We start from the raw sequence: 54015 nt of genomic DNA, 5'->3' as shown, positions 1-54015 counted from the left end.
CGGGCGCGATCAACTTCCTCGACGGCTGGCGCCGTTATGCCGACCCCGGCATGAGCCGCGGCGACCAGGATCTCTATTTCGCCGAGAGCGGCGAGATCGCGCGGCTGCTCGACGCAGACCCGGTGCCAGGGACCCGGGCCGAGGCCGAGCGATTGATCGAAGAGTTCCGGGCGGAGCTTCGGGCCGACGACCGGACGCGCGCCTTTCGCGATCTCGTGCTCCGGGCGCCCCCGGCGTCGCTCGCGGAAGCGCCGGTCCAGAAGCTGCTGATGAGCGCGTCGGTCGATTTGATGCCTGGTTTCGCAAGGGAGATGCACGGCCTGTCGCAGCCGTTGCTGCCGCCGATGGTGCGCGGCGCGACCTATGGCGTCGCGAGGACCCTGCGCTGGGCCTTCGCCGGCGAGCATTATCGGGCGACGCATTGATTTGCCGCCGCGTGCCGCGCGTGGCAATTTGATGCTGATGAGGGAGTGAATTGAGATGTCGCTGATCGGGAAGCTGGTCGACAAGCTGCTCGCCAGGGGCAGCATCACATTGCTGTTGCCCGGCAAGCCGCCGCAGACGCTCGGTCAGGGCGGCGGCCGCCACCTCAATGTCCGGTTCACCGATAACCGCGTTGGGTTTGATATCGCCAGGAACCCGCGGCTCGGCGTCGGCGAAGCCTATATGGACGGGCGCTTGATCGTCGAGGACGGCACGATCCTCGACCTGCTCGAGCTCGTCACGGGCCAAAATCGCTGGGAGGATTCGGGCCAGAAGCGCAAATTGTTCGGCAAAGGCCGATTGGGCGCCGTCAAGAAACTCTTTCGGCGTAACGACCCGCACCGGGCGCGGCGCAACGTAGCCCACCATTACGACCTCAGCGACGAGCTCTACGATACCTTTCTCGACCCGGACCGGCAGTATAGCTGCGCCTATTACACCGACCCGCGCAACAGCCTCGAGCAGGCGCAGCTCGACAAGAAGGCGCACATCGCGGCCAAGCTCGCGCTGGAGCCGGGCCAGCGGGTGCTCGACATCGGCTGCGGCTGGGGCGGCATGGCGCTGTATCTGCACGAGGTCGCGGGCGTCGACGTGCTCGGGATCACCTTGTCGGACCATCAGCTCAAGATCGCGCGCGAGCGCGCCGCCGCGGCGGGCGTTTCAGATCATGTGAAGTTCGAGCTGATCGACTATCGCCACCTCGAAGGCCGGTTCGACCGCATCGTCTCGGTCGGCATGTTCGAGCACGTCGGTGCCAAGCATTATGACGAATTCTTCGCCAAATGCCGGCAGCTGCTGACCACCGACGGGGTGATGCTGCTCCACACCATCGGCAAGTTCGGCGGGGCCAACAAGGCCTCTGACCCCTTCACCGACAAATATATCTTCCCCGGCTATCATCTGCCCTCGATCAGCCAGATGAGCGCCGCGAGCGAGAAGGCACGGCTGATCGCCAGCGACATCGAAGTGCTTCGGCTGCATTATGCGCACACGCTTCGCGAGTGGCTGCGGCGGTTCACCGCCGCGCGCGCAAAGATCGTGAAGCTTTACGACGAGCGCTTCTTCCGCATGTGGGAATTCTACCTCGCCGGCGGAATCGTGATGTTCGAAAGCGGAAGCGGCTGCAATTTCCAGGTCCAGTATATCCGCGACCGCAACGCGCTCCCCATCACCCGCGATTACATGGCGGAGGCCGAGCAGCGCTATCGCGAGCTCGGCGGCGCGACTTCCGCGAAGAAAGCGCCGGCCCGGCGCAAGCGCGCGGACGTCACCGAGCTCGCCAAATAGCAAAAAGGCCTGGCTTGTCGGCCGAGCCTTTCTTCGTTCGGCGTCACGCCTTCTGAGCGCGTTTGGCCGGGCGCGACTGCTTGCGCTCGTCCGGGGTCAGCTTGCCGTCGTGATTGAGGTCGGCCTTGTCGAAATGCTGAAGCGCCATCTGCTGCATCTCCGCGGCCGACACCTTGCCGTCCTTGTTGAGATCGGCGGCCTGGATCATGTGTTCGCCGAAGCCTCCGCCACGATGCACTCCGGCCTGCTCCATGCGCGCATGCATCTGGGCGGCCGCGGTGTCGAACTCCGCGCGGGTGATCATGCTGTCCTTGTTGCTGTCCAGACGCGCGAACATCCCGGCAGCGGCATGACCCTTGGACGGAGCCTTACCCTTCGCCTGGGCGCGCGCGTTATGCACCGCATCGGCCTCGGCCTGGGTGATCTTGCCGTCCTTGTTGGTGTCGAGGCGGGCAAACATGGCGGCCGGATCGAACTTGTCCGCGCGCTCTTTCGCGTGCTCGGCAAACTTGGCCTCGCGTTGCGCTCCGGCCGCCTGCATCTCGGCGTCGGTGATGAAACCATCGTGATTGGCGTCGACCCGCGCGAACATCTTCGCGACATGGCCCTGCACATCGGTGCGAAGCTCGGCCTGTTGCCGATGAGGCGCGTGCTGCGCCGGCGTGGCGGCCTGGGCGAACAGTGCGCTGCCGGTGGCCAAAGCGATCGCCGCGGCGCCGCCAAGGAAAGTCTTGTTCATCGATCTACTCCTCAGAAAATGTTGAGGAGCAGCTACCGTGCCAATGCTGTCCGCGAGTTGAATGGCCGGGTTCAGCGCCGGTAGTACGGCCGCGCGTTGATATAGCCCCATTCCTGCATCTGGCCCGGTTTGCGCACGCGGGCGAGCGCATTGGGCATGTCATTGTCGGGATCGAAAATGCCGCTTTGCCGCGTGACGAGCCAGATGACCCGCACGTCCTTGACGGCCGGATCCTCGGCGAGCCTGCGCGCCTGCTCCGGCGTGAGGGAGACCATGGCCGGCCAGCCGGCGCGGATCGGTCCCGTGACGCCCATCGTCGGGAATGGAGCGGGGAGCAGCCTCTGGACTCCCGGTCTGGGGCCGAGGCGATCGAGCGGGATCGCGCTGTCGCTGGGATAAATCCATACCTGGTCCTGCGCGGCGACGTTGCGGCGAAGGTAGGCGGCGGCGAGGTCCCAGCGTTCGGCGGGAAGGCGGGTCGCAACCTGGAACGCGGTGACCAGCAAGGTGATGACCATCGCCGCGGTCAGGAGGGCCCGCTCGCGCGGGGAGTCCGAGCGCGCGACGGCGGCGCCAATCATCAGATAGGCCGGCACCAGGGTTCCGACCAGCGTCCGGGCAAGGAAGATCGGCACGAACACGGTCGAGACGATCGCGGCGAGCACCGGCGGGCCAAGCCACAGCAGCAACAGCGCGCGATCCGCGTTCCAGCTGCGCGCGGCGATCGCGGAGGCGAGGCCGCGCTTGATCAGCAGCAGCATGGCAAGCGCGGCAACCGCCGAGGCAATGGTCATCGCCTCGATCGGCACCGAATAGATCACGAGCAGCTGCAGGAGCATCCACGGCTCCCACGCGAGCCAATTGGTGCCCCAGTCGTGAGCGCGCCCCATCACCAGCAGCAGGCACGGCAGGTAAAGCAGCGCGACCGCCGCCGCGACGGCGAGACCGCGGCCCAGGCGGCCGCTAGTGATCGGCGACTTGAGCCACGACGGCGCGAGCGCGATCGCGAGGCACAGCGAATAGAGCAGGCCGAGGCTGTGCGACCACAAGGTCGCTTCGGTGCCAACGCCGAGCAGCAGCCAGGATGGCCAGTCGCCGGGCTTGCCGTCGCGGAACTGGACCATCAGCCTGAGCAGGCCGAGGACCGCGACCGCAAAGGCGAACGTCAGCAGCGGGTAGGAACGGGCCTCCTGGCCGAGGATGACGAGCATCGGCGAGCAGGCAGCGAGAAATGCGGCGACGCCGGCGGCGAGCAGGGGCCGGCCGGTGGGGGTCAGCCGTTCATGTTCGAAGGCGGCGGCGATGATGACGGGGATCGTCGCGACGCTGAACAGCACCGAGAAGGACCGCAGCGCCAGCGCCTCGCCGCCGAAGGCCAGCCGCCACAGCTTGAGCAGCGAATAATAGAAAGGCGGATGCGCTTCGTAAGTCGGAAGCACGGTCCACAGATAATGCCAGCTCTGGCCCGTGAACCATCCGGTGAAGGCCTCGTCGAGCCATAGCGGGCGCAAGGTCAGGCCGGCGCAGCGGACCGCCAGCGCAAGCACGACGAGACCCACCGTCAGCTGCGCGCGATTGATGCGCCAGCTCGGTTGTCCGATCGAGACCTGCGGCGGCAGTGTCGACGCGCTGTCCATGAATTCCCCCGCAACCGGTGTAACCCGTAAAGGGAAGTTGGTTAACAGGGTGTAAGTCTGGGTAGCGTTTCGGGTTGAAATCTAGTCGAGGTCTGAGCCCGAGATTTCGATGTTCCGTTGCTCTTCCTCGCGACTTGGCAGTTTGCGCGGGCCGGTCCCGCGAACGAATTGCCACAGAGCAAAGATGATCAATGCCCCGATTGGCACGAGCCAGACCAACTTCGCCATTGTAGCATTCTATCAGGCTGCGGCGCATGGACAACTCCGCCCATCCCGTTAGGAGCAGCGGGGGGAGTGATCGCGCGGGCGAGTGGATGCGGGACGGGGCGGAGGTGCAGCCAAATCTGACGACAGGGCCGCGGCCGTGGTGGGAATCACGGCTGTGCATGGTGCTGATCGTCCTGTTGTCGACGCTTCCGCTGCTCTATCCGCCGATCCCGCCGCTGGTCGATATGTTCGGCCATCTCGGCCGCTACCGGGTCGAGCTCGCCGGTCCGGGCTCGCCGCTTCACCAATATTACAGCTACCATTGGGCAGCGATCGGCAATCTCGGTGTCGACGTCCTCGTTCTCCCGCTGGCTCCGCTGCTCGGGCTCGAGCTTGCGGTGAAGCTGATCGTGGTGCTGATCCCGGCGCTGACGGTTATCGGCTTCCTGTGGGTCGCGCGCGAAGTCCACGGCCGGATTCCGCCGACGATCTTCTTCGCCCTTCCCTTCGTCTACAGCTTCCCGTTCCTGTTCGGGTTCGTGAACTTCGCTTTGTCGGTGGCGCTGGCGTTCCTCGCCTTCGGCCTGTGGCTGAGGCTCGGCCGGCAGGAGCGCACGACGCTCCGCGGCTGGCTGTTCGTGCCCATCTCGATCGTCGTGTTCTTCGCGCACACCTACGGCTGGGGCATGCTGGGACTGCTGTGCTTCTCGGCCGACGCGGTCCGCCTGCACGATCGCGGGCGGACCTGGTTCAAGGCCGGCTTCGAAGCGGCGCTGCACACCTCCGTGATGGCGTTTCCGATCCTGATCATGCTGGCGTGGCGCAGCGAAGCGCCGAGCGGGATGACGACCGACTGGTTCGAGTGGCGGATCAAGTGGCGCTGGATGTTCAGCGCGCTGCGCGACCGCTGGGGGGCGTACGACATCTTCTCGGTCGCCTTCGCGGCAGTGATCTTCCTGTTCGCTCTGGTCAGCCCGAAGCTCACCTTGTCGCGCAACCTCGCATTTTCCGCGATCGTCCTCGCCTGCTCGTTCCTGCTTCTCCCGCGCATCGTCTTCGGGTCGGCCTATGCCGACATGCGCCTGGTTCCGTACATGATGGCGACCGCCGTGCTCGCGATCCGCTTCCGCGAGCCCGGCAATCGCGGCCTTGCGCAAATGCTCGCCGTGGTCGGCGTGGCCTTCGCGCTGGTGCGGCTGGCCGGCACCACCGCCAGCATGACTATCGCGGCGAACGACCAGCAGGCGAAGCTTGCCGCCCTCGATCATATCCCGCGCGGCGCGCGCGTGGCCTCGTTCAATGGCCTTCCGTGCGTCGTCGTGATGTGGTCGCTGCCGCGCAATGGTCATCTCGGCGGCCTTGTCCTCGCGCGGCGTGAAGGCTTTTCCAACGATCAATGGCTGACCGAGGGCCTCAACCTCCTGCGCCTCAAATACCAGGGCGTTGGCTCGTACGGCTACGATCCGTCCGAGATCGTCCGCCCCAACCACTGCCGCGACGGGCTCCACCGCACGGTCGATGACGCCTTGGCCAACGTTCCGCGCGACAAGTTCGACTATGTTTGGGTGATCGACGTGCCGCCTTACGATCCGAAATTGGTGGCCGACTGGACGCCGGTCTGGCGCGGTCCCGGGTCTATCCTCTATCAGCTTCATTGATGCCCGCGCTTTCGATCGTCATCCCCTGCTTCAACGAGGAAGCCTGCCTCGGCGCCTTGCACGAGCGGTTGACGGCGGCGGCGCGCGACGCAGTCGGCGAGGATTATGAGATCGTGCTCGTCAACGACGGCTCGCGCGACGGCAGCTGGGCGATCATGCAGCAGCTTGCGGCGAACGATCCGCGCCTGCTCGCGGTCAATCTGTCGCGCAATCACGGCCACCAGCTGGCGCTGACCGCCGGGCTCGACCTGTGCAGCGGCGACGTGATCCTGATCATCGACGCCGACCTCCAGGATCCGCCCGAGCTGCTTCCGGCGATGCTTCAGGCGATGCGCGACCAGCAGGCCGACGTGGTTTATGGGGTGCGCAAGAGCCGGGCCGGAGAGACCGCCTTCAAACGCGCGACCGCGCATGGCTTCTACCGCCTGCTGTCGCGCGCGACCGAAGTCGACATCCCGCTCGACACCGGCGATTTCCGGCTGATGAGCCGCCGCGCGCTCGATGCGTTCCTCGGCATGCCGGAGCAGGCGCGGTTCATCCGTGGGATGGTCGCGTGGATCGGATTCCGGCAGGTGCCCCTGCCCTACGACCGCGGCGAGCGGCATGCGGGCGAAACGAAATATCCGCTGCGGAAGATGGTGCGGTTCGCATTCGACGCGTTGACCAGTTTCTCGTCGGCACCGCTGAAGCTTGCCAGCCATGTCGGGATCGGCCTGTCGGTCGGATCGGTGCTGCTGGTGCTGTATATCGTCTATGCCTGGCTCAGCGGCAGCAGCATCCAGGGCTGGACCTCGCTGATGTTGATCGTCGTCGTCATCGGCGCCGCGCAGATGTTCGTGCTCGGCCTGATGGGCGAATATATCGGCCGGCTCTACAATGAATCGAAGGGGCGCCCGCTGTATATCGTCCAGGAAATGGCGGGCGGCGGCGGCCGCCGCGACGCCCGGCTCGGCTATGTCGCCGATGCGATCGCGAACAGCGACAAGCCCGGCGGGAGCGGCATTCGCCCGATCAAGTGACGCTCGGTGGCGAAGGTTCGCTTCAGCGCCGCGTTGAGCGGGGCGGGCGGAATGCCGAGCTCCGCATTCTCCTTGCCGATCGCCTTTGAGGCCATGCGCTCGGCGACCGCGACCGGGAACAGCAGGCTGTTGAAATAGCCGACGCGGTCGAGCTTGAGCGGCGAGGCTTCGATCAGCTTGCGCAGGCTGGCCTTCGAATAGCGGCGCTTGTGGTGGTTCACGCGGTCGTGCGCGGACCACATCCATTGATGCGCCGGGACGGTCATGACGAACTTGCCCCCCGGCTTCAGCCGCGCTGCAATGGAGGCGATGGCGGCGCGGTCGTCGTCGATGTGCTCGATGACGTCGAACGCCCCGATCATGTCGTAATGGCCCTCGGGGACGCCGGCGAGCTCGGGCAGCGGCGCGCTCATGATGCCCCGGCCGAGCCGCGTTTCCGCGATCGCGCGCGCCTCGTCGTCGAGCTCGAGCGCGTCGACGTGGCCGAACTCGCCCAGCATCGTGAAATTGTGGCCGGTGCCGCAGCCGATCTCCAGGATCGCGCTGGCGGCGGGCGGACGAACGAGGCGGCGGATCAGCGCGGCGAGGACGTCGCGGCGCGCGCAATACCACCAGTGGCGCTCGTCCACCTCCGCCATATGCTGGTAGACGGAGCGCTCCATCAATCGTCCTCGCCGATCTGCTCGCGGATAATGTAGAGCGGCCGCGCCTTGGTCTCGGTCAGGATGCGCCCGACATATTCGCCGAGCACGCCAAGCGAGAGCAGCTGAAGCCCGCCGAGGAACAGCACCGACACCATCAGCGAGGCATAGCCGGGCACGTCGTTGCCGAATGCCACCGTGCGCACCGCGATGAAGATGGCGTAGGCCAGCGCGAACAAGGCGACGAGGCCGCCGAGATAGCTCCAGACGCGCAACGGAACGGTCGAGCTCGACGTGATCCCGTCGAGCGCGAAGGTCCACAGCTTCCAATAGTTGAACTTGCTGCTGCCACTCGCGCGCGCCGGACGGCTGTAGGGGACCGAGGTCTGCCGGAAGCCGGCCCAGGCGAACATCCCCTTCATGAAGCGGTTGCGCTCGGGCATGCGCAGAATCGCGTCGACGACCTTGCGGTCGAGCAGGCGGAAGTCCCCGGCGTGCACGGGAATCTTGTCGTTCGAGAGCCAGTTGTGGGCGCGGTAATAGAGGTCGGCGGTGAGCCGCTTGGGCAGGCTGTCCGACGCGCGGTCGCTGCGCACCCCGTAGACGATCTCGAAGCCGGCGCGCCATTTCTCGATCATCTGCGGCAGGACTTCGGGCGGGTCCTGCAGGTCGACGTCCATTGGCACCACCGCCTGCCCCCGGGCATGCTCGAGACCGGCGGTCAGCGCGGCTTCCTTGCCGAAGTTGCGCGAGAAGGAGACGGCGCGGACGTGGCGGTCGCCAGCATGGGCCTGGCGGATGGCATCGAGCGTGGCGTCGTCGCTGCCGTCATCGACAAACAATATCTCATAGTGCCCGCGAGCGAGCTCTGGGATGTCCTTCAGCACCTCGCTCACGCGCTCGACGAAGGGCGCTACCGCCTGCTCTTCGTCCTTCACGGGAACGATGATGGACAGAATGCAATCGCTGGTCATGCGGCGAAGCTAACCCAAGTCAGCCTAGTTGAATACCAACTGCCGATTGAGCGCGAAGGTCGCGAACGGCGTGACGAAAATGGCCGGGATCAACGGCCACCAGGTCGGGCCGTGCATCGGGCCCGTCAGCACCCAAGTGAACGCCTCGTTGAGCAGGAAGCCCGAGAATTGGACGAGGAGGAACTTGACCTTCATCCGGTGATCTTCCTCACGGCCATGGCCACGGAAGCTCCAGCGGCTGTGGAGGACGAAGCCGAGGCTGACCGAGACGATGAAGGCGATCACCACCGCCAGGACCGGCGCCATCACATAGGTCGCGAGGTACCAGTAGATCGCCGAATAGATGGCGGCGAGGAACAACCCGACCAGCGCGAAGCGCACCAGCTGGCCGAAAGTTTGGTGACTAACGTTTAATCTGGAGGCCATGTCCCGCTTGCTTGCCGTTTGGGGTCGACCGGCTACAGCGCGAAAAATGGAGGAGCGCAAGAAAAGGGACTGGGAAGCGGAGATCGCGACGGCGATCGACCGCCACTGGCGCCTGCTGGTCCTGCTCGCCTGGCTCGGCAATTGCGCCTGGCTGATCTACTCGAAGTGGAACAGCATCCACTTTTTCGCACTCGGCGACACCGACGATAATATGCGGATGATGCAGGTCCGCGGCCTGCTTCACGGCCAGGGCTGGTTCGACCTCCGCCAATATCGGATGAACCCGCCGTTCGGGGCGAACATTCACTGGTCGCGACTGGTCGACCTGCCGATCGCCGGGCTGATCCTGGCGCTTCGCCCGTTGCTCGGCGGGCCGGCGGCGGAGCGCTGGGCGGTCGCGATTGCACCGATGCTGCCGTACCTGCTGATGATGATCTCGCTGGCGCTGACGGCACGGCGCCTGATCGACAAGCGCGCCTACCCGGTGGCCTTTCTCGCATTGTTCTTCGCCGGCTCGACCAACGGCATGTTCATGCCCGAGCGGATCGATCATCACGGCTGCCAGTTGGCATTGCTTGCGTTGTGCGTTGCCGCGCTCGCCGATCCCAAGCGTGTGCGCGGCGGCCTCACGCTCGGCATCGCGACGGCGCTGTCGCTCGCCATCGGGCTGGAGATGATCATCTACCTCGCGGTCGTTGGAGCAGCGGTGGTGTTGTTCTGGGTCGCCGACGCGGAGGAGCGAGACCGGTTGCGCGCCTATGCCGTGTCGCTGGCGGGAGGAACCGCGCTCTGCTTTCTCCTCTTCGCGTCATATGCGAACCGGCAGGCCGTGTGCGACGCGCTGTCGCCCGTGTGGTTGTCGGACGCTTTGCTGGGCGGCGCGCTGCTTTACGGCATGGCCTGGATATCGCCCCTCCGCTGGCAGCGGCGGATGCTGATGGCGATGTACGCAGGCGCTTTCGTCGCCGTCTATCACGGCCTGATGTGGCCGCATTGCGTCCAGCGGCTCGAAGGCGTTTCGCCGGAAGTCGACCGGCTGTGGCTCAGCCACGTCAAGGAGGCGCGGCCGATCTATACGCACGGCTGGCGCGTCGCGCTGCTGGTCGTCGCGATCCCGATCACCGGCGCGATCGGCTGGGGCATCCTCGCGTGGCGCCAGCGCCGGGATCGTGAGTTGTTGCGGCGGGTCCTCGGCGCCGCGGCACCCAGCATCGTCGCGAGCCTCCTGCTGCTGTGGCAGACCCGCACCGGACCGGCGGCGCAGATGATGGCCACGGTCGGCGCGGCGGCGATGGCGTGGACGCTGGTTCCGCTGGTGTGGAACACCAAATTCAGCGCATTGCGGGTAGTCGGGACGATGGCTGCTGTCGTGATCGGTGTCGGCGCGGTCGTTCCACTGGTCCTCAATTTCATTCCCGAGCCCAAGCCGACCCCACGCGACGCGGCGATCGGCAAGGCCAACCGGCTGTGCAATTCGCTGTGGGGCTATCACCCGATCGCGCTGCTGCCGAAGGGCATGATCTTCACCTTCATCGATTTGGGGCCGCGGCTGATCACCATCACGCATCACGATGCCGTGACCGGCCCCTATCATCGCAACGGCGAGCAGATCGCCGACGTGATGAATGCCTTTCGGGGCGACGCCGATCAGGCGCATCGGCTCGTCGCCAAATATCATTCGACCTATTTGATGACCTGCCCGGCCAGCTCGACCACCACCATCTTCGAGGCCGAAGCGCCGAAGGGCTTTTACGTCCAGCTCGAGGAGGGGAAGGTGCCGAACTGGCTGAGCCCGATCGCGCTGCCCAAGGATTCGCCGTTCAAGGTCTGGAAGGTAGTCGGTTAAGCGAGGACGTGCGGGAAGCTTTGCTTCAAGCCGTCGATCACAAACTGCGCGGCGAGGGCCGCGAGGATGACGCCGAGGATGCGGGTGATCGCGCTTTCGACCTTGTCGCCGATCAGCTTCATCAGCGGCCCGGCGGCGAGCAGCGTGATCGCCGTCAGCACGATTACGATCGTGATCGCGCCGAGCACCACGGCAACGTAGAGCGGCGTTTCCGCCCGCGACACCCACAGCATCGCGCTGGCGATCGAGCCGGGCCCGGCGATCATCGGCATCGCCATCGGGAAGACGCTGATGTCCTCGATTTCCGGAGTCTTCTCGATCGCCTCCGCGCGTTTTTCGCGGCGCTCGGTGCGGCGCTCGAACACCATGTCGATGGCGATGAAGAAGAGCATGATGCCGCCGGCGATGCGGAAGCTCGCGAGGCTGATGCCGAGGGCATGCAGCATCGGCCTGCCGAGCAGCGCGAAGAACATGAGGATGACCCAGGCGATCAGCGAGGAGCGCAGCGCCATCGTCTGCCGCTGCCTTGGCGTCGCGCCCCGGGTGAGGCCGGCAAAGATCGGAGCGCAGCCCGGCGGGTCGATGATCACCAGGAAGGTGACCAGCGCCGAGCCGAACAGCTCAATCATTGGCCGTGGACGTCGTTGTACAGGACCTGGGCGTAGCGGCCGCCCTTCCACTGGTAGACGCGGAACACGCGCGCGCCATTCTTGGCGACCTTCCAGTCCCAGCCCAAAGTCTTGTCCGCCGATTGCCCGCGGCCATTGTCTTCGGGCGTGGTCCGCGCCTGGCTGGCGGTCAGCGGCGGCGGCGGAATGATCGGAGCGCCGGGGGCCTTGCCCATGCAGCTCGAGCGATGGACCTGCGCCTTGGGGACGGCCGGTTGCCGGCCCTTGAGGCCATCGCCGCCGTCATAGACCCACCGCCATTTGCCTGCGGTCCGCTGCCACACGGTGGTGAAATAGCCGTGGCTGCCGTCCGCGCGCGTCCATGGCCCGGTGTTGACCGCGGTGCGGCCATCGCATGACACGAAGCTGTGCGCGGGCCACCAGCGCACCGACTTGGGCGGGTCCTTGAGATCCTTGAGGAAGTCGCGCGCCCATACCGCCTGCGGCGTGAACATCACCGCGTCGCGGTCGATATATTTGCGAAAGGCGGACCATTGGCCGATCTTCTGGGCGTCGGCGGCAAAGGCGCGCTCGGTGTCGATCGCGGTCGGAACCGGGGCGGCGGCAAGCAGGAACACGGCAATCATAGGCTCTTCTCGTAGCTGAAGCCCTCGCGCCGCGCGGCGGACACGAAGGTGTTGCGGATGAGGCAGGCGATGGTCATCGGACCAACTCCGCCGGGCACGGGGGTGATCGCACCGGCGACTTCGGCGGCGGAGTTGAAGTCGACGTCGCCGACCAGGCGGCTCTTGCCGTCGTCGTCGGCGGGCAATCGGTTGATGCCCACGTCGATCACGGTGGCGCCGGGCTTTATCCAATCGCCCTTGACCATCTCCGGCCGGCCGACCGCGGCAACGACGATATCGGCGCGGCGCACGACCTCGGGCAAATCCCGCGTCTTGCTGTGCGCGACCGTGACGGTGCAGCTCTCCTTGAGGAGAAGCAGGGCCATCGGCTTGCCGACGATGTTGGAGCGGCCGATCACCACCGCGTCCTTGCCGGCGAGATCGCCGAGTTCGCCCTGCAGAAGCTTGAGGCACCCCAGCGGCGTACAGGGAACGAAGCCGTGGAGGCCGATGGCGAGACGCCCGGCGTTGACCGGATGGAAGCCGTCGACGTCCTTGTCGGGCGAGATGCGGGTGATGATCACGCGCTCGTCGATCTGCGGTGGAAGCGGCAGCTGGACCAGAATCCCGTCGACCGCGGGGTCGTCATTGAGTCGATCGACGAGGGCGACCAGCTCGCCCTGGGTGGTGATCATGGGGAGGTGGTGAGCGAAGCTTTCCATGCCCGCCTCGAGCGTCGCCTTGCCCTTGGACCGGACATAGACGGCGGACGCGGGGTCTTCGCCGACCAGGACCGTCGCCAGGCCAGGAGCGCGGCCGGTGGCGTCGCGGAAGCGCGCCACTTCGGCGGCAATGCGCTCGCGAAGCGCCGCGGCTACAGCCTTCCCATCGATCCGCTTCGCGGTCATCCGCCGAGATAATATTGGTTGGCGACGCCGACGAGCAGCTTCTTGAGCACCTGAATGAGGATCAGGATGACCAGCGGCGAAAAGTCGATGCCGCCGAAGTCGGGAAGCATGCGGCGGATCGGGCGGTAGATCGGCGCGGTGATCCGCTCGAGGGCCATGGCAAAGGCACGCACGCCGGCGGAGTGGATGTTGAGGACGTTGAACGCGAACAGCCAGCTCAGCACGACCTGGATGATGATGATCCAGGTGAGGACCGAGAGCAGCAGATCGGCGATACTGACGAGGGCGGCAACCATGACGGCGGCTTAGCCGGGCCGCCCGCCCTCGGCAATCAGGGTGCGAAGCGGTTGGGCTGGGCTTCGGACAGAACGATGGCGAAATCGCCTCCGTCATCGGTCCACTCGGAAACCGGGGTCCAGCCACCCGCGAGCAGAAGCAGCCGTCCGCCTCGAAGCTCGTATTTGTGGCTGTTCTCGGTGTGGATCGAGGCGCCCTGGCCGAACCGGAAGCGCTCGCCGGAAACCATGAACTCGACGTCGCGGGTCGCGACGAGGTGCATTTCGATCCGCGACAACATGTCGTTCCAGCGCGCTTCGTGCCGGAAGGCGTCGATAGGGATGGTGCCGTCGATCTCGCGGTTGATCCGCGTCAGCAGGTTGAGGTTGAACTCGGCGGTCACGCCTTCAAGATCGTCATAGGCCGCGATCAGGCGCTCGACCGGCTTCACCCGGTCCATGCCGATCAGCAGCTGCGCGCCGACGCCGAGCAGATCGCGGAATTGTCGCAGCAGGTCGATCGCGCTGCGCGGCACGAAATTGCCGATGGTCGAGCCGGGGAAGAAGCCGAGCTTGGGCAAGCCCGAGATGGCGTCGGGCAAAGTGAACGGGCGGGCGAAGTCGGCGGTGACCGGAATGACCCCGACGGCGGGGAAGCGGCGCTGGATCTCGGCCGCGCTCTGCTCGAGATATTCGCCGGAAATGTCGACCGGGACATAGGCCTCGGGCGCGGTCGCCTCGAGCAGGATAGGGGTCTTGGCGGCGGAGCCGGCGCCGAACTCGACCACCGCTGAGCCGCTGCGGATGCGCGCCGCGATCTCCGGCATGACCGTATGGAGCAAGGCCGTTTCCGTGCGCGTCGGATAATAAGCCGGCAGGCGCGTGATCGCGTCGAACAGTTCGGACCCGCGACGGTCGTAGAGCCATCGCGCCGGGATCGCCGGGATATATTGAGCGAGCCCGGCCAGGACGTCGCGCCGGAATGCCTCGGTTTGCTGATCAAGCGTCGCGAGCAAGACGAAGCCCCGTGAATTGCCAGCGCGCTGCGGGCGGGAAGAAATTGCGGTAGGCGGCGCGGCTGTGCCCCCGCGGCGTTGCGCAGCTTGCGCCTTTGAGGACCATCTGCCCGCTCATGAACTTGCCGTTATATTCGCCGACCGCGCCTTCGGCGGGAGCGAAGCCGGGGTAGGGCGTGAACGCGCTTTGAGTCCATTCCCAGACGCTGCCGAAGGTTGCAGCGCCGGGTTGCGGCGCGACCGCGCCGGCGGCGTCGAGCTGGTTGCCTTGGCCTGGGTCGGCAGACGCGGCGAAGCTCTCCCACTCCGCTTCGGTCGGCAGCCGCGCTCCGGCCCAGTGGGCGAAGGCGTCGGCTTCGTAATGGCTGATGTGAGCGACCGGGGCGGCCCAGTCGATCGGTCGGCGCCCGGCCAGCGTGAACTCGGTCTCGTCGTCATTCCAGTAAAGCGGCGCCGCAATCCCGTTCTGCTGGACCCGAGCCCAGCCGTCGGAAAGCCACAGGGTTGGGGTGCGATAGCCGTCGTCGGCGATGAACTCCGCCCATTCCTGGTTGGTCACATGGCGATCGGCGATCGCGTGCGCGGCGAGGAACACACGATGGCGCGGACGCTCGGCATCGAACGCGAAGCCGCTGTCGCTCGCGCCGATCTCGACGATGCCTTCGCGGCCCGGCACGAAGGTCAGCGGCTCGACTGCCCGGATTTGCGGCACCGGCAGCGTGCCGTAGGCGGGCTCGAGCGGGTTCTCGGCGAAGGCCGCAAGGATGTCGGTGAGGAACAGCTCCTGATGCTGCTGCTCGTGATTGATGCCCAGCTCGACGAGATCGAGCGCGGCGGGGGGCAGGGACGGCAGCGCGGCTTGGAGCGCATGGTCGACATGGACGCGCCAGGCGCGAATTTCGTCGAGCGACGGCCGGCTCAGCATCCCCCGCTTGGGCCGCGGATGCCGCTCGCCCTCATTTTCGTAATAGCTGTTGAAGAGATAGGCGAAGCGCTCGTCGAAGGGGCCGTAACCCGCCACGAAATCGCGCAGGACGAACGTTTCGAAAAACCAGCTGGTGTGGGCGAGGTGCCATTTGGCCGGCGAGGCGTCGGGAAACGGCTGGATGGTCGCGTCGGCGTCGGTCAGCGGCGCTCCGAGCTCGCGGCTGAGCCGGCGCGTCGCGAACAGTCGCGCGGCGAGGCCGTCAAAGGCTTGGGGGCGGGCCTTGGTCGCCATGGCGCGGGTCCTTAGACGAAATCGGCTATTGTGTCGCCTGACCTACGTCCGGGTGGCGCCCGGTTGCCACAGGCTGTCTCCGCCATGCTGGGCGGCGACGAAACGCGCGGCGACGAACAGGAAATCCGACAGCCGGTTGAGGTAGATGAGCGCGAGGGGGTTGAGCGCCACCCCGCGTGACGCGGCAACCGCGCTTCGTTCGGCGCGGCGAACGATCGCGCGGGCAAGATGCAGCTCAGCCGTCCCGCCCGGCCCAGCCGGGAGGATGAAGCTGCGCAGCGGCTCCAGCCCCTCGTTCAGCTGGTCGATCTCGCGCTCGAGCCGGTCGATCTGCGACTGGACGATGCGCAGCGTCATCTCGCTCGGCGCGAAGTCCTCGCCCGGGGTCGCGAGGTCGGCACCGAGATCGAACAGCTCGTTCTGGATTGCGCCGAGCATCGCCCGCACGTCCGCATCCCTGACCTCGCCGAGCGCCACGCCGATCGCGGAATTGGCTTCGTCGACGTCGCCAATCGCCTGAGCGCGCGGGTGATCCTTGGCGATGCGCGAGCCATCGGCGAGGCCGGTGTCGCCGGCGTCGCCCGTCCGCGTGTAGATCTTGTTGAGCTTGACCAAGGGCGCCGATCAGCGGCCGGACGAGCCCGCGACCACGAGCAGCAGGATGACGATGACCACCGCGAGCCCCTGGAACAGGACGCGGCGCTGCATCCATTTCTGCGATTGCTCGCCGGTCAGGTCCTTGCCCGAGGCCATGTTCATGACTCCGCGCACCAGGACGTAAGCGGTGGCGCCCATGGCGAGCACGAGGAGGATCAGGAGCGGCCAGCGCATCGCGCGGCCTTAGGCGTCAAGGAAAGCGAAACCAAGCGGAAGCTCGCCGGCGCGAAGGTCGTCGGCGAGCGCGAGCCCGTCGACGCCGTCCTCGCGCATCGCGGCCAGCGTCGGCGCTTGGTCGCGTTTCGCCAGGCGACGCCCGTCGGCATGGCCGATCAGCGCGTGGTGGAGATAGGCGGGCTGGTCGATGCCGAGCAGGTTCTGGAGCAGGCGCTGGATGGGGGTCGAGGGGCGCAGGTCCTCGCCGCGGACGACCATGGTCACGCCGCTTGCCGCGTCGTCTACCACGCAGGCGAGGTGGTAAGCGGCCGGCGCGTCCTTGCGGGCGAGGATGACGTCGCCGATGTCGCCTGGCATCGCGGAAAGCACGCGCGCATCGGATTCGACCCACGCCGGCAGCCCGGCCAGATCGAGCGCCTTCTGCGAATCCAGCCGCCAGCAATGCGGGGTCGAAGCGCGGCGTTCAGGGTCGTTGGGCAGGTAGCGGCAGGTCCCGGGATAGGAAGCCATGGCGTCGCCATGCGGCGCCGTCAGCGCCTGGGCGAGATCGGCGCGCGTGCAGAAGCAGGCGAAGACGAGACGCAGCGATTTCAAGCGGTCGAGCGCGGCTTCATATTCCGCGGTGCGCTGCGACTGGATGAGGACGTCCCCGTCCCAATCGAGACCGAGCCAGCGCAGGTCCTCATAGATGCCGTCGACGAACTCCGGGCGGCAGCGCGTCTGGTCGAGATCCTCGATCCTGAGCCGGAATTGGCCGCCTTGGCCACGCGCTACCCAGTGCCCGAGCACCGCGCTGAACGCATGGCCGAGGTGCAGCCGCCCGGTCGGCGACGGCGCGAAGCGCGTCACAATCATTGCGAGTGTGGCCCGAACGAGACTTGACGCACCGTCCGCAATCCCCGATTCCTCAATTTGTCACATCGGGTTGGCATCCGATGCGTCACAAGGGAAGACGGGCCGAGGCCCTCTCCTCCTTGCGTGCGACGAGGCCGGGGAGCTGGAGTTCGGACCACCGAACGAAAGGCTTGCGCGTCCACGTGTATCACCCCGAGCTGATCCGACATCCCGATAGCTGCCCGGCGCTGGTGCTCAACGCCGACTACACTCCGCTGTCTTACTACCCGCTGTCGCTGTGGCCGTGGCAGACCGCGGTCAAGGCGATGTTCCTCGAGCGCGTCGACGTGGTCGCGCATTACGAGCGCGAAGTGCACTCGCCGAGCCGGGCGCTGAAGCTGCCGTCGGTGATCGCTCTGCGGCAGTTCGTTCGACCCAACGAATATCCGGCGTTCACGCGGTTCAACCTGTTCCTGCGCGACAAATTCAGCTGCGTTTATTGCGGCTCGCGCCGGGAGCTGACGTTCGATCACGTGGTGCCGCGCGCACAAGGTGGGCGGACGACGTGGGAGAATGTCGCGACCGCCTGCGCGCCGTGCAACCTGCGCAAGGGCGGCAGGACGCCCTACGAGGCCCACATGCACCCGCACCGCGACCCGATCCGGCCGACCAGCTGGCAGCTGCAGGAACATGGGCGCGCCTTTCCGCCCAACTACCTCCACGCGAGTTGGCGCGATTATCTCTACTGGGACGTCGAACTGGAGGCGTGATCAGAGCCGCGACAGCGCGTCGCGGACCTTCTCGCCGATATCTTCGTGCTTCAGCGCCAGCGCGAGGTTGGCGATCACGAAACCGGCCTTGTCGCCGCAGTCGTGACGGACCGAATCGACCTTCAGCGCGTGGAACGGCTGCTCGCCGATCAGCCTGGCCATGGCGTCGGTGAGCTGGATCTCGCCCCCCGCCCCGGTCTCGCCCCGGTCGAGAATCGCGAACACCTGCGGCTGAAGGATGTAGCGGCCGATGACGCCCAGGCGCGACGGCGCCTCGTTGGGCGCCGGTTTTTCGACCAGCCCGCGGACCTCAGTCACCGCGCCGCTTGTGCCGCCAGGCGTGATGATGCCGTAGGACCCGGTCTTGTCGGCCGGTACCTCTTCGGTCGCGACCAGGTTGCCGCCGAGCTGCTCCCAAGCCTCGACCATTGGCTTGAGCGCTCCGGGGACCATCAGATCGTCGGGGAGGATCACCGCGAACGGCTCGTCGCCGACAATCTCGCGCGCGCACCATACCGCATGGCCGAGGCCGAGCGGCTGCTGCTGGCGAACGGTGACGATCTCGCCGATCTGGGCCCGCGACGGGGCCAGCGCGTCGAGGCTCTTGCCCTTGTCGCGAAGCGTCGCCTCGAGCTCGAACGCGGTGTCGAAATAGTCGACGAGGGTGGATTTGCCGCGGCCGGTGACGAAGATCATCTGCTCGATCCCCGCCGCGCGCGCCTCGTCGACCGCATATTGGATCAGCGGGCGATCGACGATCGTCAGCATCTCTTTGGGCATGGTCTTGGTCGCGGGCAGCAGCCGGGTGCCGAGGCCGGCGACGGGAAAGACGGCCTTGCGTACGCGATTGGTCATTGGGGGGCCACGGGTCCGGTTTCGTTGGTGACGGGTGTCGGGTCGGTTCCGGCGGGCTGGGCCGGCGCCGCGCCGCCAGTCGGTGGCGGCAGGTCGAACGGGTCGACCGTGCGCGCCGTCGAGCGCTTCATCAGCTCGTCGACGCGGTCGGGCCGGGCATAGGTCGGCGGCGTCAGCAGGTCGTCGGCGCTAGGCGTCGTCCGTGCCAGCAGCGGCTTCACCGGCAGCGACTGGCCCTTGGCCGGCTCGAGCTGGGAAACGCGCCCGCAGCTCGCGAGCCCGAGCAAGGCAAGGACGAGGAGTGCGCGCGATACCGTCACCCGCTCCGACTAGCTGACCGCCAGCGGATGCGCTAGCGGGCCGCCATGCGCTTTCCCCTGATCCTTTGGGCGCTGGTCGCGCTCGCCGGCTGCCAAAAGCCGGCACCCAAGGCGCCCGAGCCTGCGAACGAAACCGCGTCCGCTCCCGAAGCCGGCCCGGTCAAGGGTGTCGACCGCAGCCATCACGGACAGCCCGCACCCGACGCCGTGTTCAAGAACCCCGATGGCGGCGACATCAGTATCGCCAGATTCAAGGGTGTGCCAGTGCTGGTGAACCTGTGGGCGAGCTGGTGCGCGCCCTGCGTCAAGGAATTGCCGAAGCTCGACAAGCTCGCCGCCGCCCACCGCGACGACGGCCAGCTCGGCGTGATCGCGGTCAGCCAGGATTCGGGGCCGCACGCCTCGGTCCAGGCCTTCCTCGCCAAGCTCAAGATCCAGGACCTCGGCGCCTATCAGGATGACAGGATGGCATTGTCCGGCGCGCTTGGGCCGGACACCGTGCTTCCGACCTCGATCCTTTACGATGCTGACGGCAACGAAGTGTGGCGCTACGTCGGCGACCTCGACTGGACGAGCGCCGAAGCCGCTAAGCTGCTGGCCGAAGCCGGCGCCGCCGCGAAACCGCGCTGAGCAGCCGCCCGTCGATCGCCGCGAGTCCGAGCGCGATCAGGGCGAGGCCGGCGAAATCCTGCGGCGCGAGGACCTCGCCGAGAAATACTGTGCCGAGCAGGATCGCAACCGGCGGGACGAGCAGGGTCACCAGCAGCGCATTGGTCGCACCCGCCGAATCGATCAGCTTGAAATAGAGCACGTAGCCGAACGCGGTGCACATCAGCGCCAGCGCGACGATCGCTCCCCACGCGCTGAGTGGCGGGAAAGGATGGGTCCACGGCTGGTCGACGATCAGCGCCATCGGCAGCATGATCGCGGCGCCGGCGGTCAGCTGTCCGGTCGTCACCGACATCGGCGACAGGCCGAGCCGCTTGAAGCGGCGGGCCCAGACCGCGGCCAGCGCATAGCTGAACGATGCGGTGATGCAGGCAAGCTGGGCGACCGCGTCCGTGCCGATGTTCGCGAGCAGGGTCGGGCCGATCATCGTCACCACGCCGCCAACGCCGAGCAGGACGCCGGCGATCTTGCGCGGGGTCATCCGCTCGTCGCGCGTCAGGAAATGGGCGACGATCACGCCCCAGATCGGGGTTGTCGCGTTGAGGATCGCGGCGAGCCCGCTGGCGATATGGGTCTGGCCCCAGCCGAACAAGGTGAACGGCAAAGCATTGTTGAGCAGCGCGAGCAGCAGGATCGACCCCCACACATGGCGCGGAAGCCCGAGCGGCTGGCGGCGGACCTTGAGGAACAGCCACATCGCGATGGCGGCGATGCTGAGGCGCAGCCAGACGTAGGTCAGCGGCGGGACGTGGCGGACCGCGACCCCGATGAACAGGAAGGCGCCGCCCCAGATCACGGCCAGCGTGACCAATATGGTCCAGTCGCCCTTGTCCATTTGCGTGCGGATCATGGGCTCGCCGTAGACATCCGGCGCGCCGGCGGCGTCCGCGCAATTGCGCTCGAACTCGGTGGGGAGGGTCGGTCTCATGGCAATGGCGTAATAGCCGTTGGGCCATAAGCGCAGCCAACAAATGCCCTGACTGGGGCGATAAGCTCAGCTTATGCAAGTATCGTCATTGCGAGCGAAGCGATGCAATCCAGCGGCGGAACTGGATTGCCGCGTCGCCTTCGGCTCCTCGCAATGACTAATCCCGCAACAGCTCGTTGATGCTGGTCTTGGACCGGGTGCGCTCGTCGACGCGCTTGACGATGACTGCGCAGGCCAGGCTCGGGCCGCCATCCTTGGCTGGGAGCGCGCCGGGAACGACGACCGAATAAGCGGGGACGCGGCCGTAATGGACTTCGCCGGTGGCGCGGTCGACGATCTTGGTCGAGGCGCCAAGGAAGACGCCCATCGACAGCACCGAGCCGCGCTTAACCAGCACACCTTCGGCCACCTCGGAACGCGCGCCGACGAAGCAATCGTCCTCGATGATCACCGGCCCGGCCTGCAGCGGCTCGAGCACGCCGCCGATCCCGGCGCCGCCCGAGATATGGACGTTGCGGCCGATCTGCGCGCAGCTGCCGACCGTCGCCCAGGTGTCGATCATCGCCCCTTCGCCGACCCGCGCGCCGATGTTGACGAAGCTCGGCATCAGGACGGCCCCAGGCGCGACATAGGCGCCGCGGCGGACGATTGCGCCGGGCACCGAGCGGAAGCCTGCGGCGGCAAACTCCTTCTCGCCCCAGCCGGCGAACTTGGACGGCACCTTGTCCCACCAATGCGCGCCGCCCGGACCGCCGGCGATGGCTTCCATCGGGTTGAGGCGGAACGACAGCAGCACGGCCTTCTTGAGCCATTGGTGGACGATCCAGCCGTCGCCGCTCGGCTCGGCGATGCGCGCTTCGCCGCTGTCGAGGGCAGCGATTGCCGTGTCGATGGCCTGGCGGACTTCGCCCCTGGTCGTCGGACTGATTGCATCGCGCTCGTCCCACGCGCGGTCGATGACCTCCTGCAGCGCTTCACTCATTCTTCGTCCCCCAGGATCGTCTCGAGCCATTCGCCGACGTCAGTAATGCGATAGTCGACAATCGCTTCCTCATAGCCGTGATTGCCGCGCTCCGACCCGTTGTCGACCCACACCGTGGTCATCCCAAGCGCTTTGGCCGGCGCGAGATTGCGGACCATGTCCTCGACCATCGCCGCGCTTGCCGGATCGATCTCGAACTGATCGAGCAGCTTGCGGTAGCCGTGAAGCTCGGGCTTCGGCGTCAGGTCCGCCGCGAAGATGTCGTGGAGGTGGTCAATCTCGGCCCCGACGCCGAGACGGTCGAGCACCTTCCACGCATAGTCGGCATTGCCGTTGGTATGGATGAACTTGCGGCCGGGGAGGCGGGTCAGCGCGGTGATCAGGCGATCGTCGCGAGCAACGCGATCGAGAGGAATGTCGTGGACCTCGCCCATGAAATGATGCGGATCGACATTGTGATGCTTCATCAGCCCGGCGAGCGTCGTCCCGGACCCATGGAAGTGCATCTTCTGCACCCGTCGGGCCTCGGTCGCGTCGACGTCGAGCAGCCGCTCGATGTAGGCCGTCATCCGCTGGTCGATGAGGTCGAACAGGCGGCTGTTCGCCGGGTAGAGGCAATTGTCGAGGTCGAAGATCCAGTCGCGGATGTGGGCGAAGCGCGAGTCCATAGGGCGACCCGCGCCGTAGCGGCTTCCGGCCGGGATCGTAAGGTCCTCAGGCGGCGGGTTTGCGACCGAATCGCGGGATGAGCATGCCGACTCCCGCGCGGTAGTTGCGGTAATCCTGGCCGAACAGGTTGGCGAGGTCGCGCTCCTCGTAGCGGATGGCGACCAGCATGTAGAGCGATACGCCGGCGGCAAGGAGCAGGTGCCCAACCGTCATTTGCGGCGCAGCCCAGAAGGCCAGGAAGAAGCCCGAATAGAGCGGATGGGCAATCCATTTGTAGAAGAACGGCTGGCGCAATTCCGGCTCGCCGCATTCGCGGCCCCAGCAATGGAGCCAGGCCTGCTGCACGCCGAACAGCTCGAAATGGTTGATCAGGAAGGTGCTTATGAGGACCATCGCCCAGCCGGCCCAGAACAGGAGCCAGATGAGCTGGGACAGGCCCGGGCCGCGCACGTCCCACACGATCGCGTCGATCGGCCGCCAGAAGCGGAACAGGATCATCAGCGCGATGCTTGCCGCGAGCACGTAGACGCTGCGCTCGATCGGCTTGGGGACGATCTTCGTCCACCAGGCCTTGAAGCGGGGCCTTGCCATCACGCTGTGCTGGACGCCGAACAGAGCGATCAAAGCCACGTCGATCAGCGCGGCGACGAGCGGCGGCGCCGCCGGCCCGACGTCGACCGTCCGCGTGCCGAAGCTCAAGTCGCCGACGAAGACGATGAGATAAAGGAAGGTCGCGAAGAAGATCGCGTAGACGACCATCGCGAAAATGAGCGACGCGGTGCGTGACATGGCCGAATTACCCCTTCCGGCGGTGGTTGAACGCTGGCGCTAACGGCGGTTCCCGCTGGTTGTCCCGCCGACATCGTAGCGGACGATCATTGGCACCTCACAGCCGCCGACCTTTCGATAAACCGCATTGTACATGTCGGCGCCCGGAAGCTCGGTCAGCAGGCTCGGCGGAAGCTTCCCGCCGCGGCGCGCGGCCTCGTAGCGGCTGGTCGGGGGGCAGACGCTGCTAAAGGGACCGTTAGGATCGATCACACCCCCGCTGCCGACGGTACGGTCAGAGGGAATCACGACCTCCGGGGGTGAATTGGCGGGCATGGCCGGAACCCCGGAAGCAGAGATGCTAGCGGAAAGAACAAGAGCAAGGACCAACAGGCGCATGGCTGCCTCCTTATCGCCCGATCATACTCCTCGCGGGTTCGGAATTCAAAGGCAGAGTCGGCGGACTTTGGGGAGCTGGCGCAGCAGGGTGCGGGTCCGGGCGCGGCGGCTAAACCGTAAAGCTCTCGCCGCAGCCGCAGGCGCCCTTGGCGTTGGGGTTGTTGAACGTGAAGCCAGCGGCGAAATCGTCCTCGCTCCAGTCCATCATCGAGCCGATCAGATAGAGGATCGAAGCGCCGTCGACATAGAAGGTGCCGCCGGGAGTTTCGATCTTCTCATCGAAGGCCTGCTCCTCCTCCACGTAATCCACCGAATATGCGAGGCCCGAGCAGCCGCGCCGCGGCGTCGACAGCTTTACGCCGATCGCGCCTTCGGGGGCGCGGCTCATCAGCTCGGCGATGCGGGCTTCGGCCGCCGCAGTGAGATTGATCGCAGCAGGGCGGGCGCGAAGTTTCGTTTCCTTGTTCACAGCATTCCCAATTCTAGTCTGGCCTCGTCGCTCATCTTCGAAGGGTCCCACGGCGGGTCCCACACGAGGTTGACGACGGCGTCGCGGATGCCGGGCACCGACAGCGCGCGCAGCTCGACTTCCTGCGGCAGCGATTCGGCGACGGGGCAGTGCGGCGTCGTCAGCGTCATAGTGATCACCGCGTCACCGTCCTCGCTGACCTCGACGTCGTAGATCAGCCCCAGCTCGTAAATATCCACTGGAATCTCAGGGTCATAGATCGACTTCAGCGCCTCGACGATGTCGGCCTGGCGGTCGCTTCCAGGGCCGCCGTTCGACTCTTCCGGCGCCTCTCCCGCGAGGAACCCCGCGAGATAGTCGCGCTTGCGCTGGACGCTGTCGGGCACGCGGGCGCGCGGCGGCGGAGCGACGGCCGCCACTTCTTCGGTCTCGATCTTGCGCTCCTCGTTCATGCCGAAAAGATCCGCTTCACTTGCTCGATCCCACGCACCAGTGCCGCGATGTCCGAGCTGTCGCTGTGCGCCGCGAAGCTCGCCCGCGCCGTCGCCTCGACGCCGAGCCATCGCATCAAGGGCTGCGCGCAATGGTGGCCGGCGCGGACAGCGACGCCCGCATCGTCCAATATGGTGGCGGTGTCGTGGGGATGAACCCCGTCGACGTTGAAGCTGACGATTCCGGCGCTGTCCTCGGGGCCGTAGAGGGTGACGCCGGGCATCCTCGACAGAGCTGCGCGGGTCTCGGCGACGAGCGCGCATTCGTGCGCGTGAATCGCGTCGAGCGACAGCTTCTCGACCCAGTTGACGGCGGCGTGGAGGCCGACGGCGCCGACAATGTGCGGCGTTCCAGCCTCGAACCGAGCCGGCGGGTCGAGGAAGGTGGTTTCCGCGAACGTCACCTTCTCGATCATCGCGCCGCCGCCCTGCCACGGCGGCAGTGCCTGCAGCAGCTCGGCGCGGCCCCACAGGCAGCCGATGCCGGTCGGGCCGTAGAGCTTGTGCGCGGAGAAAGCGTAGAAGTGGGCGCCGATCGCGGCGACGTCGACCGGCACGCGCGGCACGGCCTGGCAGCCGTCCAGCAGCAGCAGCGCGCCCTTGGAATGCGCGATCTCGGCGGCACGCCTGGCGTCGAGCACCGAGCCGAGCACGTTCGACACGTGCGCGAACGCGACCACGCGATGCCGTTCGGTCAGCATTGCCTCGGCCGCGTCGAGATCGATCTGCCCGTCGGGCGTGAGCGGCACGGCGTCGATTTCGTAACCGGCGAGCTGCCACGGGACGATGTTGCTGTGATGCTCGAGCTGGGAGAGCAACACGCGGTTGCGGCCCTCCTTCGGCAGCGAGCGCGCGACGAGATTGATCGCCTCGGTCGCGCCGCGGGTGAAGACGAGCTCGTTCGGCTGGCCGCCGATCAGGTTGGATGCGGCTTCGCGCGCGGCCTCGTAGCTTGCGGTCATGCTGGCCGAGCGCTCGTACACGCCGCGGTGAACGGTGGCGTAGTCGCGAGAGTAAGCCTGCGTGATCGCGTCGATCACCGCCTGCGGCTTCTGCGCGGTCGCGGCGCTGTCGAGATAATGCCAGCCGACGATCGCCGGGAACTGGCCGCGGACGCTCAGCGCCGAGTTGATGCGGGTGGGCGCGTTCATACAACCCTTCGCAAGGCTTCGCGTGCCGCAGTGCAGATCGCGTCGGCATCCTCGGCGCTATCCCACAGGCCCATGACGAAGCCTTCGAGCAGCAGCGCGCGGGCGCTGGCGGGATCGAGGCCGCGGCTTTCGGCGTAGAAGAGCTGCATTGGATCGAGCTCGCCGACGGTCGCGCCGTGAGCGCATTTCACGTCGTCGGCGAAGATTTCGAGCTCGGGCTTGCAGTTAGCGGTCGCGCCGCGGTCGAGCAGCATGGCTTTGACCGACTGCTCGGCGTCGGTCTGCTGAGCGCCGCGCGCGACCTCGACCTTGCCGAGGTAGGAGCCGACCGCTTTGCCGTTCAGCACGCTGCGGACGACCTGGCGCGAGCGTCCGCCGATGCCGACGTGCTTCACCTTGGTGACAATTTCGTTGGTCGAAACGCCGGTGCCGATGTTGGCGCCATACAGCTCGAAGTCAGCACCTTCGGCGAGCGATACTTCGAGTTCAATGCGTCCATATTCCGAGGCCGTGTTGAGGACGAAAATGCGTACTTTCGCTCCGGCTTCGAGCGCTAACTGGACGCGCCGCACCTGCACCGCTTCATCGCTTGGCAGCCAGATCTTCTCGAAGCTCTCGCCGGGCCCGATAATGAGCGTCAGCGGCTCAGCGAACTGCTGCCAAACCGGTCGGAGAGCATCGAGGTCGGCATAGCGCCATTCCTCCTGCTTGAGGCTCGGGAAAGGCGCCGTCATGCGCGCCTCTTCATCAGACGCCGAAGCATCTTGTCGCGCTGCTTCTGCCGCTCGGGTGCCATCAGTCCATACAGCGCATCCAACGCAAGCATCGCTGCGCAGGCGACTACGATGATAGTTCCCGTGTTGCCGGTATCGACGAACCGGTCGAGCACGACCTCGATGATCGTGACGATGCCGATCAACATGACGAGGAGCGCCGTATCGGCGACCGCCCGCCCGGGATTGCCGCGAAGTCCGTAGATCGCGAACATGAAGGCGATGCAGCCGAGGACGAGAAGGACGCTCGTCACGCGGCCGCCTCCGCATAACCTTCGCGTTCCAGGCTATGGGCGAGCTCAGGACCGCCGCTGCGGACGATCCGCCCGGCCTGGAGCACGTGCACCCGGTCCGGCTCCACATAGTCGAGCAGGCGCTGGTAGTGGGTGATCAGCAGCACGCCCTTGTCGGGCGCGCGCATGATGCGGTTGATGCCCGCGCCGACGCTTTTGAGCGCATCGATGTCGAGACCGCTGTCGGTCTCGTCGAGCACTGCGAATTTGGGGTTAATGATGCCCATCTGGACCATCTCGGCCCGCTTCTTCTCGCCGCCGGAAAAGCCGACGTTGACCGGGCGCTTGAGCATTTCGGCGTCCATGCCGAGCGCTTCCGCCTGGCTGCGCGCGAGCTTGATGAACTCGGCGCCCGACAGCTCGGGCTCTCCGCGCGCGCGGCGCTGCGTGTTGAGGCTCTCGCGGACGAACTGGAGCATCGATACGCCGGGGACTTCGACCGGATATTGGAAGCCGAGGAACAGCCCCGCCGCGGCGCGCTCGTGCGGCTCCATTGCGAGCAGGTCGCGGCCGAGGAAGGTCACGCCGCCCTCGCTCACCGCATAGCCGGGGCGGCCGGCGAGCACGTAGGCGAGCGTCGACTTTCCCGAGCCGTTGGGCCCCATGATCGCGTGCACTTCGCCCGCGGGCACAGCGAGCGACACGCCGTTCAGGATCGGCTTGTCGGCGACGGTCGCGTGGATGTTTTCAATCTGCAGCATCACAAATCCACAAAGCCTTCAGCCCAATGATCCTTGTCGACGGGATAAGCGTCGACGTGAAATCCGTCGGGCCAGTCTGAAAACCCCGGTTGGCTCTTGAGTTGATCTACCGCTGCCGTCGCAGTTTCAGGAGACGAATAGATGCCGATCATTTTGACGTCCTCATCTGGACCATCCTCGTCACGAACGTGCTGAACAACGTAAACTGTGTTCATCCCACGCTCCCCTCAAGCGAAATCCCGAGCAGCTTCTGCGCCTCGACCGCGAACTCCATCGGGAGCTGTTTGAGCACCTCGCGGGCGAAGCCGTTGACGATCAGCGCCACCGCGCTTTCGGCGTCGAGGCCGCGGCTCATCGCGTAGAACAATTGGTCGTCGCTGATCTTCGACGTCGTCGCTTCGTGCTCGATCTGCGCGGTCGGGTTTTTGACCTCGATGTAGGGCACGGTGTGGGCGCCGCAGTCTGAGCCCAGCAGCAGCGAATCGCACTGGGTGAAGTTGCGGACGTTCTCGGCGCGCGGGAGCACGCGGACCAGTCCGCGATAGGTGTTGTTGCTGCGGCCCGCGCTGATGCCCTTGGAGACGATGGTCGAGCGCGTGTTGGCGCCGATGTGGATCATCTTGGTGCCGGTGTCGGCCTGCTGGCGGTTGTTGGTCAGCGCGACCGAATAGAATTCGCCGACGCTCCCATCGCCCTTGAGGATGCAGCTTGGGTATTTCCAGGTGATTGCAGAGCCGGTCTCGACCTGGGTCCAACTGACCTTCGAGCGGTCGCCCGAGCACAGAGCGCGCTTCGTCACGAAATTGAAGATGCCGCCGCGCCCTTCCTTGTCGCCCGGATACCAGTTCTGGACGGTGGAGTATTTCACCTCGGCGTCCTCGTGGGCGAAGATCTCGACCACCGCGGCGTGGAGCTGGTTCTCGTCGCGCATCGGTGCGGTGCAGCCTTCGAGATAGGAGACGTAGCTGCCCTTATCGGCGACGATCAAAGTGCGCTCGAACTGGCCGGTGTTCTCGGCATTGATGCGGAAATAGGTCGACAATTCCATCGGGCAGCGGACGCCCTCGGGCACGTAAACGAATGTGCCGTCGGAAAAGACCGCGCTGTTGAGGCAGGCGAAATAATTGTCGCGCTGCGGAACGACGCTGCCGAGATACTTCTTCACCAGGTCGGGATATTCGCGGATCGCTTCCGAGATGGAGAGGAAGATGACTCCGGCCTTCTTCAATTCCTCGCGGAAGGTGGTGGCGACGGAGACACTGTCGAAAACCGCGTCGACCGCGACCTTGCGCGCGCCCTCCACGCCGGCGAGCACCTTCTGCTCCTCGATCGGGATGCCGAGCTTTTCGTAGACGCGCAGGATCTCGGGATCGACCTCATCGAGGCTGCCGAGCTTTGGCTTGGCCTTGGGCGCGGCATAATAATAAGCGTCCTGATAATCGATTTCGGGGATGTCGAGCTTGGCCCAGCTGACCTCCTCCATCTCGAGCCAGGCGCGGTACGCCTTGAGGCGCCAGTCGAGCATCCATTCGGGCTCGTCCTTTTTGGCCGAGATGAAGCGGACCGTGTCCTCACTCAGGCCCTTGGGCGCGAACTCCTGCTCAATGTCGGAGGAGAAGCCCCATTCGTAGTCCTGTGCGATCTTGTCGCGCAGTTCCTGGTTCTTGACGGCCTCGTTCATCGGGCGAGTTCCGTCAGTGAAACCGCGCCCAGGGCTCCGCGCACGGCATTGCCGACCACCCCCATGTGCGGTTTGACCCTGCAGTGCGCGTCGAGAATGCACTCATGATTGTTTGAATCGGAGCAAAGGGTGAGCGCGATCGGGCCTTCAACCGCTTCGACGATGTCGGCCAGGCTGATGTCGGCCGCGGGCAGGGCCAGCGCGAACCCGCCAGCGGCACCGCGCGCGCTGGTTAGCAGGCCGCAGCCGGCAAGCTGGCCCATCAGCTTCTGGGTCGTAGGAAGCGGAACGCCGGTGTCGGCCGCGAGTTCGGTGGCGCTGAGGCGAGCGCCCGCCGGATAGCGCGCGGCGGCGGTCATCAACACGACCGCATAATCGGCAAGATGAGAGAGGCGCATCGCTAATTCGGAGCTTTCCACTCCGATTTAAGGGTTTGCACCGGAAAACACAACCTGACAGACGGATTTCGTGTCGCTCTATCCGTTCATCCGGCCATTCGCCTTCACGCTCGATGCGGAGCGGGCGCATCGGGCGACGATCGCGGCGCTGAAGCTCGCGCCCAAGCGCCGGCCGCCGGACTTTCCGGAATCGCTGCGAACGACGATCGCCGGCCTCGACTTTCCCTCGCCAGTGGGGCTCGCCGCCGGCTTCGACAAGAATGCCGAGGTTCCAGAGCATATGCTCGGCCTCGGCTTCGGGTTCGTGGAAGTGGGCACGATCACGCCGCAGCCGCAGCCGGGCAATCCGAAGCCACGGATGTTCCGGCTCGCCGAGGATCGCGCGGTGATCAACCGGCTGGGCTTCAACAACGAGGGGCACGCTGAAGCCTGGCTGCGCCTGCGGCATTGCATCCACTCGCGCGGCATAATCGGCGTCAATATCGGCGCCAACAAGGACAGTACGGACCGCATCGCCGATTACGTCGCCGGCGTTCAGGCGATGAGCGGCGTCGCCAAATATGTGACCATCAACATCAGCTCGCCCAACACGCCGGGCCTGCGTCAGCTGCAGGACGAAGGCGCGTTGCGGGCGCTGCTCGAGGCGGTGAGCGAAGCGCGCGAAAGGCACGGCCCGCCGGTGTTTCTCAAGGTCGCCCCCGACCTCGGCGAGGGCGAGCCGGATCAGATCGTCCGAGTCGCGATCGAGCATGGCATCGACGCGATCATCGTCGCCAACACGACGGTGTCACGGCCTGTTCTGAAATCGCGCCATGCGGGCGAGCAAGGCGGGTTGTCGGGCGCGCCGCTGAAGCCGCTGGCGCTGACGGCGATGCGCGACTTCCGCGAGGCCTCGGGCGGCAAGATCGCGCTCATCGGAGTCGGAGGAATCGCCAGCATCGACGATGCGTGGGAGCGAATCCGGGCCGGGGCGAGCCTCGTCCAGCTGTATACGGCGATGGTCTATGACGGGCCCGGAATCGCCCGTCGCATCGCTGAGGGCCTTGCGGCGCGGCTCAAGCGCGAAGGGATGAGCAATATCGCGGAGCTCGTCGGCACCGCCGCCTAGCGCGGCAGGGTCAGGATCACGCCTTCGCGCCGCGGGTCGGCCGCGCCGTCGACGTGGCCGTTGCGGATCAGCACGCCGGTAAGCCCCGAATCCTCGCCCTGGCCGGGCTTGAGGTCGATCCCGCGTTGGCGGAGGCCCGCCAAAATCTCCGGCGAGAATTTGGTCACTTCGCCGTTGAAGTTGGACCCGCGCGCAACGAGATTCGGCATGGCGAGCGCATCGGGCATGCTCATGTTCCAATCGATCGCTGCGACCAGTGAATGGGCGACATAAGCGAGGATCGCATTGCCGCCGGCGGAGCCGATCGCTCCGGCGAACTTGCCGTCGCGCGTGAGCAGGATGGTCGGCACCATCGACGAGCGCGGGCGCTTGCCCGCGGCGACCGCATTGGCGACCGGCCGGCCTTGGGCATCGACCGGCGAGAAGGAGAAATCGGTCAGCTGGTTGTTGAGGAAGAAGCCGTCGACCATGCGGCCGGTGCCGAAGATCGATTCGACGGTGGTGGTCATCGAGACGACGTTGCCCGCGGCGTCGCGGACGATGAAATGCGAGGTGCCGGTCGGCTCCAGCGTGCGGTCGGCTGCCATCAGCGGGGCCAGCTCCGGCCGGCCCGCCTCGGGCGGGGCTCCCGCCGTCGTCCCGATCAGATGGCGGCGCGAGGCGACATAGGCCACATCGACCATGCCGGCGACGGGCACCTTCACGAATGCCGGGTCGCCGACATATTTGTCGCGGTCGGCGTACATCAGCCGGCTCGCCTCGGCGAACAGGAACCATGCCTGCGGGTCGTTCGGCCGTCGCGAGGCGATATCGGTGCGGTCGAGCAGCATCATCAGCTGAACGAGGCCAACCCCGCTCGACGGCGGCGGCGGCGCGCACAGGATGTACACGCGGAACGGTCCGCACACCGGCTCGCGCTTGATGGGCCGGTAGCTCGCCAAGTCAGCCATGGTCATGCTGCCGCTGAGCGGCGCGGCATGGGTCCGGGCGATGATCTTGGCCGCGGTCGATCCGGAGTAAAGTGCGGCCGGCCCCTGCGCGGCCAAGCGGCGGAGGAAGTCGGCGTAGGGCTTGTTGACCAGGCGGTCGCCGGCGTTGAGCAAGGTGCGGTCTGGCTTGGAGAAGTAGGCGATCACGTCGGGTGCGTGATTCTCGGCAAAATCGGCGTGGATCATGTGCTCGAGCCGGGGCGAGACGATGAAGCCTTGGTCGGCGGTGCGCTCGGCGTCCCCGAACAGCGTGGGCCACGGCAGCTCCCCGTGCTCGTCGTGTGCGAGCCCGAGCATCTTCACAGCGCCTGGGACCCCGGTCGCACGGCCGCTGACGACGGCGGTGTCGAACGGCAGCGGCTGGCCGCTTGCGTCGAGGAACATCCCTGGGGTGGCCTGTGCCGGCGCGACCTCGCGCCCGTCGTAGACGGTGATCTTGCCGGTCCGGCCATCGTAATAGGTCATGAAGGCGCCGCCGCCGACGCCCGAGCTTTGCGGCTCGACCAGCGACAGCATCGCCTGGACCGCGATTGCGGCGTCGACCGCGCTGCCGCCGCGTTTGAGGACGTTCAGCCCGGCTTGGGCGGCAAGCGGATTGGCGGCGATAACGAATGGCGAATCCGCCGAAGCCGCCGCCGCGACCGGCTGTGCCGCCGGCGCGGCCATGCACGAGGCAAGACCGAGCGCGAGGACGCACAGCAACATACCGAACCGACGCATGATCAAGCGCCTACCACGACGTGTGGCGCTCGCAATCCTTTCCGCTAAGAAGTCCGGCGATGGCCCGCCAGCTCGAACGCTTCGACAATCTGGTCACGATGTTCCTGACCCGCGCGAGCGAGAAGGGCGATGCGCCGTTCCTGTGGGCCAAGCGTGAGGGCGAGTGGAGCTCGGTCAGCTGGCGTGAGGCTGCGCGCCAGGTGGCCGCACTGGCGGCGAGTTTCAAACGGATCGGGCTCGGGCCGGGCGACCGTGTCGCGCTGGTCAGCGAAAACCGCCCCGAATGGCTGATCGCCGACCTCGCGATCATGGCCGCGGGCTGCGTCACGGTCCCGACCTACACGACCAACACGGTGCGCGATCACACCCACATCCTCGAGAACTCCGGGGCGCGGGCGGTGATCGTTTCCAACCAGAAGCTCGCCAAGAACCTCATCCCGGCCGTCCTCACGTCCAATGATTGCCATCATGTGATCGCGATCGAGGCCTTGCGCAGCGTGCAGGCCCCGGACTGGGTCAGCTGCCACAGCTGGTCGAAGCTGACCTCGGGCGAAGCGGACGTCGATGCTTTGCTGCGGGAGGTTTGCAAGGTGGGGCGCGACGATCTTGCCTGCCTCATATACACCAGCGGCACCGGCGGCGCGCCGCGCGGCGTCCGCCTCCACCACGGTTCGATCCTCCATAACCTCGAGGGCGCGACCGACATCATTTCGACCGACTTCGGGTGGGACGACGAAGTGTTCCTGTCCTTCCTGCCCGCGAGCCACGCCTATGAGCATACCGGCGGGCAGATGTTCCCGATCGCGCTCGGCGCGCAGATCTATTACGCCGAGAGCCTCGAGAGGCTCGCTGCCAACATCGAGGAGGTGCAGCCGACGATCATGGTCGTCGTGCCCCGGCTGTTCGAGATGCTGCGGACGCGGATCATGAAGACGATCGAGGCCGGCGGTGGATTGTCCAAATACCTGCTGTCGCGGGCGCTTGAGATCGGCGGCGACAAGGCCGCGGGGCGACGACGGCCGTGGAACCTGCCGATGGACGGCATCCTGGCGCTCACCTTGCGACGGAAGGTCCGCGCCAAGATCGGGTCACGCCAGAAGGCCTGGGTGTCGGGAGGGGCGCCGCTCAATCCGGAGGTCGGCATGTTCTTCCAGTCGCTCGGGATCACCTTTCTTCAGGGCTATGGCCAGACCGAGACCGGGCCGGTAATCGCGTGCAACCGGCCGAGCGCGGGAATCCGGCTCGACACGGTCGGCCCTCCGGTCAAGGGCGCCGAGGTCAGGATCGCCGAGGACGGCGAGATCATGGTTCGCGGCGAGCTGGTGATGCACGGCTATTGGCGCAACGAGGAAGAGAGTGCGCGGGTGCTCAAGGACGGCTGGCTCGCGACCGGCGACATCGGCCATTTCGACGACAAGGGCCGGATCAAGATCACCGACCGCAAGAAAGACCTGATCGTCAACGACAAGGGCGATAACGTCTCGCCGCAGCGGGTCGAAGGGATGCTGACGCTGCAGCCCGAGATCGCCCAGGCGATGGTCTATGGCGACCGCAAGCCGCACCTTGCCGCGCTGCTGGTCGCGGACTCGGAAATCGCCTCAGCCGCGGATCTCCGGCAAAAGCTTCAAGCCGCGGTCGATCGCGTCAACGCCGATTTGTCGGTGACCGAACGCATCCGCCGCTTCATCATTGCGGACGGGCCGTTCACCATCGAGAACGAGCAGATGACCCCGTCGCTCAAAATCCGCCGTCATGTGATCGGCAAGGTCTATGGCCAGTCGCTCGAAGCGCTCTACAAGCGCTAGCGAACTCGCTTGTAAGGGACGAAGTCGCCGAACACGCAGCTGCCGACCGTGATCCCGGCCGGGAGGTCAACAACTTGAGCGATGTCCCCGCGGCACAGATTGGGCCCCGGTATCCGGGTCACCAGCGTGTTCCTGCCGCCATCGAGGTTCAGGCACCCGCCGCCCTGCATGTGGTTGACGTAGACCTGACTGGGACCGTTGCGAAACGCGATCGTGTCGTCGTCGATCACCACCATGTCGCTGGAACGGAAGCTCGGGAGGCAGGAGAGCGGCGCGCCAGCCACCTTGCCGGCCGTCAGCTTCGCGAACTTCTCCTGCGATTGCGCGACCTGCGCTGGCGAGGGCTGCAGTGGCCCGCCCATGCAGGAGCTGACCAATATGGCGGTCAGCAGGATGCTAAATTTCCTCATCGCAACCTCCTTAGGGGCCGAGCTACGCCCGATTTTGAGCGCCTGCGAGCCTTAACGGAAGCTGTCTTTGTCCGACCGCAGGCGCGCAAATTCCTGCCAGTTAGAGGCTCGAACGAAGGGATTGGTTTCACGTTCCTGCGCAACGGTCGTCGGAAGCGTGATCTCGCCGGCTTGGCGCAGGCGTTCGACTTCGATGAGCCGAGACGCAATTGCCGGATTGTCGGGCTCGGCGTGCGCGGCGAAGCGGGCGTTGGCGAGCGTATATTCGTGCCCGCAATAGAGCTCCGTATCCTCCGGCAGCGCGATAATGCGCTGAAGCGAATCGAACATTTGCTCCGCGGTGCCTTCGAACAAGCGGCCGCAGCCCATGGCAAACAGGGTGTCGCCGACGAACGCCATGCGCGGATCGTCGAACACCAGCGCGACGTGGCCGAGCGTGTGGCCGGGTATCTCGATCACCCGCCCGACATGCTCGCCGATGCGCAATTCGCTCCCTTCGGACAGCGCGACGTCGCGGGCCTTAATGTCCTCGGAGGCGGGAGCCGAGATGACGGCGCCCGTCGCCTGCTTGATCGCGATATTGCCGCCGGTGTGGTCCCAGTGGTGATGGGTGTTCCACACCTGGCTGACCGACCATCCGCGCCGCTCGACTTCGGCCAGCGCGGGCGCAGCATCGCCCGGGTCCACCACGGCCGTCTCGCCGCTCGCTTCGTCATGGACGATCCAGATATAATTGTCGGCGAAGGCCGGGACCGCGACGATGTCCATGACTGGCGCCCTACCCCGCGCGACCCAGGATCGCCAGCGCGTCCGCACCGAGCTGGCGCGTCAGCTCGGCAGCGGGAAGCGCCTGCCCGAGCGGCGCGGCCTGCCCCGCCCACATCGGGCCGAAACCGAATTCGCAGCGCTTTTCTGCTGCGGCGCGGATCGGCGCCAAAGCGGCACTGGCCAGCGGATAGCGCGGCGCCTCCGGACGGATCGGACCGAGATCGTCGATCAACCGGCCATGCACGCCCCGGGCAAGCCCGCCGCTCAGCAGGTTGGTGAAGACCGTCCGACCTTCGCGCAGCTTGCGGCGGTGGGCATCGCTGATCCCGGCTTCCGGGCAATGAAGGTAGGCGGTGCCGATTTCGACCCCGCTCGCTCCGAGCGTGAAGGCCGCGGCGATCCCGCGCGCATCCCCGATCCCGCCGGCGGCGATGACCGGGATGCGCACCGCGTCGGCCGCCTGCGGCACCAGCGCGAACAATCCGAGCGCCTCCGCCGGATCGGAGCCGAGGAAGCGCCCGCTGTGCCCGCCGGCCTCGAACCCCTGCGCGATGACGGCGTGGACGCCGCGCTCATCAAGCCAGAGCGCTTCCTCGACCGTCGTCGCATTCCCGATGACGATGGCACCGGTCGCCTTCACGCGGTCGAGCAGCGACGGTTCGGGCAGGCCGAAGTGGAAGCTGACGACTGCGGGCCGGACCTCCTCCACCACCTCGGCCATTGCCGCGTCGAACGGGAGACGCATGGCACCGCCGTTCGAGGGCTGAACGCCGAATTCCTCATAGTAAGGCCGAAGCAGCTCGCGCCAGGCAGCATCGCCCACACCGTCCGGCATGCGATGACAGAAGAAGTTGAGGTTGAACGGCCGGTCCGTGCCTGCGCGGACCTCGGCAACTTGTGCTCGAACCTGCTCGGGCGAAAGCATTCCGCACGGCAGCGAGCCGAGTGCGCCGCCTTCGATCGCGGCGATGCACAGTTCGACGCCGCCGGCCCCGGCCATCGGCGCCTGGACGATCGGCTGCTCGGTCCCGACGAGGTCGAGCCAGCGGCGGTCGGGCCAGCCTACCATTCGCCGCTATTGGGCATTGAAGCCCAGGGCTCGGCAGGGGCGAGCTCCTCGCCCTTCTGCAGCAGTTCGATCGAAATGCTGTCGGGCGAGCGGATGAAGGCCATGCGGCCGTCGCGCGGCGGGCGGTTGATGGTTACGCCATTCTCCATCAGGCGCCGGCAGGTCTCGTAGATGTCGTCGACCTGGTAGGCGAGATGGCCGAAGTTGCGGCCGCCGCCATAGCCCTGCTCATCCCAGTTATAGGTAAGCTCGACCTCGCCGCCCTCATCGTCCGGCACGCCGAGGAAGATCAGGGTGAAGCGCCCGGCCTCATTGTCCATTCGCCGCCGCTCTTCGAGGCCCAATAGTTGAAAGAATGCAACAGTGGCGCCGGGATCGGAGACGCGGATCATCGAATGCAGGAATCTCATTTCGCTTCGCTCAATTCGTCGCTATAAATACACGGTTCGTCGCAGCCGTGACCGGCGATCATGACCGGTGGCTGCTCGTATATGCGGACGAACGCACGGGTTTTCATCCCATGATCCACAAGCTGCAGGACAGCCGCGTCGTCCTTTTGGGCGCGGTCGCGATTTTCGGCGTCGGTCTCACCACCAGCGGCTACGCGCTTGGCGATGGATTGCGTCGTTCCAAAATGGCGGAGCACCGGACGGTCACCGTCCGCGGCGTCTCAGAGCGAAATGTCACCGCCAATCTCGCCACCTGGACGATCGCCTTTTCGCACCAAGGGACCGAACTTGGACCCGTCCAGGAGTCGGTCGATCAGCAGGCGCGCTCCGTGAAGGCGTTCTTCCTGCGCGCCGGCTTTCGGCCGGGCGACATCACGGACAGCAACGTCGACCTGAGTCGCGAACAGCCGAGAGATCGGGACGGAAAGCCGGTCGGTCCGCAAAAGCTGACCGTCAGCCGGTCGCTCCAGCTCAGAACCAACGACGTTTTGAGAGCACGCTCGGCTTATACACGCCAGGCGGAGCTGCTGCGCGACGGAGTCGAGTTGTCCGGGAGCAACGTTACTTACAGCTTCACCAAGCTTAACGATCTCAAGCCGGAGATGATCGCCGAAGCAACTCGGAACGCGCGCTTGAGCGCGGAGCAATTCGCGCGCGACAGCGGTGTCGCGGTCGGACGGCTCAAGACTGCGAGCCAAGGCTATTTTTCAGTCGGTGCGCGGGATGGCGAGGATTGCGACGACTGCGGTTCGTCCGGAGGCAGCACACCCTTCCAGAAAGTCCGCGTCGTAACGACGATTGACTATGATCTCGGCTAGTCGGCGGGGCGTAGCCGTTTACTTCGACGGCTGCGTTTCCATTTTTACGGTCGGAGTGACGCCGAGCAGTTCCTGCGCCTTGGCGGCGGCTTTGCCGATCGGGCCGTGCGGGTCGCGCGCTGCGGCTCGCCCCCAGTAATTCCGCGCCTTGTCCTGGTCGCCGAGGAAGTCGGCGACGTGACCCGCTTCGAACAGGACCGTCGGGTCCGACGGCGCGAGATTGAGGGCCTTGGTGATCGCCGATTGGGCTACGCCGCGGTCGCCCTCGCGGATCGCCAGCGCGGCGGAGAAATACCAATAGAAGGGGTCGTCGGCGACCGAGGCTGCGGCCTCTCCCAGCTTTGTCCGCGCGGTCCTGAGATCGCCTTGCGCCTCGGCGGCGCGAGCCCGGTCGAGCAGGGCCTCGCCATGTTGGGCGGCCTCGAGGCCGGGAAGCTTAAGCGCGCGGTCGAGCGCCGCCGCGGCCTTGGCCGGCTGCTCGGCCGCCAGCCACATATTGCCCGCCGCGGCCCACATCCGCGCCGTTGCCGGGTCCTTTTCCGGGGACGCCTTGGCCGCTTCCTCGAATGCCTGCGCGCCGGCCTCCGGATCGCCGCGCTTCTGCGCGTCGAGCGCTCGGCAAATCATCGCTTCGGGAGTGACGACATCGGGGCAGACGCCCGCCGACGGCGCGGCGGCGGCGATAGCGGCGGCAAGATAGAGGATCATTCGGGCTCCGTGAGGGCGGCGACGGTGCGCAGGATCGCGTCGATCTCATGCGGCTCCGACAAGCGGTGGCCCCCGCCCTTGATCACCTGAAGCTGGACATCCGCTGAATGGAGCGCGCGCATCAGCCGAAACGCCACCTCCAGCGGGACATCGGTGTCGCACTCGCCGTGAACGAGCCGGACCGGGCAGTCGAGCCCGATCCCAGCTTCGAGCAACAGGTGACGCTGGCCCGATTCCCAGAATGTTCGGGACAGTCCCTGCCGTTCGGCGGCGTTGCCATCGCTGAAGCCCCATTGGGTGAAATCGGGTGCGGCCGCGATCCCGACGAGCGCCATTACCCGCGGTCGTCGCTGAAGGGCGACGTGGAGGGCGATCCAGCCGCCCATAGATGAGCCGATGAGAATCAGCGGACCGGTGGTGAGCCGGTCGACAACCGCAAGCGATTCCTCGATCCACAGCTCCAGAGCCCCGTCTTCGAAGAGACCGCCGCTCGAGCCGGTCCCGGAATAGTCGAACCGCACGATGCCAAGGCCGCGGCGGGCAGCGAATTCATCGAGGGCCAGCGCCTTCGCGCCCTGCATGTCCGACGCATAGCCGGGAAAGAAGACGAGCGTCGGAGCGACGCCCTCGCGCAATCGATAGGCAATCCGCCGCGTACCAATTTCGACGAAGGTTGGACCGGCACCGCTCATCCTTTGCGAATATCGCGATATTTCCCAGGCGGAAGCACGGCGAGCTCGTCCTCGTAGGTCACGGCCTTGCGATCGGCCCAACCGACAATCTCCATGCCGAGCGCCTTGCTGAGTCGCGCCGGCGCGACGGCGCTCTCAATGTCGAGCTCGAGGAAATGCTCGTCGCCGGCGAAGAAGCGGCGGCACGCGTCGAAGTGATTTTCGATCCAGGTGATCAGCTCCTCGCGCTTGTCACCAACCCCGACCGGCAGGCCTGGGATCGACGACATGGCGACTCGCTGCTGCAAATCGTCCCATTTCATGATTCCGTCGGCGATCGCCTCGGGCCGGCGGTAATTGAGCAACAGGAGGCAGGTCGGGTGCGCCCTGCGGATCGCGCTCAGGACCGCGAAATCCAGGTTCGGCCAAAAATTGAGCTGCAACGAGGGCAGGCACACGTCGGCCTGGGTGATGGCGTCATAGCGCTCGAGCAGCGCGAACGGCTCGAGGCCGCGATAGATCGCCTGATAGATCAGCGAGCCGACGAACCTTCCGGCATGAGTTCGCCAGTGCGCCGGCCGGAAGCCGCTGGCGGTCAGCGCCTCGGTCAAGCTGGTCGTGCCCGACTTCGGAAAGCCGATCACCATCAACTTCATTGATTCTTCCCCTGTTGAATCAGTCTCTTCCACGATCGGCCGGTCCCCGCAACCGTCGCTGCGCTTGCGCGCGGCGGCGCTCGGGAGCAGGGCTGCGGTGGGCGGGGCGTGGAGACAGGCATGAAGACCCGCAAGCTCGGCAGCAGCGACCTCGAAGTTTCCGAAATCTCTCTCGGCTCGTGGCTCACCTATGGCGTCGGGGTCGAAGCGGACAAAGCCCGCGCCTGCCTCGAAGAGGCGTTCAACCAAGGCATCAATTTCATCGACACCGCCAACGTCTATGGCCGCGGGGCCGCTGAGACTTTCCTCGGGGAGGCGCTCGCGGGCTGGCCCCGCGACAGCTACGTGCTCGCGACCAAAGTCTATTTCCCGATGAGCGAGAGCGATCGTGGCCTGTCGCGCGCTCAGATCGAAAAGCAGATCGACGCCTCGCTGCAGCGTTTGAGAACCGATTACGTCGACCTCTATCAATGCCACCGTTACGACTGGGACACGCCGCTCGAAGAGACGATGGAGGCGCTGACCCGCGCCGTCGACAGCGGCAAGACGCGCTATATCGGCTTTTCGGAATGGCCGGCGGAACGGATCCAGGCCGCGCTGGACATGACCGGGGTGGCGAGGTTCGTCTCGAGCCAACCGCAATATTCGATGTTGTGGCGCGAGCCCGAGGACGAGGTGATTCCGCTTTGCGCCGCCAACGGCATTTCGCAAATCGTCTGGTCGCCGCTGGGGCAGGGCGTGCTGACAGGAAAATACGACCCCGACCGGCCGCCACCGGGTGACTCGCGGGCAGCGAGCGAATCGATGGGCGGCTGGATGGACCGGCTGATGCAGCCCGGCGTGCTGCGCGCCGTCCAGTCATTGAAGCCCATCGCCGAGGAGGCCGGGCTGACTCTGCCGCAGTTCGCGCTCGCCTGGGTTCTCCGCGAGCCCAACGTGGCCTCGGCGATCATCGGCGCGTCTCGTCCCGAGCAGGTGATCGAGAATGCCCATGCATCGGGGGTGATTGTGGACACCCAGCTGTTCCTCAAGGCGGAAGCGATCCTCGACGAAGCGCTCGGGCCGGTCGAAACCGCCTAGCAGCGGGCTAGATGGCCTTCGAGCTGCGGCGCGAGGGCGACACGAAAATGTCCTCGATCGGTCGGTCGAACAGCTCGGCGATCCGGAACGCGAGCGGCAGCGAGGGATCGTATTTGCCGGTCTCGATCGCATTCACGCTCTGGCGCGACACTTCGAGGCGCTCGGCAAGGCCCTGCTGGCTCCAGCTGCGCTCGGCGCGCAGGAGGCGAAGGCGGTTTTCCATCAGCAGCGCACCGTGGAGCCGAGGGTGAGCTTGTTCATGATCGATCCGACGCCGAGGCCGAAGAACCAGACGATCGCAATCGAATAAGCATCGACATGAGTGACGAGGTTGAAGTTCTCGAGAAAGCCCCAAACGGTGGCAACGCTAAGCGCAAATCCGCTTGCCCAGAGCGACTGGCGGACCATCAACATGCGCACATATTCGTCCTGCTCCTCGACTAGGTAGCGGCCCATCGCGGCGAAAATGCCGACAATCGGCAAGGCGGGCAGGATCGCAGCGAGATAAGCGCTCGGACCGGCAAAAAGCCGATGTTTGAAGCCGTAAACCGCGCCGATCAGGAAAATGGCGTAAAGTGCACTCAACCAGAGTACGCGCCAATTGTATCGCTTCATGGCCGCGTTCCAAGTCATGACAAGATCCCTTTCCGAATAGTAAAGCGAACATTACATCGGATCGGAGATCGCTGTCAAGGGTGCTTTACGATACGGCGAACGTCGGGCGAATTGCGAAGGCGCGCTTGCGCAGGTGCAAAAGCCTCGTCTCGACCAGCAGATGCATCGCCCAGCCAACCCCGGCGGCAAGGAGAATGCGGGCCGGCCAGGCGAGGTCGAGGCCGTAAGCCACCAGCGGATGGAACAGGTAAATGGAGTAAGACGCGTCGCCGAGCGCCACGGGGACGTCGAAGGCGCGGTGCTTGAAGACCCGGTCGAGGGACAGCGTGCCCCAGACGACGAGCGCAGCCGGAACGCCCCACAGGAGCGCGCGCCATAGCGCCCATTGCGGCCCCAGCGAGGCTTCGACGTCGCCGACGCCGGCCGACGTACAGGCAAACAGTGCGATGCCGATCGGAAGCAAGATGCCCACGGCGGGGCGCCGCGGAAGCCGGGCGATCAGCACCCCCATCAGGAACTCGAGCGCCATCGGGCTGCCGAGGAAGTGAAGTAGCGGACTGGAGGTTGCCAGTGCACCGACCAGGAACAGCGCGTAAAGCGCCAGCGGGACGGCGGCGCGCGTCGCGATCGCTGCGGTCATGGCGAGGTAGAACAGAAGCTCGAAGCTGAGCGTCCAGCCGACTTTGAGCACCGGCACAAAGTAGCCGCCACCATAGATCGGCCACAGGGTCAGGCTGGAGACCAGGAACGTCGGTCCGCGCGGCACCATGAACAGCCACGGCAGCACCGCAACCCACCACAAGGGGTAAATCCGCCACAGCCGGTCACCGAGGAACTGCCCTGCGGTCCGTCCTTGCGAGACGCTGGCCATGATGAAGCCGGAGATCACGAAGAACAGGTCGACGCCCGCTGCCCCGTAGCCGGCATTGCCGACGGGCCCGTTAGGATCCGGATAAGCATGGAGGAAGACGACCGCACAGGCCGCCAGTCCGCGCAGCACCTGAATGGACCGGAGCTTCTGCACTGCTGTCCCACGCGTGAGAGGTCGAGCCCAGCCGTCTAGCCCGTTGCCATTAAGAAAGCGTGTTGGGGAGCCTCAGCCTGATGGTGGCGCAGGGGCGCGATCGGCCTGCAGCCGCACCGGCGCCGCGACATCGACGCCTTGATCCAGTCCGCCAGGACCGCGGAGCAGAACGCGTTCTTCGTCGATCAGACGCCAAGGAACCCCAGGCGGCATCATGCGCGCAGTTGAGGCGCTGCCCCGCCGTCGCTACATGCCCGGCCTAATGACCAAGATGTTCAAGATTGCGCTTCCCGACGGCTCGGTCCGGGAAATGCCTGAAGGCTCGACGCCGGCCGATGTCGCGGCGGCGATCGGGCCGGGGCTGGTCAAGGCGGCGCTCGCGGCCAAGGTCGACGGCGAGGTGCGCGACATCATGCGGCCGTTCGAAGGCGATGCGACCCTGGCGCTGATCACCTCGCGCGACGAGGCCGACGCGCTCGAGCTGGTGCGTCACGACTTCGCTCACATCCTCGCGGAGGCGGTGCAGAAGCTTTATCCCGGGACGCAGATCACCTTCGGCCCAGCGACCGACGACGGTTTCTATTACGACTTCGCGCCGACTGCGGAGCACGGACCCTTCACCGAAGAGGAGCTGCCGGCGATCGAGGAGGAGATGCGGCGGATCATCGCTACCGACGTGCCGCTGATCCGCGAAGTGTGGCAGCGCGAGGACGTACGCGCCCTGTTCGAGAAGCAAGGCGAGGCGTTCAAGGCCGAGTGGGTGATGGAGCTGCCCGATGGCGAGCCGATAACTATGTATCGCTCCGGCGACCGCGCGGATGCGTGGATCGACCTGTGCCGCGGGCCGCACCTTGCCTCGACCGGCAAGCTCGACCCGCAATCGTTCAAGCTGACCCGCGTGTCCGGCGCCTATTGGCGGGGCGATCCCAAAAACCCGATGCTGTCGCGGATCTACGGCACCGCCTGGCTCAACAAGAAGCAGCTGGACGCCTACCTCGTGCGGCTCGAAGAGGCGGCCAAGCGCGACCACCGCAAGATCGGTCAGGAGATGGACCTGTTCCACCTCCAGGCGGAAGCGCACGGCAGCGTCTTCTGGCACCCCAACGGCTACGTCATCTGGCGCCAGCTCGAGGCCTACATCCGCCGCAAGCTCGACGCCGCCGGCTATCAGGAGATCAAGACCCCGCAGCTCATGGACGCGCGGCTGTGGGAGCAGTCGGGCCACTGGGGCAAGTATCGCGAGAACATGTTCGTGGTGCCCGACGAAATCCCGAGCACCGAAGAACAAGGGCCGGTGATCTCGGGCGACGCGCAGTGGATGGCCTTGAAGCCGATGAACTGCCCGGCCCACGTCCAGGTCTTCAAGCAGGGCATCACCAGTTACCGCGACCTGCCGCTGCGGCTCGCCGAGTTCGGTTGTTGCCACCGCAACGAGCCGCACGGCGCCCTCCACGGCATCCTCCGCGTGCGCCAGTTCACCCAGGACGACGCCCACATCTTCTGCCGCGAGGACCAGCTAGTCGAGGAAGTGCGCCAATTCTGCGATCTGCTCGACGAGATGTACCGCGAGCTCGGCTTCGACAGCTACGCGATCAAGCTCGCGCTTCGGCCCGATCAGCGCTTCGGCTCCGACGAAATGTGGGACTGGTCCGAGCAGAGCCTGCGCGACGCGGTGGCGGCGACCGGCCGCAACACTGAGGAGTTCGGCTGGGAAGAGCTGCCGGGCGAGGGGGCCTTCTACGCGCCCAAGCTCGAGTTCCACCTGACCGACGCGATCGGCCGGACGTGGCAGGTCGGCACGATGCAGACCGACACCGTGCTGCCCGAGCGGCTCGACGCGAGCTACGTTGGCGAGGACGGCCAGAAGCACCGCCCGGTGATGCTCCACCGCGCGATCATCGGCACGTTCGAACGGTTCATCGGCATCCTGATCGAGCATTATGCGGGCAGGTTCCCGCTGTGGCTGGCGCCGGTGCAGGCAGTGGTCGCGACGATCGTGTCGGACGCTGACGATTATGCCGCCGAGGTACTCGGCAAGCTGCGCGCCGCGGGCATTCGCGCCGAGGCGGACCTCCGCAACGAGAAGATCAACTACAAGGTGCGCGAACACAGCCTCGCCAAGGTTCCGCTGCTGTTCGTCGTCGGCAAGCGCGAGGCGGATGAGCGCAGCGTCGCCCTGCGCCGTCTCGGCAGCGACGAGCATCAGAAAATGATGAGCCTCGACGAAGCGGTCGAAATGATCCGAGCGGAGGCAGTTCCGCCGGACCTTCGCTGACGCCACGCCGCCACAGCTTGCGGCAAAAATCACACCAATCCGCCCGCCCAACCTTTTCATCGGGCGGTTAAGCGCCTAACTCGCACGCTTCGAGCAATCACAACGGAGTCTTCGCTATACCACCGCCCTATCCGCGCCGAGGAATGGCGCCCCCGCCGCCGATGAGTGGCCCCCGCTACAACGAGTTCATCCAGTCACAGAAGGTGCGGGTGATCGATGAAAACGGCGAAAACCTGGGCGTGATGTATACGCGCGAAGCCTTCGAACAAGCGCAGGGAGTCGGGCTCGACCTGGTCGAAATTTCTCCCAACTCGGACCCTCCCGTCGCCAAGTTCCTCGACATCGGACGTTACAAATACGAGGCGCAGAAGAAGGCCAACGAGCAGCGCAAGAAGCAGAAGACGCAGGAGATCAAGGAGATCAAGATGCGTCCGAACATCGACGACCACGACTATGACACCAAGATGAAGAAGGTGTTCGAGTTCCTCGAGGAGGGGGACAAGGTCAAGGTCACGATGCGCTTCCGCGGCCGCGAAATGGCGCATGGGGAGCTTGGCATGGCGGTGCTGCGCCGGGTCCAGGAACAGACCGCCGAGATGGCCAAGGTCGAGGCGCACCCGCGCATGGAAGGCCGCCAGATGCTGATGGTGCTCTCGCCCAAATAGCCGCGGATTCGTTTCGCTCCTGTTGCAATTGTGCTTCAGAGCGGCGCCATTTGCGTTGCGCTGACGTCGCGCTTGCTTCCTTTCGCAGTTGATCAGGATTAGCTTTCCCCTTGGGCCGTGCCCAACAGGGGAGAGAAAACATGATCCGCAAGTCCGCGTGGCTGCTGTCGGCAGCTATGGTTGTGGCCGCAACGCCGGCATTCGCGCAGACCTCGCAGTCCGCTACAGATACCGACAAGCAGGCGGCGCAGCCGACGCCTGGCGCTGCCGAAGGGGCGGCAACCCAGGACCAGGCGCGGGAAGCCCAGCCGGTCGACACCAGCGACATCGTGATCACCGCGACTCGCCGCAACCAGGCATTGTCGGACGTGCCGCTCGCCGTCAGCGCTGTGACCGCGCAGCAACTCGAATATTCGGGCGCGACCGATATCCGGCAGCTGAACCAGCTGTCCCCGTCCCTGCTCGTATCATCGACCACGTCGGAAGCCGGCGCGGCGGTCGCGCGCATCCGCGGCATCGGCACGGTCGGCGACAATCCGGGTCTCGAAAGCTCGGTTGGCCTGTTCATTGACGGCGTGTACCGCTCGCGCACCGGGGTCGGCTTCACCGAGCTGGGACCCCTCGATCGAATCGAAGTACTGCGCGGCCCGCAGGGTACCTTGTTCGGCCGCAACACTTCGGCCGGCCTCATATCCGTGATCACCGCGAAGCCTCGCTTCACCCCCGAAGCGAGCGGCCAGGCGGACATCGGCAATTTCGGCATGCGCCGCCTCGAAGGCAGCATTACGGGTCCTCTCGGCGACAGCGTCGCAGCCCGGCTGGATGCGGTTTGGTCCAAGCGCGACGGCTTCCTCAAGGATGACGTTTCGGGCCGGCGGGTGAATGAGCGCAACCGTTGGATGGTGCGCGGACAGGCGCTGTTCCAGCCGAGCGACGATTTCTCGTTCCGCCTGATCGGCGACTATTCGCACCGCAATGAGGAATGCTGCGCGGCCGTCTATCTGCCGGCGCGGGATTTCACTGCCGCCGGTCCGCAACCTTCGACCGTCGCCGCATTTGCCCGTGCACTCGGCGGGATCATCAACGATGATCCGTATCACCGCCATGTCGCGATCACGCCGGGCCGCAACTACAATAACCGGGTCAACGATTACGGGATTTCCGGCGAGGCTGTTTACGACATGGGGTGGGCCGAGCTGACCTCCATCACGGCCTATCGTTACAACCGCCTGATCCGCGGCCAGGACGCCGACTTCAACAATCTCGACATCCTCTACCGCGACGATGACGGCGGATACTCCAACCGGTTCAAGACCTTCACCCAGGAACTGCGCCTCCAAGGCAATTCGTGGGGCAACCGGCTCGATTGGCTGGTCGGCGGCTATTACGCCAATGAGAAGCTGAGGGTCCGCGACAACGTCACCTACGGCGCGGATTTTCCGAGATGGGCGAACTGCCTGACCGCGCTTAATTTCGCTGGCTTGACGGGCACTCCATCCTTGGCAAACCCCGCGAGTCCGACGTGCTTCAACCCGGCCGTCGCAGGCGCGCTCCTGCCCCACGTCGGTTCGAACGCGACGGCGCTGGCGGCCTTTGCCCGGCTCGATCTGACCGCCCTGGGCGGTCCGAACTTTGCCGCCCCGCCATTTACCAACAGCGGCTATTCGAACATCGCGACGATCTCCGGATTCCCGGGCCTGTCGCTCGCCGGTGTCGCCGCCAACGACCAGTGGAACCAGACCAGCAACAACTGGGCGCTGTTCACGCACAACATCTTCTCGATCACCGATCAGCTGAAGCTGACCGTCGGCGCGCGCTACACGCACGAGAAGAAAACTCTCGCCGGGGCGCTCGCCGACAACAACACGCTGTGCACCTTCTATTCCTCGAGCCCCGCGCTCGCCGCCTTGCGGCAAATTCCGTGCGTGTTCGTGCCGAGCGTGCCCGGCGGAAGCTTCCATGAATCGGACAGCATAAAGGAAGGCAAAATCTCGGGCACCGCGGTGCTGAGCTACAAGCCGACCGATCGGCTTTTGACCTATGCGAGCTATTCGCGCGGATACAAGGCCGGCGGGTTTAACCTGGACCGCGCGGCGCTGTTGCGCGTCGGCGGCAATGGAGCGGTCCTCCCGCAAACCAATTTTGACGCGTTGAAGTTCAAGCCCGAGACCGTCGACGCCTTCGAGCTCGGCGCGAAGTTCAACGGGCCCGGGATCGACGTCAACGTCGCCCTGTTCCGCGAGATGTTCAAGGACTTCCAGTTGAACACCTTCAACGGATTGAATTTCGTCGTCGCCAACATCAACAGCTGCAGCGACAGCCTGAACGGCGGCGATACCGACAACGACGATGCGAACGACGCGTGCACCGGCAAGACGCGGCCAGGCGTCCGCAGCCAGGGCTTCGAGCTTGAGGTTTTCGCCCGGCCGATGCGCGATCTCGCCGTGAATGGTGGCGTCACTATGGCCGACACCAAATATCGCCATGACCTCGTGGGAGCGAACGGGATCGCGCTGACCAGCGCTTTGTTCCAGTTGCCCGGACGGCAGGTGTCCAACGCGCCCAAGTGGACACTGACGAGCTCGCTCGCCTGGACCCCGCTGCTCGGTGGGTCGGGCATCCGCGGGCTCCTCTACGCCGACGTGCGCTACACCAGCAAATATAACACCGGCTCGGACCTCGACATCGAGAAGACCCAGAAAGGCTACGCAACCGTCAACGCCCGCGTCGGCGTTCACGGGGACGATGATCGCTGGGGGATCGAGCTGTGGGCGCAAAACCTGTTCGACAAGAATTTCGAACAGGTCGCGTTCGACGCGCCGCTGCAGAGCGTTCCGTCGGGAACCACGCAGCGCGGCGTCGAGTCCGGCTTCTACCCGCGCGCAACCCAGCTTTACGGCGCGTTCCTCGGCGAACCGCGGACGTTCGGCGTGACGGCGCGATTCAAATGGAGCCCGGCCGTGCGCGTCGCTCCGCCGCCGCCGCCTCCACCCCTGCCACCGCCGCCGGCGACGCAGACCTGCCCCGACGGATCGATCATCGTGGCCGATGCGGCGTGCCCGGCGCCGCCGCCACCGCCGCCGCCGCCACCTCCGGTGGAGAGGGGTGAGCGTGGCTAAGGCGCGTCAGGCCGCTTGAGCGCGCTCCGGCTCGGTCGCGGCGCGCAACAGGACCGATCGTAAAGCTTCGGCGTCCGCGTCGGTGAGCTTTCGCCCGTCGGCGCGGGTCAGATAGAAAACGTCGACCGCGCGCTCGCCGTAGGTGGCGATATGAGCCGAGTGCAGCTGGTGCCCTTGCGAATGAATTGCCGCCGCCAGGCTGGCCAGCAAGGCCGGCCGGTCGCGCGCATTCACTTCGACGACGGTGGTTCGGGTCGACGCCCGGTCGGCGATCGCAACCGAGGGTGCGACCTCGAAAGCGCTGGTCCTGGGCGCGCTTGCGGCGGATGAGGGAAGGGGAGGCGCATCGGTCTTCAGCAGCGCCGCTTCGACCGCTTTGGCCAGCCGGTTGCGCAAGCGCCGGTCGAGATAAGCGCTGCCCCGGCCGTCAAGCACCAGAAGGTTGTCGAGCGCCTGGCCATCGCGGGTGGTATGGACTCGGGCGTCGATGATATTGGCGCCGGCTTCGGCGAGGCCCGCGCAAACGCGGTAGAACAGGCCTTCGCGGTCCGGGGTAAAGACGCTGACGCGCGTGGCGCCGCTTTGCGCGTCGTTCTCAACCGACACGCTCGGCCGCCGCTCGCCGATCCGCGCCTCGGCGAGCGCAACTTGCCGGGCGTTGGCGACCTGCCATGGCAGGGGCTCGGCGAGCCAGTAGCTGTCGGGCAGACGGCGGGTGTGCGCACGAATGGCGGTGGCCTTCCAGCCAAGCTCGGCCGCGAGCTCCTTCTGGCGCGCCTCGACCAGCTCGGCGCGGCCATGCTGCTTATGGCCCAGCCGCAGCCGTTCCTCGGCGGCCTCGAACAGGGTAGTCAGAAGCATCCGCTTCCAGTCGTTCCACACGCCCGGTCCGACCGCGCGGATGTCGACGACGGTCAGGATCAGCAGCAACCGCAATCGCTCCGGGCTTTGCACCTGGCGAACGAAGTCCTCGATCGTCTTGGGGTCGGCGAGGTCGCGCTTGAACGCCGTCGATGACAGCAGGAGATGGTAGCGGACCAGCCACGACACGGTTTCGGTTTCGGCGGGGTCGAGGCCGAACCGCGGGGCGAGCCTGAGCGCGATCTCGGCGCCGATGACACTGTGGTCGCCGCCGCGGCCCTTGGCGATGTCGTGAAGCAGCACCGCGACATAAAGCACGCGGCGGGAGGCGATCTGCTTGATGATCGCGGTCGAGAGCGGGTGATCCTGTTTCAGCTCACCGCGCTCGATCGCCGCGAGCAAGCCGATCGCCCTGATCGAATGCTCGTCGACAGTGTAGTGGTGATACATGTCGAACTGCATCTGCGCGACGACCCGCCCGAAGTCGGGAACGAACCGCCCGAACACCCCCGCTTCATTCATCCAGCGAAGGACGTGGTCGGGATGGTGCACATTAGTCAGCACCTCCATGAACAATGAATTGGCTCGAACGTCGTCGCGGATGTTCCTGCCGATCAGTCCGCAATCGCGCGCTGCAGCACGCATCGCGGTGGGATGAATCTCGAGCTGCTCGGCGGCGGCAAGGGCGAAGATTTCGAGCAGGCGGATCGGATCGGACTGAAGGAAGTCGTCGGACGGGATCGAGATGCGCCCGCGGTCGAGCACGAAGCCACCGAGCCGTTTGGGCCGGCGGCGAAGCGTAGGCAGCGCGAAGCGGAAGCCCTTGTTGCCGAGTTGCTCGTCGAGCTGCGCGAGGAACACGCCGGTGAGGTCGCCGACGGCCTTCGCGTTCAGGAAATAGAATTGCATAAAGCGCTCGACGGCGGATTTTCCCGGGCGGTCGGCGTAATTCATGATCTGTGCGATGCGCGGCTGATATTCGAAGCTCAGCCGTTCCTCGGCGCGCCCGGCGAGCAAGTGCAGGTGGCAACGGACTGACCAGAAGAAGCGCTCGGCGCGGTCGAAGCGCCTGAACTCGGCGGCGGTCAGCAAACCGGCTCCTACCAGGTCCGACGGGCGCTCCACGCCGTGAACATATTTGCCGATCCAATAGAGCGTATGGAGGTCGCGCAAACCGCCCTTGCCGTCCTTCACGTTGGGTTCGACGACGTAGCGGCTGTCGCCCATCCGAAGATGCCGCTGGTCCCGCTCGGTGAGCTTGGCGCCGACGAATTCGGCGGCGGTCCCGGCCACGACCTCCTTGCGGAAGCGTCGCATCGCGAGATCGAACAGCGCGCTGTCGCCCCACAGCCAGCGCGCTTCGAGCAAGGCGGTCCGCACGGTCATGTCCTTCTTCGCGAGCGCGATCAGTTGGTTGGTCGAACGAATCGAATGACCGACCTTGATCTTGAGGTCCCACAGCAGGTGAAGGATGGCTTCGGCGGCTTGCTCCTCGCTGGGCCCGGGCGCCTTGGCGGTGAGAACCATCAGGTCGAGGTCGCTCCCCGGGGCCATCTCGCCGCGCCCGGTGCCGCCAAGCCCCACCAAGGCGATTCCGGTGACGGGCCCTTCGAGCACCTCACCGACGAAATCGAACACGAGGCGAACCATCTGGTCGTGCAGGAAGGCGGTCGCTTGTGCTGCGGCACGGCCCTCGCCCGGCTGCGCGGCGAGCCGTCGGGCGATTTCCTTGCGTCCCTCGGCAAGGGCCGAGCGAAGGATCTCGGTCGCCTCGCGATTGTGGTTCCTGCCCGCGCGAAGCTGCTGGATGCGGTCCGCGATCAGCCGGCGGTCGATGATCGCACGCTGGTCGTTGAGAGATCCGGGGCGGCCGCTCGGCATAAGATCCTAATGGCATGGGAGGGCCGCGCTCCCCAAGCGCATAGTTGGCCCGCGTTGGCGGCCCAATTGACTGTCGTTATACCGCCACCATGCAGATGCAGAGAACGGGCCTCGAAGCCGAAGCGGGACGCGGCATCTCCGCGCTGCAGAACGGCGATTTCACGACCGCCCGCGACGCGTTCGATGCCGTGACCCGATCGGGCACCGGCTCGGCACAGGCCTGGCTGTTCCTGGCCCAGGCCTGCGACGGGCTCGACGATCGCACGGCGGCGCTGGCGGCGCTCGACCAGGTCCTGAGGATAGATAAGGTCAACACATTCGCGCTCCTGATGAAAGGCGACATTTACGCGCGCGGCAGAGACGATCGGGCCGCGGTGTCCTTCTATCGCATGGGATTGCGCGCGGCCGCCGCGATCCAGGGCTCTCCAGGCGATCTTGCCGAACGAGTTGCCCGGGCGGAAAAGGTCGTCGCTGAAGCGGAGCAACGCTTTCAGGCGAAGCTGCAACGAACGCTCACCGAGCGTGGGTTCGACGCAGTTCCGCCCCGGTTCGCCGAAGCGCTCGGCATCGCCTCCGGCGAGCAGCCGGTCTACTTGCAGCAGCCAACCAGCTTCTACTTTCCGGGGCTGCCGCAGCGCGCCTGGTACGATGGCGCCGCATTTCCTTGGGTCGCTGAGCTGGAGGCTGCGGTGCCGGACATGCGCGCCGAGGTTGAAGCCGTGCTTGCCGATGAACGTGGGCTCGAACCCTATGTGCGGGAGCATAGCGAACGCGCGTCGCGGGGACACAGCCTGCTCAACGATGCGAGTTGGAGCGCATTCCATTTGTGGAAGGAGGGTGAACGGGTCGAGGAGAACGCCGCCCGCGTGCCGCTGATCATGCGCCTGCTCGAGCTTCCGCCGGTTCCGCGGATCGCTGGCCGCTCGCCGATGGCGATGATCTCCATCCTCAAGTCGGGGACGCATATCCCCCCGCACACCGGCATGCTCAACACGCGGCTGATCTGCCATGTCCCGCTGGTTGTCCCCGGCGACTGCAGCCTTCGCGTCGGTGCCGAAACCCGCGAAGTCGTCGAGGGCAAGGCGATGATCTTCGACGACAGCTTCGAGCATGAGGCGTGGAATAATGGTCCGTCGGCGCGCGCCGTGTTGCTGTTCGAAATATGGCGGCCCGAGCTCGACGAGGCGGAGCGCGCCGCCCTGACCGCGATGTACGAGGCGGTGACCGGTTACGACACGCCCGGCGACGATTGAGCCAGCCGTTTGAGCTCGTAGAGCTGCTCGAGCGCCTCGCGCGGGCTGAGTGCGTCGGGATTTAGGTCGGCAAGCGCGGCAGCTACCGGATCAGGCTGCTGCTCGGCAGGAGCGGCCGCCGCGAACAGGGGTAGATCGTCGAGGCCGGCGGCGATCCCGCCGGTCGCGTCGCGGCCTGCCTCGAGCTTGGTCAGTACCGAGCGAGCGCGCGACACCACTGCCGGCGGCAGCCCCGCGAGCTTGGCGACCGCGATGCCATAGCTGCGGTCGGCGGCGCCGTCGGCGACTTCGTGCAGCAGGACCAGGTCGCCTTTCCATTCGCGCGCGCGAACATGATGGAGCGACAGGCAGTCGAGCCGTCCGGCTAGCCGAGTTAGCTCGTGATAATGGGTCGCGAACAATGTGCGGCACTTGACGTCGTCGTGCATCGCCTCGACCACCGCCCAGGCGATCGCGAGTCCATCGTAGGTCGACGTGCCACGGCCGATCTCGTCGAGAATGACGAGGCTTTGCGGCGTCGCCTGGGCGAGGATCGCGGCGGTCTCGACCATCTCGACCATGAAGGTCGAGCGGCCGCGCGCGAGATTGTCGGAGGCGCCGACGCGGCTGAAGAGACGGTCGACGACGCCGATCTTCGCGCGGCTGGCCGGAACGAAGCTGCCCGACTGGGCAAGCACGGCGATCAGCGCGGTCTGGCGCAGGAAGGTCGACTTGCCGCCCATGTTCGGCCCGGTGATCAGCCACAGGCGATCCGCGGAACCCATCGCGAGACTGTTGGCGACAAAGCGGTCGCCGCCGTCGCGGAGCGCGCTTTCGACGACCGGATGGCGGCCGCTCTCGATCTCGAGACATGGCTCGTCGGTGAGTTGGGGCAGCACCCATCCGCCGTCTGCCGCACGCGTTGCGTGGCTTGCGGCGACGTCGATCCGGGCGAGGGCATCGGCGGTCGCCGTGATCGACGGAGCCGAGGCGAGCGCAAGGACCGTCAGCTCCTCGGCGTGGGCCGACTCGGCGGCGAGCGCATGAGCGCCGGCCTCGATCACCCGCGAAGCTTCTTCGTGGAGCTCGGGCGAATTGAAGCGGACGACGCCAGCGAGCGTCTGACGATGCGTGAAACCGCTGTCGGGCGCCATCAGCCGGTCGGCGTGCCGAGCCGAGGCTTCGACATGATAGCCAAGGACCGCATTGTGCCGGATCTTGAGCGAGGGGATCCCCGTCGCCTCGCGGTATCTGGTTTCCAGGGCGGCGATTGCCCGCCGGCCGTTCGACGCAGCATCGCGCAGGGCATCGAGCACGGCGTCATAGCCGGGCGCGATATAGCCCCCTTTCGACGAATCGATCGGCGGGGAATCGACGAGGGCAGAGCGCAGCCGATCAACTACCGCCGCATGACCGCCCAGGCGGGGTAGCAACTCGTCGAGCAGCCGCGGCCGGTCGGGCTGTGAGTCGAGCTCGGCACGAAGCGCGGCGGCCCCGCCGAGCCCGTCACGGAGCAAGGCGAGGTCGCGCGGACTTCC

At 66.1% G+C, this 54015-nt stretch carries 59 protein-coding genes (2 of these 59 only partly in view); 15 read left to right on the top strand and 44 right to left on the bottom strand.

All coding sequences use genetic code 11. From position 1 onward, the window contains the following. Both N539_RS0107735 and N539_RS16000 read left to right on the top strand, forming a co-directional pair. A protein-coding gene (locus N539_RS0107735) for an oxygenase MpaB family protein (RefSeq protein ID WP_037552556.1) crosses the window boundary here: on the top strand, window positions 1–425 show its 3' portion. It extends 424 nt beyond the left edge of the window; 425 of the gene's 849 nt are visible here — the last part of the coding sequence; its start codon lies beyond the left edge, outside the window; its stop codon occupies window positions 423–425. Window positions 426–480: 55 nt separating this feature from the next. Beyond that, on the top strand, window positions 481–1770 hold the full coding sequence (locus N539_RS16000) for an SAM-dependent methyltransferase (protein WP_051531619.1): 1290 nt from the start codon (window positions 481–483) through the stop codon (window positions 1768–1770). Window positions 1771–1813: 43 nt separating this feature from the next. Here the strand turns inward: N539_RS16000 and N539_RS17725 are convergent, their stop codons facing one another. The 3 genes from N539_RS17725 to N539_RS18445 form a co-directional block, all read right to left on the bottom strand. Continuing rightward, window positions 1814–2509: an EF-hand domain-containing protein gene (locus N539_RS17725; protein WP_028969817.1), complete on the bottom strand. Its 696-nt coding sequence runs from the start codon at window positions 2507–2509 to the stop codon at window positions 1814–1816. Between the two features lie 71 nt (window positions 2510–2580). After that, on the bottom strand, window positions 2581–4146 hold the full coding sequence (locus tag N539_RS0107720; RefSeq protein WP_028969816.1) for a glycosyltransferase family 39 protein: 1566 nt from the start codon (window positions 4144–4146) through the stop codon (window positions 2581–2583). A gap of 81 nt (window positions 4147–4227) precedes the next feature. Continuing rightward, window positions 4228–4374 carry a hypothetical protein gene (locus N539_RS18445; RefSeq protein ID WP_156029826.1) on the bottom strand — a complete coding sequence of 49 codons (147 nt, stop codon included), beginning with the start codon at window positions 4372–4374 and terminating at the stop codon, window positions 4228–4230. A 104-nt stretch (window positions 4375–4478) separates the two neighbouring features. On the opposite strand from N539_RS18445, the gene N539_RS15990 reads away from it, so the two are divergent. Continuing rightward, on the top strand, window positions 4479–6011 hold the full coding sequence (locus N539_RS15990) for a hypothetical protein (RefSeq protein WP_037552613.1): 1533 nt from the start codon (window positions 4479–4481) through the stop codon (window positions 6009–6011). Continuing rightward, on the top strand, window positions 6011–7030 hold the full coding sequence (locus N539_RS0107705) for a glycosyltransferase family 2 protein (protein ID WP_037552554.1): 1020 nt from the start codon (window positions 6011–6013) through the stop codon (window positions 7028–7030). The genes N539_RS15990 and N539_RS0107705 overlap by 1 nt, the downstream gene beginning before the upstream one ends. Here N539_RS0107705 and N539_RS0107700 read toward each other — a convergent pair. The 3 genes from N539_RS0107700 to N539_RS0107690 are packed head-to-tail and all read right to left on the bottom strand — an operon-like array spanning window position 6964 to window position 9026. Next, window positions 6964–7692 (bottom strand): class I SAM-dependent methyltransferase, encoded by a 729-nt coding sequence (locus N539_RS0107700; RefSeq protein ID WP_028969814.1) that lies wholly within the window; start codon window positions 7690–7692, stop codon window positions 6964–6966. The genes N539_RS0107705 and N539_RS0107700 overlap by 67 nt on opposite strands. Further along, entirely contained in the window at window positions 7692–8645 is a 954-nt protein-coding gene (locus N539_RS0107695; protein ID WP_028969813.1) for a glycosyltransferase family 2 protein, read from the bottom strand. The genes N539_RS0107700 and N539_RS0107695 overlap by 1 nt, the downstream gene beginning before the upstream one ends. Before the next feature lie 24 nt (window positions 8646–8669). Then, entirely contained in the window at window positions 8670–9026 is a 357-nt protein-coding gene (locus tag N539_RS0107690; protein ID WP_231462956.1) for a GtrA family protein, read from the bottom strand. A gap of 91 nt (window positions 9027–9117) precedes the next feature. Between N539_RS0107690 and N539_RS0107685 the strand changes: the two genes are divergently transcribed. After that, complete coding sequence (locus N539_RS0107685) at window positions 9118–10917, top strand: hypothetical protein (protein ID WP_051531618.1); 1800 nt, start codon at window positions 9118–9120, stop codon at window positions 10915–10917. Here N539_RS0107685 and N539_RS0107680 read toward each other — a convergent pair. From N539_RS0107680 to gluQRS, 9 genes are read right to left on the bottom strand one after another with little or no spacing between them, the layout of a single operon-like run. Next, window positions 10914–11546, bottom strand: coding sequence for a MarC family protein (locus N539_RS0107680; RefSeq protein ID WP_028969810.1), 633 nt, complete (start codon window positions 11544–11546; stop codon window positions 10914–10916). The two genes, N539_RS0107685 and N539_RS0107680, sit on opposite strands and share 4 nt — an antisense overlap. Next, complete coding sequence (locus tag N539_RS0107675) at window positions 11543–12172, bottom strand: nuclear transport factor 2 family protein (RefSeq protein ID WP_028969809.1); 630 nt, start codon at window positions 12170–12172, stop codon at window positions 11543–11545. The genes N539_RS0107680 and N539_RS0107675 overlap by 4 nt, the downstream gene beginning before the upstream one ends. Further along, the gene (gene folD, locus N539_RS0107670; protein ID WP_028969808.1) at window positions 12169–13059 is read right to left on the bottom strand and encodes a bifunctional methylenetetrahydrofolate dehydrogenase/methenyltetrahydrofolate cyclohydrolase FolD; all 891 of its coding nucleotides are present in this window, start codon (window positions 13057–13059) and stop codon (window positions 12169–12171) included. The genes N539_RS0107675 and folD overlap by 4 nt, the downstream gene beginning before the upstream one ends. Continuing rightward, a complete protein-coding gene (locus N539_RS0107665; protein WP_028969807.1) occupies window positions 13056–13355 on the bottom strand; it encodes a YggT family protein in 300 nt (99 codons plus the stop codon). Before N539_RS0107665 ends, folD begins: the two co-directional genes overlap by 4 nt. Before the next feature lie 35 nt (window positions 13356–13390). Next, on the bottom strand, window positions 13391–14350 hold the full coding sequence (gene egtD / locus N539_RS0107660; RefSeq protein WP_028969806.1) for an L-histidine N(alpha)-methyltransferase: 960 nt from the start codon (window positions 14348–14350) through the stop codon (window positions 13391–13393). Then, complete coding sequence (gene egtB / locus N539_RS0107655; protein ID WP_028969805.1) at window positions 14334–15569, bottom strand: ergothioneine biosynthesis protein EgtB; 1236 nt, start codon at window positions 15567–15569, stop codon at window positions 14334–14336. The genes egtD and egtB overlap by 17 nt, the downstream gene beginning before the upstream one ends. A gap of 42 nt (window positions 15570–15611) precedes the next feature. Beyond that, window positions 15612–16184 carry a cob(I)yrinic acid a,c-diamide adenosyltransferase gene (locus N539_RS0107650; RefSeq protein ID WP_028969804.1) on the bottom strand — a complete coding sequence of 191 codons (573 nt, stop codon included), beginning with the start codon at window positions 16182–16184 and terminating at the stop codon, window positions 15612–15614. A 9-nt stretch (window positions 16185–16193) separates the two neighbouring features. Continuing rightward, window positions 16194–16400: a twin transmembrane helix small protein gene (locus tag N539_RS0107645; RefSeq protein ID WP_028969803.1), complete on the bottom strand. Its 207-nt coding sequence runs from the start codon at window positions 16398–16400 to the stop codon at window positions 16194–16196. A 9-nt stretch (window positions 16401–16409) separates the two neighbouring features. Beyond that, a complete protein-coding gene (gene gluQRS, locus N539_RS0107640; RefSeq protein ID WP_037552551.1) occupies window positions 16410–17258 on the bottom strand; it encodes a tRNA glutamyl-Q(34) synthetase GluQRS in 849 nt (282 codons plus the stop codon). A 182-nt stretch (window positions 17259–17440) separates the two neighbouring features. Between gluQRS and N539_RS0107635 the strand changes: the two genes are divergently transcribed. Further along, the gene (locus N539_RS0107635; protein ID WP_028969801.1) at window positions 17441–18007 is read left to right on the top strand and encodes an HNH endonuclease; all 567 of its coding nucleotides are present in this window, start codon (window positions 17441–17443) and stop codon (window positions 18005–18007) included. On the opposite strand, the gene N539_RS0107630 is transcribed toward N539_RS0107635, so the two are convergent. Together N539_RS0107630 and N539_RS15985 are read right to left on the bottom strand one after the other, a co-directional pair. Continuing rightward, window positions 18008–18862 (bottom strand): UTP--glucose-1-phosphate uridylyltransferase, encoded by an 855-nt coding sequence (locus tag N539_RS0107630; RefSeq protein ID WP_028969800.1) that lies wholly within the window; start codon window positions 18860–18862, stop codon window positions 18008–18010. Continuing rightward, a complete protein-coding gene (locus tag N539_RS15985) occupies window positions 18859–19182 on the bottom strand; it encodes a hypothetical protein (protein ID WP_231462954.1) in 324 nt (107 codons plus the stop codon). Before N539_RS15985 ends, N539_RS0107630 begins: the two co-directional genes overlap by 4 nt. Before the next feature lie 45 nt (window positions 19183–19227). Between N539_RS15985 and N539_RS0107620 the strand changes: the two genes are divergently transcribed. Then, window positions 19228–19812 (top strand): TlpA family protein disulfide reductase, encoded by a 585-nt coding sequence (locus tag N539_RS0107620; protein WP_051531617.1) that lies wholly within the window; start codon window positions 19228–19230, stop codon window positions 19810–19812. Here the strand turns inward: N539_RS0107620 and N539_RS0107615 are convergent. The 14 genes from N539_RS0107615 to N539_RS0107550 all read right to left on the bottom strand — a co-directional run bounded on the left by N539_RS0107615 (window position 19769) and on the right by N539_RS0107550 (window position 29554). After that, a complete protein-coding gene (locus N539_RS0107615) occupies window positions 19769–20779 on the bottom strand; it encodes a DMT family transporter (protein WP_197018370.1) in 1011 nt (336 codons plus the stop codon). The genes N539_RS0107620 and N539_RS0107615 overlap by 44 nt on opposite strands. 157 nt (window positions 20780–20936) lie before the next feature. Continuing rightward, a complete protein-coding gene (dapD, locus tag N539_RS0107610) occupies window positions 20937–21761 on the bottom strand; it encodes a 2,3,4,5-tetrahydropyridine-2,6-dicarboxylate N-succinyltransferase (protein WP_028969797.1) in 825 nt (274 codons plus the stop codon). After that, the gene (locus N539_RS0107605; RefSeq protein WP_028969796.1) at window positions 21758–22429 is read right to left on the bottom strand and encodes a pyrimidine 5'-nucleotidase; all 672 of its coding nucleotides are present in this window, start codon (window positions 22427–22429) and stop codon (window positions 21758–21760) included. Before N539_RS0107605 ends, dapD begins: the two co-directional genes overlap by 4 nt. Window positions 22430–22475: 46 nt before the next feature. Beyond that, entirely contained in the window at window positions 22476–23219 is a 744-nt protein-coding gene (gene mddA, locus N539_RS0107600) for a methanethiol S-methyltransferase (RefSeq protein ID WP_028969795.1), read from the bottom strand. A gap of 39 nt (window positions 23220–23258) precedes the next feature. Continuing rightward, a complete protein-coding gene (locus tag N539_RS15980; RefSeq protein WP_156029825.1) occupies window positions 23259–23597 on the bottom strand; it encodes a hypothetical protein in 339 nt (112 codons plus the stop codon). Window positions 23598–23706: 109 nt separating this feature from the next. Continuing rightward, window positions 23707–24066 (bottom strand): HesB/IscA family protein, encoded by a 360-nt coding sequence (locus N539_RS0107590; RefSeq protein WP_028969793.1) that lies wholly within the window; start codon window positions 24064–24066, stop codon window positions 23707–23709. Then, window positions 24063–24518, bottom strand: a complete 456-nt coding sequence (locus tag N539_RS0107585) for an SUF system Fe-S cluster assembly protein (RefSeq protein ID WP_028969792.1) — start codon at window positions 24516–24518, stop codon at window positions 24063–24065. Before N539_RS0107585 ends, N539_RS0107590 begins: the two co-directional genes overlap by 4 nt. Continuing rightward, complete coding sequence (locus N539_RS0107580) at window positions 24515–25708, bottom strand: cysteine desulfurase (RefSeq protein WP_028969791.1); 1194 nt, start codon at window positions 25706–25708, stop codon at window positions 24515–24517. The genes N539_RS0107585 and N539_RS0107580 overlap by 4 nt, the downstream gene beginning before the upstream one ends. Next, a complete protein-coding gene (locus tag N539_RS0107575; protein WP_028969790.1) occupies window positions 25705–26442 on the bottom strand; it encodes a SufD family Fe-S cluster assembly protein in 738 nt (245 codons plus the stop codon). Before N539_RS0107575 ends, N539_RS0107580 begins: the two co-directional genes overlap by 4 nt. Then, on the bottom strand, window positions 26439–26735 hold the full coding sequence (locus N539_RS0107570) for a hypothetical protein (protein WP_028969789.1): 297 nt from the start codon (window positions 26733–26735) through the stop codon (window positions 26439–26441). The genes N539_RS0107575 and N539_RS0107570 overlap by 4 nt, the downstream gene beginning before the upstream one ends. Continuing rightward, the gene (sufC, locus tag N539_RS0107565) at window positions 26732–27475 is read right to left on the bottom strand and encodes a Fe-S cluster assembly ATPase SufC (protein ID WP_028969788.1); all 744 of its coding nucleotides are present in this window, start codon (window positions 27473–27475) and stop codon (window positions 26732–26734) included. Before sufC ends, N539_RS0107570 begins: the two co-directional genes overlap by 4 nt. Further along, complete coding sequence (locus N539_RS0107560) at window positions 27475–27690, bottom strand: DUF7336 domain-containing protein (RefSeq protein WP_028969787.1); 216 nt, start codon at window positions 27688–27690, stop codon at window positions 27475–27477. The genes sufC and N539_RS0107560 overlap by 1 nt, the downstream gene beginning before the upstream one ends. Further along, window positions 27687–29156: a Fe-S cluster assembly protein SufB gene (sufB, locus tag N539_RS0107555; protein ID WP_028969786.1), complete on the bottom strand. Its 1470-nt coding sequence runs from the start codon at window positions 29154–29156 to the stop codon at window positions 27687–27689. Before sufB ends, N539_RS0107560 begins: the two co-directional genes overlap by 4 nt. Further along, entirely contained in the window at window positions 29153–29554 is a 402-nt protein-coding gene (locus tag N539_RS0107550) for an RrF2 family transcriptional regulator (protein WP_028969785.1), read from the bottom strand. Before N539_RS0107550 ends, sufB begins: the two co-directional genes overlap by 4 nt. Window positions 29555–29624: 70 nt before the next feature. On the opposite strand from N539_RS0107550, the gene N539_RS0107545 reads away from it, so the two are divergent. Beyond that, complete coding sequence (locus N539_RS0107545) at window positions 29625–30662, top strand: quinone-dependent dihydroorotate dehydrogenase (protein ID WP_028969784.1); 1038 nt, start codon at window positions 29625–29627, stop codon at window positions 30660–30662. Here the strand turns inward: N539_RS0107545 and N539_RS0107540 are convergent. After that, a complete protein-coding gene (locus N539_RS0107540; protein ID WP_028969783.1) occupies window positions 30659–32371 on the bottom strand; it encodes a gamma-glutamyltransferase family protein in 1713 nt (570 codons plus the stop codon). The genes N539_RS0107545 and N539_RS0107540 overlap by 4 nt on opposite strands. A 59-nt stretch (window positions 32372–32430) precedes the next feature. Here N539_RS0107540 and N539_RS0107535 point away from each other — a divergent pair, with 59 nt between their 5' ends. Continuing rightward, window positions 32431–34176 (top strand): AMP-dependent synthetase/ligase, encoded by a 1746-nt coding sequence (locus N539_RS0107535; RefSeq protein ID WP_028969782.1) that lies wholly within the window; start codon window positions 32431–32433, stop codon window positions 34174–34176. Here N539_RS0107535 and N539_RS15975 read toward each other — a convergent pair. From N539_RS15975 to N539_RS0107515, 4 genes are read right to left on the bottom strand one after another with little or no spacing between them, the layout of a single operon-like run. Next, a complete protein-coding gene (locus N539_RS15975) occupies window positions 34173–34586 on the bottom strand; it encodes a hypothetical protein (protein ID WP_156029824.1) in 414 nt (137 codons plus the stop codon). The two genes, N539_RS0107535 and N539_RS15975, sit on opposite strands and share 4 nt — an antisense overlap. A gap of 51 nt (window positions 34587–34637) precedes the next feature. Continuing rightward, entirely contained in the window at window positions 34638–35354 is a 717-nt protein-coding gene (gene gloB / locus N539_RS0107525) for a hydroxyacylglutathione hydrolase (protein ID WP_028969781.1), read from the bottom strand. A gap of 10 nt (window positions 35355–35364) precedes the next feature. Next, on the bottom strand, window positions 35365–36423 hold the full coding sequence (locus N539_RS0107520) for an NAD(P)H-dependent flavin oxidoreductase (RefSeq protein WP_028969780.1): 1059 nt from the start codon (window positions 36421–36423) through the stop codon (window positions 35365–35367). Next, window positions 36417–36833 (bottom strand): VOC family protein, encoded by a 417-nt coding sequence (locus tag N539_RS0107515; protein WP_028969779.1) that lies wholly within the window; start codon window positions 36831–36833, stop codon window positions 36417–36419. Before N539_RS0107515 ends, N539_RS0107520 begins: the two co-directional genes overlap by 7 nt. A 110-nt stretch (window positions 36834–36943) precedes the next feature. Here N539_RS0107515 and N539_RS0107510 point away from each other — a divergent pair, with 110 nt between their 5' ends. Beyond that, complete coding sequence (locus N539_RS0107510; RefSeq protein ID WP_028969778.1) at window positions 36944–37690, top strand: SIMPL domain-containing protein; 747 nt, start codon at window positions 36944–36946, stop codon at window positions 37688–37690. Window positions 37691–37708: 18 nt separating this feature from the next. Here N539_RS0107510 and N539_RS15970 read toward each other — a convergent pair whose 3' ends face one another. The 3 genes from N539_RS15970 to N539_RS15965 are packed head-to-tail and all read right to left on the bottom strand — an operon-like array spanning window position 37709 to window position 39725. Continuing rightward, window positions 37709–38398 carry a tetratricopeptide repeat protein gene (locus N539_RS15970; protein ID WP_051531614.1) on the bottom strand — a complete coding sequence of 230 codons (690 nt, stop codon included), beginning with the start codon at window positions 38396–38398 and terminating at the stop codon, window positions 37709–37711. Continuing rightward, window positions 38395–39090: an alpha/beta fold hydrolase gene (locus N539_RS0107500; RefSeq protein ID WP_037552544.1), complete on the bottom strand. Its 696-nt coding sequence runs from the start codon at window positions 39088–39090 to the stop codon at window positions 38395–38397. Before N539_RS0107500 ends, N539_RS15970 begins: the two co-directional genes overlap by 4 nt. Beyond that, the gene (locus N539_RS15965; RefSeq protein ID WP_197018369.1) at window positions 39087–39725 is read right to left on the bottom strand and encodes a sulfotransferase; all 639 of its coding nucleotides are present in this window, start codon (window positions 39723–39725) and stop codon (window positions 39087–39089) included. The genes N539_RS0107500 and N539_RS15965 overlap by 4 nt, the downstream gene beginning before the upstream one ends. A 120-nt stretch (window positions 39726–39845) precedes the next feature. Between N539_RS15965 and N539_RS0107490 the strand changes: the two genes are divergently transcribed. Beyond that, window positions 39846–40805 carry an aldo/keto reductase family protein gene (locus tag N539_RS0107490; RefSeq protein ID WP_028969776.1) on the top strand — a complete coding sequence of 320 codons (960 nt, stop codon included), beginning with the start codon at window positions 39846–39848 and terminating at the stop codon, window positions 40803–40805. A gap of 7 nt (window positions 40806–40812) precedes the next feature. On the opposite strand, the gene N539_RS0107485 is transcribed toward N539_RS0107490, so the two are convergent. The 3 genes from N539_RS0107485 to N539_RS0107475 all read right to left on the bottom strand — a co-directional run bounded on the left by N539_RS0107485 (window position 40813) and on the right by N539_RS0107475 (window position 42444). Beyond that, window positions 40813–41028: a helix-turn-helix transcriptional regulator gene (locus tag N539_RS0107485; RefSeq protein WP_028969775.1), complete on the bottom strand. Its 216-nt coding sequence runs from the start codon at window positions 41026–41028 to the stop codon at window positions 40813–40815. Then, window positions 41028–41420 (bottom strand): hypothetical protein, encoded by a 393-nt coding sequence (locus N539_RS15960; RefSeq protein WP_231462952.1) that lies wholly within the window; start codon window positions 41418–41420, stop codon window positions 41028–41030. Before N539_RS15960 ends, N539_RS0107485 begins: the two co-directional genes overlap by 1 nt. An 85-nt stretch (window positions 41421–41505) precedes the next feature. After that, window positions 41506–42444 (bottom strand): acyltransferase family protein, encoded by a 939-nt coding sequence (locus tag N539_RS0107475; protein ID WP_028969774.1) that lies wholly within the window; start codon window positions 42442–42444, stop codon window positions 41506–41508. Between the two features lie 262 nt (window positions 42445–42706). On the opposite strand from N539_RS0107475, the gene thrS reads away from it, so the two are divergent. The 3 genes from thrS (at window position 42707) to N539_RS15955 (ending at window position 48503) form a co-directional block, all read left to right on the top strand. Next, window positions 42707–44719 (top strand): threonine--tRNA ligase, encoded by a 2013-nt coding sequence (thrS, locus tag N539_RS0107470; protein ID WP_028969773.1) that lies wholly within the window; start codon window positions 42707–42709, stop codon window positions 44717–44719. A gap of 143 nt (window positions 44720–44862) precedes the next feature. Further along, window positions 44863–45384: a translation initiation factor IF-3 gene (gene infC / locus N539_RS0107465; RefSeq protein WP_028969772.1), complete on the top strand. Its 522-nt coding sequence runs from the start codon at window positions 44863–44865 to the stop codon at window positions 45382–45384. A 140-nt stretch (window positions 45385–45524) separates the two neighbouring features. Further along, on the top strand, window positions 45525–48503 hold the full coding sequence (locus N539_RS15955; protein ID WP_231462950.1) for a TonB-dependent receptor: 2979 nt from the start codon (window positions 45525–45527) through the stop codon (window positions 48501–48503). 6 nt (window positions 48504–48509) lie between these two features. Here N539_RS15955 and N539_RS0107455 read toward each other — a convergent pair whose 3' ends face one another. Beyond that, window positions 48510–51245 (bottom strand): [protein-PII] uridylyltransferase, encoded by a 2736-nt coding sequence (locus N539_RS0107455; protein ID WP_028969771.1) that lies wholly within the window; start codon window positions 51243–51245, stop codon window positions 48510–48512. Window positions 51246–51334: 89 nt separating this feature from the next. Between N539_RS0107455 and N539_RS0107450 the strand changes: the two genes are divergently transcribed. After that, window positions 51335–52498 carry an aspartyl/asparaginyl beta-hydroxylase domain-containing protein gene (locus tag N539_RS0107450; RefSeq protein ID WP_051531613.1) on the top strand — a complete coding sequence of 388 codons (1164 nt, stop codon included), beginning with the start codon at window positions 51335–51337 and terminating at the stop codon, window positions 52496–52498. On the opposite strand, the gene mutS is transcribed toward N539_RS0107450, so the two are convergent. Further along, window positions 52474–54015, bottom strand: the 3' portion of a protein-coding gene (gene mutS, locus N539_RS0107445; RefSeq protein WP_028969769.1) for a DNA mismatch repair protein MutS. 1065 nt of this gene lie beyond the right edge of the window; only the last 1542 of its 2607 coding nucleotides appear in the window; its start codon lies beyond the right edge, outside the window; the stop codon is at window positions 52474–52476. The genes N539_RS0107450 and mutS overlap by 25 nt on opposite strands.

This window comes from Sphingomonas sp. URHD0057, assembly GCF_000620665.1.
Lineage (GTDB): Bacteria > Pseudomonadota > Alphaproteobacteria > Sphingomonadales > Sphingomonadaceae > Sphingomicrobium.
The sequence above is the reverse complement of the archived record's forward strand: the minus strand, read 5'-3'. Positions and strand labels throughout refer to the sequence as shown.

What these genes read in the sequence shown, in the direction of transcription:
- N539_RS16000 (WP_051531619.1), top strand. Translation starts at nt 481, where the DNA reads ATGTCGCTGATCGGGAAGCTGGTCGACAAGCTGCTCGCCAGGGGCAGC.
- N539_RS17725 (WP_028969817.1), bottom strand. Translation starts at nt 2,509, where the DNA reads ATGAACAAGACTTTCCTTGGCGGCGCCGCGGCGATCGCTTTGGCCACC.
- N539_RS0107720 (WP_028969816.1), bottom strand. Translation starts at nt 4,146, where the DNA reads ATGGACAGCGCGTCGACACTGCCGCCGCAGGTCTCGATCGGACAACCG.
- N539_RS18445 (WP_156029826.1), bottom strand. Translation starts at nt 4,374, where the DNA reads ATGGCGAAGTTGGTCTGGCTCGTGCCAATCGGGGCATTGATCATCTTT.
- N539_RS0107705 (WP_037552554.1), top strand. Translation starts at nt 6,011, where the DNA reads ATGCCCGCGCTTTCGATCGTCATCCCCTGCTTCAACGAGGAAGCCTGC.
- N539_RS0107700 (WP_028969814.1), bottom strand. Translation starts at nt 7,692, where the DNA reads ATGGAGCGCTCCGTCTACCAGCATATGGCGGAGGTGGACGAGCGCCAC.
- N539_RS0107695 (WP_028969813.1), bottom strand. Translation starts at nt 8,645, where the DNA reads ATGACCAGCGATTGCATTCTGTCCATCATCGTTCCCGTGAAGGACGAA.
- N539_RS0107685 (WP_051531618.1), top strand. Translation starts at nt 9,118, where the DNA reads ATGGAGGAGCGCAAGAAAAGGGACTGGGAAGCGGAGATCGCGACGGCG.
- N539_RS0107680 (WP_028969810.1), bottom strand. Translation starts at nt 11,546, where the DNA reads ATGATTGAGCTGTTCGGCTCGGCGCTGGTCACCTTCCTGGTGATCATC.
- N539_RS0107675 (WP_028969809.1), bottom strand. Translation starts at nt 12,172, where the DNA reads ATGATTGCCGTGTTCCTGCTTGCCGCCGCCCCGGTTCCGACCGCGATC.
- folD (WP_028969808.1), bottom strand. Translation starts at nt 13,059, where the DNA reads ATGACCGCGAAGCGGATCGATGGGAAGGCTGTAGCCGCGGCGCTTCGC.
- N539_RS0107665 (WP_028969807.1), bottom strand. Translation starts at nt 13,355, where the DNA reads ATGGTTGCCGCCCTCGTCAGTATCGCCGATCTGCTGCTCTCGGTCCTC.
- egtB (WP_028969805.1), bottom strand. Translation starts at nt 15,569, where the DNA reads ATGGCGACCAAGGCCCGCCCCCAAGCCTTTGACGGCCTCGCCGCGCGA.
- N539_RS0107645 (WP_028969803.1), bottom strand. Translation starts at nt 16,400, where the DNA reads ATGCGCTGGCCGCTCCTGATCCTCCTCGTGCTCGCCATGGGCGCCACC.
- gluQRS (WP_037552551.1), bottom strand. Translation starts at nt 17,258, where the DNA reads ATGATTGTGACGCGCTTCGCGCCGTCGCCGACCGGGCGGCTGCACCTC.
- N539_RS0107630 (WP_028969800.1), bottom strand. Translation starts at nt 18,862, where the DNA reads ATGACCAATCGCGTACGCAAGGCCGTCTTTCCCGTCGCCGGCCTCGGC.
- N539_RS0107620 (WP_051531617.1), top strand. Translation starts at nt 19,228, where the DNA reads ATGCGCTTTCCCCTGATCCTTTGGGCGCTGGTCGCGCTCGCCGGCTGC.
- N539_RS0107615 (WP_197018370.1), bottom strand. Translation starts at nt 20,779, where the DNA reads ATGAGACCGACCCTCCCCACCGAGTTCGAGCGCAATTGCGCGGACGCC.
- dapD (WP_028969797.1), bottom strand. Translation starts at nt 21,761, where the DNA reads ATGAGTGAAGCGCTGCAGGAGGTCATCGACCGCGCGTGGGACGAGCGC.
- N539_RS0107605 (WP_028969796.1), bottom strand. Translation starts at nt 22,429, where the DNA reads ATGGACTCGCGCTTCGCCCACATCCGCGACTGGATCTTCGACCTCGAC.
- mddA (WP_028969795.1), bottom strand. Translation starts at nt 23,219, where the DNA reads ATGTCACGCACCGCGTCGCTCATTTTCGCGATGGTCGTCTACGCGATC.
- N539_RS15980 (WP_156029825.1), bottom strand. Translation starts at nt 23,597, where the DNA reads ATGCGCCTGTTGGTCCTTGCTCTTGTTCTTTCCGCTAGCATCTCTGCT.
- N539_RS0107585 (WP_028969792.1), bottom strand. Translation starts at nt 24,518, where the DNA reads ATGAACGAGGAGCGCAAGATCGAGACCGAAGAAGTGGCGGCCGTCGCT.
- N539_RS0107580 (WP_028969791.1), bottom strand. Translation starts at nt 25,708, where the DNA reads ATGAACGCGCCCACCCGCATCAACTCGGCGCTGAGCGTCCGCGGCCAG.
- N539_RS0107575 (WP_028969790.1), bottom strand. Translation starts at nt 26,442, where the DNA reads ATGACGGCGCCTTTCCCGAGCCTCAAGCAGGAGGAATGGCGCTATGCC.
- sufC (WP_028969788.1), bottom strand. Translation starts at nt 27,475, where the DNA reads ATGCTGCAGATTGAAAACATCCACGCGACCGTCGCCGACAAGCCGATC.
- N539_RS0107560 (WP_028969787.1), bottom strand. Translation starts at nt 27,690, where the DNA reads ATGAACACAGTTTACGTTGTTCAGCACGTTCGTGACGAGGATGGTCCA.
- sufB (WP_028969786.1), bottom strand. Translation starts at nt 29,156, where the DNA reads ATGAACGAGGCCGTCAAGAACCAGGAACTGCGCGACAAGATCGCACAG.
- N539_RS0107550 (WP_028969785.1), bottom strand. Translation starts at nt 29,554, where the DNA reads ATGCGCCTCTCTCATCTTGCCGATTATGCGGTCGTGTTGATGACCGCC.
- N539_RS0107540 (WP_028969783.1), bottom strand. Translation starts at nt 32,371, where the DNA reads ATGCGTCGGTTCGGTATGTTGCTGTGCGTCCTCGCGCTCGGTCTTGCC.
- N539_RS0107535 (WP_028969782.1), top strand. Translation starts at nt 32,431, where the DNA reads ATGGCCCGCCAGCTCGAACGCTTCGACAATCTGGTCACGATGTTCCTG.
- N539_RS15975 (WP_156029824.1), bottom strand. Translation starts at nt 34,586, where the DNA reads ATGAGGAAATTTAGCATCCTGCTGACCGCCATATTGGTCAGCTCCTGC.
- gloB (WP_028969781.1), bottom strand. Translation starts at nt 35,354, where the DNA reads ATGGACATCGTCGCGGTCCCGGCCTTCGCCGACAATTATATCTGGATC.
- N539_RS0107520 (WP_028969780.1), bottom strand. Translation starts at nt 36,423, where the DNA reads ATGGTAGGCTGGCCCGACCGCCGCTGGCTCGACCTCGTCGGGACCGAG.
- N539_RS0107515 (WP_028969779.1), bottom strand. Translation starts at nt 36,833, where the DNA reads ATGAGATTCCTGCATTCGATGATCCGCGTCTCCGATCCCGGCGCCACT.
- N539_RS0107510 (WP_028969778.1), top strand. Translation starts at nt 36,944, where the DNA reads ATGATCCACAAGCTGCAGGACAGCCGCGTCGTCCTTTTGGGCGCGGTC.
- N539_RS15970 (WP_051531614.1), bottom strand. Translation starts at nt 38,398, where the DNA reads ATGATCCTCTATCTTGCCGCCGCTATCGCCGCCGCCGCGCCGTCGGCG.
- N539_RS0107500 (WP_037552544.1), bottom strand. Translation starts at nt 39,090, where the DNA reads ATGAGCGGTGCCGGTCCAACCTTCGTCGAAATTGGTACGCGGCGGATT.
- N539_RS15965 (WP_197018369.1), bottom strand. Translation starts at nt 39,725, where the DNA reads ATGAAGTTGATGGTGATCGGCTTTCCGAAGTCGGGCACGACCAGCTTG.
- N539_RS0107490 (WP_028969776.1), top strand. Translation starts at nt 39,846, where the DNA reads ATGAAGACCCGCAAGCTCGGCAGCAGCGACCTCGAAGTTTCCGAAATC.
- N539_RS0107485 (WP_028969775.1), bottom strand. Translation starts at nt 41,028, where the DNA reads ATGGAAAACCGCCTTCGCCTCCTGCGCGCCGAGCGCAGCTGGAGCCAG.
- N539_RS15960 (WP_231462952.1), bottom strand. Translation starts at nt 41,420, where the DNA reads ATGAAGCGATACAATTGGCGCGTACTCTGGTTGAGTGCACTTTACGCC.
- thrS (WP_028969773.1), top strand. Translation starts at nt 42,707, where the DNA reads ATGACCAAGATGTTCAAGATTGCGCTTCCCGACGGCTCGGTCCGGGAA.
- infC (WP_028969772.1), top strand. Translation starts at nt 44,863, where the DNA reads ATGGCGCCCCCGCCGCCGATGAGTGGCCCCCGCTACAACGAGTTCATC.
- N539_RS15955 (WP_231462950.1), top strand. Translation starts at nt 45,525, where the DNA reads ATGATCCGCAAGTCCGCGTGGCTGCTGTCGGCAGCTATGGTTGTGGCC.
- N539_RS0107455 (WP_028969771.1), bottom strand. Translation starts at nt 51,245, where the DNA reads ATGCCGAGCGGCCGCCCCGGATCTCTCAACGACCAGCGTGCGATCATC.
- N539_RS0107450 (WP_051531613.1), top strand. Translation starts at nt 51,335, where the DNA reads ATGCAGATGCAGAGAACGGGCCTCGAAGCCGAAGCGGGACGCGGCATC.